The sequence below is a fragment of the Luteibacter mycovicinus genome, assembly GCF_000745235.1.
GTDB lineage: Bacteria > Pseudomonadota > Gammaproteobacteria > Xanthomonadales > Rhodanobacteraceae > Luteibacter > Luteibacter mycovicinus.
Genome location: NZ_JQNL01000001.1, coordinates 2,279,824 through 2,336,239, shown reverse-complemented (window position 1 = coordinate 2,336,239; position 56,416 = coordinate 2,279,824). Strand labels below are relative to the sequence as shown.

Sequence of the window (56,416 nt, the reverse complement as noted above, 5' to 3'; positions counted from 1 at the left end):
TCGGTCACTCCCGGGATAGGCTTTCGTGCGAAGTTGGGCGGAACCCGCACTGAATCGCGGGCTCCCACAATGTGGGACGGGGTATCATGCGTAACGAATTGAATCTCGTTCGCTGAGACTTCTGGTACGAACAATACTGGTCCGTTCGACGATTATTGGCGGAGTTACTGTGGCGCTGAGCCAAAAAGAATCCGGGGCGTATTACACCCCTCCCGATGTTGCAGAGGTCCTGCTTAAGTGGGCAGTGCGTCATGAAGCCGATCGACTGCTGGATCCGTCTTGCGGTGACGGGCGATTCATCTCCGGACATAGAAATAGCGTCGGCATTGAGCAAGATGCTCTGGCCGCGCACATTGCAATTCAGGCCGCACCGTCTGCTCTTGTGCATGAGGGGGACTTTTTCGCCTGGGCCACGAACACTGCCGAGCGCTTTGAATGCGCGGCGGGGAACCCCCCGTTTATCCGGTATCAGACTTTTAAAGGTGATGTTCGTGAAGCTGCGCTGCAGATGTGCAGGCGAGTTGGAGCCCACTTTAGCGGGCTTGCATCATCATGGGCTCCGTTTCTTGTCGCGACGGCGAGCTTGCTGAAACCTACTGGTCGCATGGCCTTTGTGGTGCCCGCAGAGATTGGGCACGCTCCATACGCGGTGCCTCTGGTAGAGTTTTTGGTCAACAGTTTTTCTGTCGTCCAAGTCATTGCGGTAAAGAAAAAGCTATTCCCAAATATCTCTGAGGACTGCTGGCTGCTGTATGCCGACGGCTACGGCGGGCGGACTGACGAAATCCGGTTCTCTGCTATTGAATCGCTGCCGCGGCGAGCGGCACTTCCAAAACAATTCACTCGAATTCCCGTGATCGATTGGAAAGCCACCTGGAAAGGTCGCTTGCGCCCGTTTTTGCTAGCCAACGAGGCTCGCGATCTGTATTCGAGAATTCGGGCAGACGATGCGAGCTTTCGTTTTGGTGATGTCGCGCAAATCGGCATTGGCTATGTGAGTGGGGCGAATGATTTTTTCCACCTACGCCCATCGCAAGCAAAGTCGCTGCGGATTCCATCGAAGTTCCTGCACGCGACTGTGAGGAATGGCCGCGCGCTCCCAAGTCAGAGATTGACTCCTGCCGTCGTGAAAAAGTGGCACGATCTAGATGAGCAGGTGCTGTTACTTCGCCTTCCAAGGGCAGGCAAGGTCCCTGCCAGCATAGAGCGATATTTAGACTCTGAAGCTGCGCATGCTGCGAAGGAAGGATATAAGTGCAGGACGAGAGATCCTTGGTTTTCTGTTCCGGATGTACAGATCCCCGATTTCTTTCTGTCGTATATGTCTGGAGCAGAGGCGTCTCTCGTTCGTAACGAAGCGGACTGCACATGTACTAACTCTGTACATAGCGTGCGCTTGAGAGATGGAGTAAGCGCGGAACTTATCAGGCAGACTTGGGAAAATTCGTTAGCGCGGTTGAGTTGTGAGATCGAGGGCCATCCGCTTGGTGGAGGCATGCTAAAGCTAGAGCCTCGCGAAGCGTCAAATGTCGTCCTTTCTCAAGGAAGACTGGGGCCGCGCGAGACCGCCGAAGTACGCAACGCCATCAGCACTATGAAATCTTGGAGACACTATGGACCGGCGTGACAAGGCTGTCGACGATACAATCCCCCGCGCGCAGTGGATCAATGCGAGGGAAGCGATGTATCACTTCGCCACCTTCGACGGCGCAACGCAGAGTCAGATGCATATCAAGCCGTTGCATTGGTACGTTGCATGCCGGCTTGTAGTCGAAGGTGGCTTTCATCCCGACGATATAATGCCTCGTCCTCCGTTTAGAGTAAAAACCGTCGGGGGCAAGAATTTTCTCGAATTCGACCCTGACCTCGGGGGCAACGGAGAGCGAACGATCCTTGGAGGCCTGAAGACAAAGAACGTCGATGTCGTTGTGACGAAGGACGGGATTGGTCCCGTTGTCGCTGTCTCGTGTAAAGGTATGCAAGGCGCATTCCGAAACCTGACCAATCGCATGGAAGAAACCATTGGTGAGTGCACTAACCTACATATAACGTATCCTGCCTTGGTTTTCGGATACATGTTTGTGATCCGGGCCAATCGAGTCACTGCTGATGTAACTTCCGATGCCTTTGACGAACACGCAGCACCAGTCAAACAGCTCAAGATGAACGATATCGCCGTTCGGGAGGGTGGGGCTCCGGTAGAATCAATCCTACGGTTCCACTCCGCTTTGTCCGAGCTCACCGGCCGTCGTGGCATTCGAGAAGATGTAAGCCGCTACGAGGCTGTATCGCTTGCGCTCGTCAGCCCAGATGAGCCCGAGGCAGGAAGTCCTTCACTCGACTTCCCTCACGCCACTAGTCCACTCCGATTCGAACAGTTCTTCAGCAATCTTTATTTGCGCTACGAAGAAAGGTTTCTGCTAGGGGCGCCAGATCTGAAGAGCGTCACTCGCCGGCTGCAGTGGGAAGCAGATTCCAGCGCTTTCGCGTCGTCGCTTCTGCAACCGTTTAATAGCATTCCCGATCTGGATTACGAGCCCAGGATTCGCATGGGAGATGCCGGAAGTATTCTTGTGCCCCGCATCGTCGCCGCAACGAATCGGCACGCTAGCTAGCTCTTCGATATCTAATCAGGCCGCGTCGAGCTCGACGCGGGTCACCAGCATGCCGCGGGCACGCAGCGAACCGTTGACGGCGTGCTTGAGCTGGGTGCCGAAGGCGCGGCGATCGGTATGGTGAGCCGTGGCGGAGTCGCGCAGGGCGGCAACGACGTTGCTGCGGATCATTTCCGGCGCGTCGTCGATCACTTCATCGGCCGCTTCCGGCTCGAGGACCTGCCAGTAGACCGTGCCGCCGTCGAAACGCAGCACCTGGCCACCGAGGTCGATCTTATGGGCAACGCGATCGATCACCGGGAGCACGACGTGCGTACCGGCGGTGAGCAGCGACGTGGCGCCGCCGAGACGGCGAACGCTGTAGACCTGACCCTCGGGAATGCGACGAACCGACGCCGCTGCAAGAGCGAAGGCGATGACGGTGGTGGCGATGAGGGCGGTGGTCAACATGGCTGCTACATCAATCGGTTATCGGCGATTCCTGTCGCATCGCATAGCGAGACACGCCATGACGATGATCGGTGAGGTGTTAATTCTAATTTAACGAGAGGGGTTAACGCTAGTTTTACGAACCCCCCGTATTCAGTTAGCGGACGGTTTGGTTAAAACTTGAGCAGTGGTCACCGTTTGACCACCAATCCCGGCGATTCGGCCCATCCATTGAGAAATTTCCAAGAGCTTTTGGCCGTCGCGACCGGGCCTTTCGCCATACGCAGTGCGTAACGGCCCGACGCGTTGCTCTCCCGCCATCAAATGATAATAATTATCAATCAGTCACTTGTCCGGCGTGTCCCATGAATGTCCTAGGTTGCCTGGCGGCGCTCATCGCCATGGCGCTCGCTTATCTCTGCTCGCGCAACCAGCGACTGCTGGCTCGTCCGATCGGTCGAGCTGGCCGCATCGGAGCGTGGGTGTTCGCCGTGATGGCGTTGCTGGCATGGATCGCCGCCGAGACGTCGCTGCCAGGCGTCTTCGCCGCCCTGACAGCCCTGATGTTCGGCGCCGTGGCATGGCCCTACGTCACCTGGTTGTTCCGGCCCGCCACCGAACGGAAGCCTCGCTGATGCTCGCCAAGACCTTCGCCGGCATCCTGCTCGGCCTGCCCCTCACGCTGGCTCTCATTTCCGTCGTGATCTGGATCTGGCCGGGCTCCAGCGAGGCGGTGACCCTGCCGGTGATGATGGCTTTCTTTCCGCTCTGGGTCGGGATCATGGGCGCGACCTATATGTTCCGCAGCGGTCCCCGTGCCTGGGCCTGGCTGGCGGTCGCCAACCTGGGTGCCTTCGCGGCGCTGTGGGTGGCCAAACACACGCTGCCGGGGCTATGAGCCGATGAAAGCCTCCACGATCCGCACCTTCACCACCGTGCATACCTGGACCGGCCTCTTGGCCGGCTTCGCGCTGTTCATCGCGTTCTACGCGGGCGCGCTGACCATGTTCCACGACGAGATCGACACCTGGGCCGTGCCGCGTGCCGAGATGGCCCGGGCCGACGCGCTGGACCGCGCACACGTGATGCTCGCCGACATCGTCGCCAGACATCCCGCGGCAGGCGAAAGCATCGGCGTCACGTACCCGGCCGAACATCCGTCGCACGAAGTGGCGGCGTACTGGATGGAAAAGGACGGCAGCTGGCGCACCCAGTCGCTGGACGACACCGCGGCCCGCGATGCGGAAGACCACGAGCACGGTCTGGCCGACTTCATCTACGAGCTGCATTACGACCTCGGCATCCCCGCGATCGGTATCTACCTGATGGGCGTGGTCAGCATCATTTACGGGCTGGCCCTGCTGACCGGCGTGCTGATTCACCTGCCCAATCTCGTCCGCGAGATGTTCGCGCTGCGCCCGGGCCACAACCTAAAGCGGCTGTGGCAGGACGCGCACAACGTTATCGGTATTCTCAGTCTGCCTTTCCACATCATTTTCGCCGTCACCGGCGCGTTGCTCTGCCTGACACTGGTGATGCTGGTCGCCTTCAACACGGTGGCCTTCGACGGCAAGCTCATGGGCGCGTTCGAGCGGATGACCAGCGCGTTGCCGGAGACGAAGGACAAGGGCGGCAGTGCCGTCATGCTGACCCCGGCCGAGCTGGGCGCGCGGGCACGGCAGGCCGCGATCGCCGCGGGCGCGGCGGATTTCGAGCCCGACTACATGCGCTACGTGCATTACGGTCATCAGGGAGCGGCGGCGGAAGTGCGCGGCACGTCGACAAAGACCCTGGGCGAGTACGGCATGGTCGCGCTCGATGCGGTGGACGGACACGTGATGAAGTTACAGGTGACCGGCGCCCGGGACGCGAACCACGCCACTTACTCGGCGATCTTCGGCCTGCACTTCGGTACCTTCGGTTCCCTGTCGCTGCGCTGGCTGTACTTCCTGCTGGGCCTCGCCGGCGCCTTCCTTTTCTATTCTGGCAACCTTCTCTACATAGAGACGCGCCGTAAACGCCGCCAGGCGGACCAGCCGATGAAGGTGCGTGCGATGGCCACCGCGACCGTCGGCGTGTGCATCGGCTCGTGCTTCGCCATCTCGTGCACCTTCCTGGGCAACCTGCTCGGAGGGCTCTCCGGCATCGAGGCCACGTCGCTGGTTCAGCCCGTGTGCTTCGCGACGTTTGCGCTCGCCATCCTGTGGACGTTCTGGCGCAAGCCGGCCAAAGCGGCCGTCGACCTGCTGTTCGCAACGGCGGCGGTCAGCGTGGCGGTGGGCGTTCTCGATATCGCGGTCCATCACGACCGCCTGATGCGCATGCTGGGCGAAGGTCGCTATGAGGTCCTCGGCCTCGATCTGGTGGCCATCGCCATGGGCGCCGGATTCGCCTGGCTTGGCGTCGCCACGCGTCGCCGCGCGGTCGAAGGCGATCCCTGCAGCGTGTGGTCGTCGCGCCGCCGGGATCCCCAGGACGTGGCGACAAAGGCGCGGGAAGCCTGAGCGTCGCCTTGCGGCCGCAAGAGTCGCAGGGACTTTCGAAACGTCGGCATTTCCACGTAACGCGCGTTACTGAGCACGACAGTTATTAACGTTCGTGCTGCAAAGCTCGCACACCGCTGCTGCACCGCCGCAAACGTTTACATACCACTCAAGCCACTGACCGTATGCGCTTTTTTGGTGGTCTTCTCCAAGTGGTATCGCACTTCACATCATTTCGTACCGCAGTGCAGCAAGCGGTTGATTTCGCACGCTTTACAAGCTCCTATGAAAACGTTTACGTTCCGCGCCGTCAGCCCCGGGAGGGGCAGGGGTAAAGGGCGATAACCACGTGAGTGTGACGATCAAAGACGTCGCGAGAATGGCCAACGTATCGGTGGCCTCGGTATCTCGCGCCCTCAACGGACACGGCGGCGTCACGGCGGAAACGCAGAAGCGGATCCGCGATGTGGCCGCACGCCTGCGTTACGTGCCGCACAGCGGCGCCCGCAGCCTGATCACCCGTCGCACCCAGACCATCGGTGCACTGCTTCCCGATCTGCACGGTGCGTTCTGGTCCGAACTGATCCGCGGCATCGATCTCGCCGCACGCGCCCGTGGCCTTTATCTGCTGGTCTCCAGTTCCCACGGCGACTCCACCGAAGCCGCCATCGCCCTGCGTTCCATGCAGGGCCGGGTCGACGGCCTGCTGGTGATGTCCCCGCACGCCGATGAAGCCTTCCTCGACGAAAACCTTCCCGTGATCGTGCCGACGGTGCTGATCAACAGCCACGTCCGCTCGGAGCGCCAGGCGTCCCTCGACGTCGACGATTTCGGTGGTGCCCGCGCCATGGTCGAGCACCTGCTCGGGCTGGGTCGCAAGCGCATCGTGTTCATCGCGGGACCCGAGGTGAACCACGACGTGCAGGAACGCTGCCGTGGTTATCGCACCGCGCTCGAAGCCGCCGGCCTCGGCGATCGTGCGTCGATCCTGCCCGGCGACTTCACTGAGGAATCCGGCTATCGCGCCGGTAAGCAGGCGCTTGCGATGGTGCCGCGCCCCGACGCGATCTTCGCCGCCAACGACATGATGGCGATCGGCTGCCTGTCCGCCCTGGCCGAAGCCAGGGTACGCACGCCCGAAGACATCGCGGTGGCCGGCTTCGACGATATCCCGATGGCGCGTTATGTCTCGCCGCCGCTGACCACCGTGCGCATCCGGATCGCCGAACTCGGCGAAGCCGCGCTCGGCCGTCTTGCCGGAATGATCGAATCACCCGATGACGCCACGCCTGAGCCGAGCGTCGTCGGCACCGAACTTGTCGTGCGCGCCTCGTGTGGCGGCAACGACACGGTAAGACGACGGGCCTGACCGGCCCTGACGCAACACGGCTTGCCGGGCCGTGGCTGGTTTACCAGGACGGCGACACACAGGACTTGCGCACATCCACCGGTCCGCCATGCGGAACGGGCGCCCACACGGGGGCAGAACGCTCTCAACGAAGAAAAGTGGCACGACCACCGCGTCACGACATCAACGTCGACCCCGTGAAAAGCGCCCTGCCGGGCCGGAACAACACACACAAAACGTTTGGGAGAGGGGAAACATGAAGGCCTCGATGCATTTGAAGAAGAAGTTGCTGGTCAGCGTCATCGCCGCCGCCGTCGCCACGGCCATCGCGCCGACCATGGTCATGGCGCAGAGCGCCAACGCGACCCTGCGCGGCAAGGCCACGCCGGGTGCGAACGTCACCGTATTCAACCCGCAGACGGGCCTGACCCGTCACGCGACGGCCGGCGCCGATGGTTCGTACACCATCAACGGCCTGCCACCGGCTTCGTACCAGGTCGATGCCGGCCCGGGCACCGAGCAGAATGTCACCCTGACAGTCGCTTCGACGGCTACTCTCAACCTCGCCGCCCCGGCCGGGCAGGGTGCGGCCGTGACCACCGCCAATGCCACCAAAATGGAAGGTGTCTCGGTGTCCGCTTCCACCATCCAGGAAGTGAAGACCCCGGAAGTCGGCGGCACGATTTCGCTACATCAGATCGCCACCATCCCGCAGGCGTCGCGTAACTTCCTCGAGTTCGCCGATACCGTGCCGGGCATGGTCTTCAGCGTCGATGCCAAGGGCAACACCTCGCTGCGTGGCGGTGCGATGAACAACAGCTCCACCAACGTCTACATCGACGGTGTGAGCCAGAAGAGCTACGTGAAGGAAGGCGGCGTCTCCGGCCAGAACAACAGCCAGGGCAATCCGTTCCCGCAGCTGGCGATCGGCGAGTACAAGGTCATCACCTCGAACTACAAGGCCGAGTACGACCAGGTCTCGTCGGCGGCGATCACAGCGGAAACCAAGTCGGGCACCAACGAGTTCCACGGCGAAGTCTTCGGCACCTATACGAACGACGCATTCCGCAACCGCACCCCGATCGAGAAGACGTCGGGCAAGGTCGACTCCGAATCGAAGGAGTACGGCTTCGCGCTCGGCGGACCGATCATCAAGGACAAGATGCACTTCTTCATCGCTTTCGAGCAGAAGAAGTTCGACACGCCGATCTCGGTCGTGCCCAACAGCGTTAACTACGCGGGTGACGTGTCGACCCTGCTGCCGGCCAGCGTGCAGTCGGAACTCGGCTCGGCCAACCTGAACTTCGACGAGAAGCTGTATTTCGGCAAGATCGACTGGGAACTGACCGACCGCGATCGTATCGAGGTGAGCACCCAGGTACGTCGCGAAACGCAGATCTCGGGCATCGGTACCGGCACGACCCCGTCGGCCGGCGTCAACAATGAAAACCACGACACGCGTGCGATCTTCAAATGGGCGCATAGCGCCGACAGCTGGTACAACGAGCTGATCTTCTCTTACGAGAACGCGTACATCCAGGCGAACCCGCTGTTCGCGGGCAACGGCTATACGTACTCGTGGCAGCCGGACGTCAACAACCCGACCATCATCACCACCGGTTCGGCTGACCCGCGTTCGACGCAGAACAAGAGCCAGGAAGGTCCGATGGTGTCGGATACCTTCACCTTCAATGACCTGGAATGGCAAGGCGACCATGTCGTCAAGCTCGGTTACAAGTTCAAGTCCATCGAACTGAAGGCCGCCGACGCAGCCGCGCAGAGCCCGCAATTCTTCTACGACGTCAACCCGACCGGCGTGTCGGCTGAGCCGTGGCAGGTGTTCTACGCGTCCAACCTGCCGGGTTCGGATGGCGTGGCCAAGACCCACACGCGCCAGTACGGCGTGTTCGCCCAGGACGACTGGTCGGTCAACGACCACCTGACGCTGAACCTCGGTGTTCGCTGGGATTACGAGGTCAACCCTTCGTACACCAACTTCGTCACCTCGCAGCGCGTGATCGACGCACTGAACTCGCAGAACCCGTATGCGGGCGCACTGCCGGGCCAGACCTATGCGGACTCGCTAGCCGCGGGTGGCGTCAACCTCAATAACTACATCAGCAACGGCAACAACCGTCACTCCTTCAAGGGTCAGTGGCAGCCGCGTCTGGGCTTCTCTTACGACCTCTTCGGTGACGAAGAGCACGTGATCCACGGCGGTGCCGGTCGCGCGTATGACCGTAACCTCTATGACTACCTGCAGACGGAAGTCACCAAGCAGTCGCTGCCGCAGACCACGCTTCGCTTCAACATTCCAAGCCACCCCTGCGATACGGCGTCGTCCACCTGCGTACCGTGGAACCCGGCCTTCCTCGGTGGCCAGAATGTTCTGCAGAACTACCTCGTCGGCGGCAACTCCGGCCAGGAAGTCGACCTGCTGAACAACAAGCTGAAGGCACCGTACTCCGACCAGTACAGCCTGGGCATGTCGAACACCGTGGGCGACTGGCTGACCGATGCCACTGTCACCCGCGTGCTCAGCAAGGACGGCTTCGCCTTCACGCTGGGTAACCGTTATCCGAACGGTGCGTTCTGGCAGGACAAGAGCCAGCCGTGGAACTATCCGATCCCCAACGTCGGCGGCCTGATCCTGGGCGACAATGGCATCCAGACGCGTACCACGCAGGTCCTGCTGTCGGCGCAGAAGCCGTACACGAAGGAATCCGGCTGGAGCACGAGCTTCGCGTACACCTTCTCGCACGCCAAGCAGAACCGTGACATCAACGAGCACTACTCGTTCGACGAAGCGACGATCGGCGACTATCCGTACATCACGTCCAACGCCGTGTCCAAGCACCGCTTCGTCGCGACGGGCGCGCTCGATCTGCCGTGGGGCATCAGTGGTTCGCTGAAGCTGACGCTCGCCACGCCGTTGCCGAAGAACGACTCGGCCTGCTACGGCCAGCTCGAGGCCAACGGCTCCGGTTGCGTCCCCACCTCCGCGACGCCAAGCGGCCAGAAGTTCCTGGTCGGTGGCGACATCTGGGGTTACCGCGATATCGATCTTCAGCTGACCAAGGATTTCATCATCAGCGGTGACACGAAGATCTATGCACGCTTCGACGTGCTGAACGTCTTCAACTGGGCCAACTACGCCGACTACAACGTCAACTGGGGTGCCGACGGCGTCATGAACAGCAACCCGGTCACGTACAACAAGAAGGGCAACATCGTTTACCTTCCGCGTACCGCCCGCTTCACCGTCGGCCTGAAGTTCTGATCCACCTGGCGCATCCGGACCTCCGGATGCGCCATACTTTGGCGCCCGCGAGTCTCCCCGCGGGCGTTCTTTTGTTCCGGCGAGAAACAGTCCTTCGGGACTTTTATTTGCCTCGCGGCCGTAAACGTTTACGCGCGAAAGGATCCACGTCATGCAAGCCACCAAGTTCAAGCGTCTTTCCCTCGCACTGGGCGCACTGCTCGCCCTGGCAGCCCCGTTCGCCATGGCGCAGAACGCACCGATGAAGGTCAAGCACACCCCCTCCGTCGCTAGCCTGAAAGATCTGCACCCCGTTCCGCCGATGGTCGCCGACCTCGAGAAGCGCACCTTTCAGTGGTTCTGGGACAGCGGCAATCCGACTAACGGGCTGGTTCCCGATCACTACCCCACGCAGTCGTTCGCCTCCATCGCCTCGGTCGGTTTCGGCCTGACGGCGTACGGTGTCGGCGTCGAGCGCGGCTACATCACGCGGGACCAGGCGATCGACCGCACGCTGGCCACGCTGCGCTTCTTCAACGATGCGCCGCAGAACGACAGCGAAGACGAAGCTACCGGCTTCCACGGATTCTTCTATCACTTCCTGAACATGGAGACGGGCAAGCGCGAGGCGCGCTGGGTCGAAGTGTCGACGGTGGACACGACGCTGCTGCTCGGCGGCGTGCTGTTCGCACAGAGCTACTTCGATCGCGACGACGCGAAGGAGAAGGAAATCCGCGATCTCGCCGATGCGATCTACCGGCGCGTGGAATGGCCGTGGGCACAGAACCACGGCGCGCTGATCAGCATGGGCTGGACGCCGGGCGGCAAGATGATTCCGCACGACTGGGCCGGGTACAACGAAGGCATGCTGGTCTATATCCTCGCGCTGGGCTCACCGACGCACCCGGTGGGCGACGATGCGTGGCAGGCCTGGACGAAGACGTACGACAAGACCTGGGGTAAATTCCACGGGCAGACCTTCCTCAACTTCGCACCGATGTTCGGTCACCAGTACAGTCACACGTGGGTGGACTTCCGCGGCATCCGCGATGCCTGGGGCCGTTCGCACGATATGGATTATTTCGAGAACAGCCGTCGCGCGACTTACTCGCAGCAGGCGTATGCCGTCGCCAACCCGGGCGGCTGGAACGGTTACGGCAAGAACGTCTGGGGCCTCACGGCCAGTAACGGTCCCGGCGGCCTGATCATCAAGCAGGGCGACCGCGAGCGGACCTACCAGGGCTACACCGCGCGTGGTGCGGGACTCGATTACATCTCCGACGACGGCACCATCGTGCCCACGGCGGCGGGTGGCTCGATCGCGTTCGCGCCGGAAATCGTGATCCCCGCGCTCGAAGAAATGAAGAAGAAGTACGGCGCGAACATCTACACGAAGTACGGCTTCGTCGATGCGTTCAACCTGACCTTCGATACGCATACCGAGGTGCGCACGGGCCGGATCATTCCGGGCTTCGGCTGGGCCGACACCGTGCACCTGGGCATCGATCAGGGTCCCATCGTGCTGATGATCGAGAACTACCGCAGCGATTTCGTGTGGAGCGTGATGAAAAAGAACCCGTACATCCGCAAGGGCCTGCAGCGCGCGGGCTTTACGGGTGGCTGGCTCGATGCGGAAACGGCCGCCAACCTATGGTGAAGCGCGCCACCCGTCTGTTACGTATGACCGCGGCGCTGGTCCTCACTGGCGCCGCGGTGGCTGGCTGCGCGAAGCCGGAAGACGGTTCACGGACCCTGCAGTTCTGGACCATCGGTCGCGAAGGCGAAGCGGTGGCCAGGCTGCTGCCCGAGTTCGAGCGTGAACATCCCGGTCTGCATGTCGAAGTGCAGCAACTGCCGCTGACGGCCGCGCACCAGAAGCTGCTGACCGCGTACGCGGGCGATTCGACGCCGGATCTCACCCAGCTCGGCAACACCTGGGTGCCCGAGATGGTCGCGCTGGACGCGATCGAGCCGCTCGATGCACGCGTCGCCGCGTCGAAGGTGATCGATCCGAAGGATTACTTTCCCGCCATCTGGTCGACCAACGTCATCGACGGCACGCTGTACGGCGTGCCCTGGTATGTCGATACGCGCCTTCTGTTCTATCGCAAGGACCTGCTGGCGAAGGTCGGCTACGACCACCCCCCGCGTGACTGGGCGGAGTGGAAGGCGATGATGGTCAAGCTGGCCCGGCCGGTGGGTCAGACATATGGCGTACTGTTGCCGACCAACGAATTCGAACAGCTGTTGTCGCTGGCCCTGCAGCAGAACGAGCCGCTGCTTCGCGATGGCGGTCGTTACGGCAACTTCCGCAGCGCCGGTTTCAAAAAGGCACTGGGTTTCTACGTGTCGATGTTCAAGGACCAGCAGGCGCCGATGATGACCAATGTCGGCGTGGGCAACCCGTGGGCCGCGTTCGGCCAGGGCTTCTACGCGTTCTACCTCTCTGGTCCCTGGAACATCGGCGAGTTCCGCAAGCGGCTGCCGCCGGAGCAACAGGGCGACTGGGGGACCGTGGCCCTGCCGGGACCGAACGGACCGGGCGCCTCGAACGCCGGTGGTTCCAGCCTGGTGATCTTCCGCCAGTCGAAGCATAAGGACGACGCGTGGGCACTGGTCGAGTTTCTCTCGCGACCGGCCATCCAGGAGCGCTTCTACCAGATCCTCGGCGACATGCCGCCGCGCCGTTCGTCGTGGGACGCTCCTGCGCTGAAGAACGACGACAAGGCGGCCGCCTTCCGCGACCAGCTCGACCGCGCCAAGCCGACTCCGCCCGTCGCGGAGTGGGAGCGCATCGTCACCGAGATGCAGCTGGTCGCCGCACAGGCATCGCATGGCGACATCACCGTGGATGAAGCTGCCGCGGAAATCGACCGTCGTGCGGACCGTCTGCTCGAGAAACGTCGCTGGATGCTCGACCACGGTCACAAGGCAAGCCCATGAATACCTCCCGCGCCGCCTGGTTGTTCATCACGCCCGCGATGATCGTGCTTGGCCTGTTCTTCCTGTTGCCGGTGATTGCCGCGCTGGTGCTTTCGGTCACTGACTACGACCTCTACGCGCTCGCCGATATCCGCAACCTGCGTTTCGTCGCCTTGCAGAATTACTGGTCGCTGCTGCAGCGTCCGTTGTTCTGGTCGGCGCTGGGCCATACCGTGTACTTCGTCGTGGTGGGCGTGCCGCTGTCGCTGATGGCGTCGCTCGGTGCCGCGATGTTGCTCAATTCGCCACTGGCCCGGTTCAAGCCGTTCTTTCGTACGGCGCTCTTCGCGCCCGTGGTGACGACCGTGGTGGCCGTCGCCGTGATCTGGCGCTACCTGTTCAACACGAAGTACGGCCTGATCAACTACGTGCTCGACAACATCGGCCTGCCGACGGTGGACTGGCTCGGCGATCCGCACTGGGCCATGCCCACGATCATCCTGTTCGCCGTATGGAAGAACTTCGGCTACAACATGATCATCTTCATGGCGGGGTTGCAGGCGATTCCCGGCGATCTCTACGAAGCCGCACGCATCGATGGTGCCTCGGCGATGGCGCAGTTCCGTCACATCACGCTGCCGATGCTGAAACCGACGATGGTGATGGTCAGCATCCTCACGGTGTCGGGTTACTTCCAGCTGTTCGCCGAGCCGTATGTCATGACCGAAGGTGGCCCGTTGCAGAGCACCACATCGGTGCTGTACCTGATGTACGAAGAAGGCTTCAAGTGGTGGAACCTCGGCTCGGCTTCGGCCGTCGCCTTCATCCTCTTCGTGATCATGTTCGCGGTCACCGCCGCGATGCTTCGCCTGTCGAAGCAGGGAGAGCCGGCATGAGCCCGCGCATAGCAAAAGCGCTGATCAATGGCCTGCTGATCGGTGCGGCCGGCATCGCGATCACGCCCTTGCTGTACATGCTCTCGGTGTCGTTCATGACGCCGGGCGAGGCCAGTGCATTGCCTCCGCCCGTCTTGCCGACACACTGGACCTTCGGCAACTATCGTCAGCTCTTCCTCAACGCGGGCATGGGTCGGTACCTGTTCAACAGTCTGCTGATCTCCACCGCGATCACCGTCGTGTCGCTCGCCTTCAACCTGATGGCCGGCTATGCGTTCGCCAAGCTGGAGTTCAGGGGTCGCCAGCGGATCTTCCAGATGCTGCTCGGCGCGCTGGTCATTCCGGCACAGGTGGCGATGCTGCCGTTGTTCCTGTTGCTGAAGTACATGGGACTGGTCAACACGTATGGCGCGGTCATCGTGCCGGCGCTGGCGACCATCTTCGGCATCTTCCTCGTTCGCCAGTATGCGAGCGGCATTCCGAACGATCTGATGGAGGCCGCGCGTATCGACGGTGCGGGCGAGTTCCGCATCTTCGCCACCATCGTCATGCCCCTGCTCAAGCCGATCATGGTCACGCTGGCGATCTTCACCTTCCTCGCCGCGTGGAACGATTTCATGTGGCCGCTGATCGCGCTGACGGGACAGGAGCATTACACGCTGCCCATCGCGCTGGCATCGCTTTCGCGTGAACACGTGCAGGACAGCGAGCTGATGATGGCGGGTTCCGTCGTCACGATCCTGCCGGTGCTGGTGCTGTTTCTCGCCTTGCAGCGTTACTACCTCGAAGGCCTGCTGATGGGCAGCGTCAAGGGATAACTCGATGTCGCGTCTCGCACCGTTTTTGCTGGCTTTCGCGGGTTGCCTGCTCATCCTGCCCGTCGCCGCGGCCGAAAGCGCACGTGTGCTGGACACTTTCGATACCGCGATGGGATGGAGCGCCACGCATACCGACGATGTCTCGGCATCGCTGCGTACCGTGGCTGACGCCCAGGGGCAGGCGATCTGTCTCGACTACGACTTCAACGGCGTATCCGGCGCGGCTTCCCTCAAGAAGCTGCTGCCGATCGAATTCCCGGAAGGCTTCGTCCTGCGCTTCGACGTACGCGGACAGATGCCGCCGAACACGTTGCAGCTGAAGCTGATCGACGACACGGGCGACAACGTGTGGTGGTTCCAGAAGCCGTCCTTCGTGCCGACCGCATCGTGGCAGACGATCGAGGCGAGCAGCCGGCAGGTGGAGTTCGCATGGGGGCCGGTCAGGGACCGCACCTTGCGGCGCACGCGGGAAGTCGAGTTCGTCGTCTACAAGGAGAGCCTTCGCGACGGACTGCCGAACCGCGGATCGGTGTGCTTCGATAACCTGACGCTGAGCGCACGGCGGCCCGAGGCCGTGCCCGCCGCGGTGCCGACGGCCAATGCGGTGTTCGAAGCCAGGGCGAAACAGGTGCGGCGCGGTCTCTATCCGCGCGGGTTTTCGGGTGAACAATCGTACTGGACGATCGTCGGCGTGGATGGTGGCAGCCGCGACTCCGCACTGATTTCCGAGGACGGGGCGGTCGAAATCGCACGGGGTGGCTTTTCCGTCGAGCCGTTCCTGATCGACAACGGCAAGCTGCTTACGTGGGCCGACGTCACGACGACGCAAGCGCTGCGCGACCGCTACCTGCCGATGCCGTCGGTGCAGTGGAAGAAGGGCGACGTGTCGCTCACCACGAGCGCCTTCGCCCAGGGGGCGCCGGGCGCATCGCAACTGGTGGTGAGCTATCGCCTCGCCAATGACGGCGACGCGGCGCGCGAGCTCACGCTGGCTCTGGCGGCGCGTCCGTTTCAGGTCAATCCGCCCACCCAGTTTCTCAATGCGCCGGGCGGAACGAGTCCGGTGCGAGACCTCGCGTGGGACGGTCATGCACTCACCGTCAACGGTGTGCGCAAGATCATTCCCCTGCAGCCGACATCGTCGTTCGTGGCAAGCGCCAGCCAGCCGACGACCCTGACCGAACGGCTGGATGCGGGCCAACGCCCGGTCGTGCGCTCGATCCATGCGGATGACGGGTTCGCACAGGGCGCGCTGCTGTATGACGTCCATGTGCCTGCACACGGGCATGTCGACCTCGGCGTCGTGATTCCCGTGAAGCAGACCGATGACGTGACGCTGCCGTCCAGCGCTGGGCAGTGGTTGTCGGCCCGTGCGGATGCGGTGGCGGCGCTATGGCGCGACAAGCTCGACCGTGTCGATTTACGCGTGCCCGCGCAGGCGCAGCCCGTGGTCGACACCCTGCGGAGCGGGATCGCGCAGATCCTGATATCCCGTGACGGTCCGGCGCTGCAACCGGGTACGCGCTCGTATTCGCGCACCTGGGTACGCGATGGCGCGATGATGCTCGAAGGCCTGCTGCGCACAGGCCACGAAGATGTCGCGGCCGAGTTCGTCCGCTGGTACGCACCGCATCAGTTTTCGAACGGAAAGGTGCCCTGTTGCGTCGATGCGAGGGGCTCCGACCCCGTACCTGAGAACGACAGCCAGGGTGAACTGATCTTCAGCATCGCCGAATTGTGGCGTTACACGCACGATCGCGAGGCTCTCGACGCGCTGTGGCCGCACGTGACTCGCGCCGTCGCGTACATGGAAACGTTACGGGCCAGCGAACGACAGTCCACACGTCTGCAGGGTCCGGACCGTGCGCTGTACGGCCTGATGCCTGCATCGATCAGCCACGAAGGCTATTCGACCAAGCCGATGCATTCGTACTGGGACGACTTCTGGGCGCTCAAGGGTTACGACGACGCGGTCGATCTTGCCGGCGTACTCGGACATGCCGAAGAGCAGGCATCGTTCCGTCGTTCACGCGATCAGTTCCGCGGCGACCTGCATGCATCGATCGCCGCGGCGGTGAAGGAAAAGGGCATCGACTTCATTCCCGGCTCGGCGGAGCTGGGTGACTTCGATGCGACCTCGACGACCATCGCCTTGTCACCGGGTGGCGAGCAGGCACGCCTGCCGAAGGCACTGGTCGACGCCACGTTCGAGACATATTGGCAGAGCTTTGTCGCGCGACGCGACGGCAAGACTTCCTGGAAGGACTATACCCCTTACGAGTTGCGCACGATCGCCAGCTTTGTCCGGCTCGGCTGGCGCGACCGGGTGGGCGACCTCATCGCCTTTTTCTTTGCGGGCCGTCGTCCGGCCGCGTGGAATCAGTGGGCGGAGGTGGTCGGGAGAGATCCGCGCGAGCCTCGCTTCGTCGGCGACATGCCGCACGCGTGGATCGCCTCGGACTATGTGCGCTCGGCGCTCGATCTGTTCGCCTATGACCGCGCGGCGGATCGGTCGGTGGTGGTCGCCGCCGGTGTGCAGCCTGACTGGCTGGCGGGCGAGGGCATCGCGATCCGGGATCTGCGCACGCCCTATGGGCGCTTCGGGTACACGTTGAAGGCGACGCATGGGAAAGCCGTGCTGACCATCACCCAGCCGATCGACCCGCCGGGCGGGGTGGTCTTGTCATTACCTTCGGGAGAGGTGAAGGTGGAGAAGGGCCGGACGAGCCTGACCGCGCCGCTTCAGTGAGTCGCCACGCGAGTCCGCAGCAGCGCATCCACCGCCTGCTGCCACTCCGCCGAACCCGGCGCCGCCTGCGGCGCTTCCTGACCGAGCTTGGTATTCACCGCCTGATTCCACGCCGGCGTCTCGGGCCGGGGGCCGTGCCCGTCATCACTGACCGCCAGCGTCCTGTCGACCCAGGCATACCATTCGGGCGAGCCCAGAGCCGCGTTGGCCGGGGCTGTCTTGCCGGGAGCGGGCGTGCCGTCCGACGGGGCGGAGGCTGCGGCCGAGGACGTCGCGGCCGCGGGAGCACCGGACGCCGCCTCCGGTGAAGACGGCGAACAGGCGGCGATGATCAATGCCGCACTGAGTGGCACGATGGTGAGCAAAAAGCGCATGGGCAATGAAACCTTCGCGAATGCGTAGGGGGCCGATCGTAGCTAGGCCTTCCCGTCCGCCGGTTAAACGGCGGAGGGAACTCACGGCATTTGTTCAGTTTCGGATCATCGCCGAATCAGAACTTACCGGCGCGAAAATCGGCGATCGCCTCGTGAATCTGTGCCGGCGTATTCATGACGAACGGGCCGTAGCGGGCAACCGGCTCGTCCAGCGGCCGCCCCGCCACGAGAAGGACACGCGCGGCTTCGTCGGCGGCGAAGCTGACCGTATCTCCCTTCGAGAGCACGGCCAGTTCGCTGCGCGCCAGCGGCCCGCCCGCGACCGTCGCCGAGGTGCCGTCGAAAACGTAGGCGAACGCACTGTGCCCCTCGGGGAGGCTGAGATCGAAACGGGCGCCTGCGTCGAGGGCGATGTCCAGATAGACCGGCTGGGTGGCGATGCCCGATACGGGTCCCGTCGCGCCAGCCAGTTCACCGGCGACCACGCGAACCGTCACGCCATCGGCAGGTTGCACGACCGGAATGTCGCCGGGCGGAATGTCCTGGTAACGCGGGGCGATCATCTTGTCCGAGGCGGGCAGGTTCACCCACAGCTGGAAGCCCCACATGAGGCCGGCTTCCTGCTGCGGCATCTCGGAGTGAATCAGGCCGCTACCGGCGGTCATCCACTGGACGCTGCCGGGACCGAGGTCACCGCGATTGCCCTTGTTGTCGCCATGCTGCATGCGACCGGCGAGCATGTACGTCACAGTTTCGAAGCCGCGATGCGGGTGGTCCGGAAAGCCTTCGATGTAGTCGCCCTCCTGATCCGAGCGAAATTCATCCAGCAGCAGGAACGGGTCGAGAATGTCGAGGGCCGGCTGGCCAATGACACGCTTCAGCTTCACGCCGGCGCCGTCGGCGGTATCCATGCCGCGCACGCGGCGGACGATGGTTCGTTGGGTCATGACGGTGCTCCGGATTCGATCGTTACAAGATGCCGGTATTCACACGGGAGACCAAGTCGTCTGACAAGAACGGACTGTTCCGCGAATGGCTGCACTGCCGCACGGATCGCAGTCAGGGCCGGCGATGCGCTCAGTGCACCCAGTGTCCGGAACGCTGCCGCGGCGGACCGTCGTCGTTCTCGCCGCGCGGGCGGGTCATCGCCTTGAGCTCGTCTTCGGTCGGGCCGTTGGTCCGCCAGTACTCACCGACGGCATTGAGCACCTCGGGCAGCTGACCCAGGCATTCGTCGTATTCGTCGTCGGTCAGTTTCTCGAACTCCGCATCCGCCTGCAGCACGCCCTCATCGACCGCCAGGGCCATGATCGGTCCCAGCAGCTGCATCAGATTCGCGTCTTCGGCCAGGCGGTTTTCCCAGAGCTGCGCACGCATGTCGATGCCGCGGCTGAAACCTTCGCACCAGCCAGCCGCCGACAGCATCGGGCCATCCTCGGTGTCGATTTCACCGAGAATCGGCTCGTAGGCGTCGACGTCGAGTTCGGCGCTGATCGAATCGTTGAGCTTGGCGAGCAGGGCGAGCACGGCATTGCCTTCGTCTTCGTCCTCGAAGGCGTCGTGCAGCACTTCGTGCAGCCATTCCTCGGGCTTGACCTCGAGCGGACCGACCGCGATCGCCGACAACAGGCCATGGACGCCGTCGAGCATCAGATCGCCGTCGTTGCCGTGGGCGCGCAGATAGATGTCGAGTTTTTCGAGCTCGGCGTCATCCAGCGAGCTCGGCCATTCGGACTTGGGTGTGTTCAAAGCTTCAACTCCAGCGCGACGGGCGCGTGGTCGGACGGCTGTTCCCACGTGCGCGGTGCCTTGTCGATGATCGACGAGGTCGCCAGGGATTTGAGCGCATCACTGATCAAGATGAGGTCGATCCGCAGACCGAGGTTGCGGCGGAATCCCGCCTGGCGGTAGTCCCACCAACTGAAAAGGCCGGCATCTTCGTTGAAAAGACGGAAACTGTCGTGAAGACCGACGTCCAGCAGCGCCTGCAGGGCGGCGCGTTCCGGCGGCGAGCAGAAGATGTCCTCGCCCCATGCCACGGGATCGTAGACGTCGCGATCGTCGCGGCAGATGTTGAAATCGCCGAGGACGACCAGCTTCTCGTGCCTGGCGCGCTCGGCCTCGAGGAAATCACGCACCCGCGCCAGCCAGTGCAGCTTGTAGGTGTACTTCTCGTCACCCAGCGCTTTGCCGTTGACCACATACAGGTTCACGACGCGGATGTCGCCGACGGTAGCCGCCAGGATCCGGCGCTGCGGATCGTCCAGGCCGTCGATGTCGGTGACGACGTCGGTCAGCTCATCTCTGGCGAGGATGGCGACGCCGTTATAGGTCTTCTGCCCGGAGAACACCGAGCGATAGCCCATCGCGGCGATTTCGTCCGCCGGGAACTTGTCGTCGGTGAGCTTGGTTTCCTGCAACGCCAGGATGTCGGGCTGCGCCTCCCCCAGCCATTGCTGGACATGGGGCAGGCGGACCTTGAGCGAGTTGACGTTCCACGACGCGATCTTCATCGCGCCATTGTAAAGGAAAGCCGCGCGCGGCTAGGGCGGTGGACGCCAGCTCCCGCCGGGAATTCAGGCCAGGCCGTAGCTCTTCAGCAGAGCGTCGGGCTGAGGTTCCCGGCCGCGGAACGCCGTGAACGACGCCAGCGCCGGCCGGGTCGAGCCGACCGCCAGCACTTCCTTGCGGAACCGCTCGCCGGTCGCCCGGTCGAGCACGCCAGCTTCCTCAAAGGGCTCGAACGCGTCGGCGGACAGGACCTCGGCCCACAGGTAGCTGTAGTACCCGGCCGAATAGCCGCCGGCGAAGACGTGGGTGAAGGCGTGCGGAAAACGCTGCCAGGCCGGCGGATGCAGCACGGCCACTTCATGCCGAACTTTCTCCAGCACGTCCATCGGACGGGCGCCGACGGCCGGGTCGTATTCCAGATGCAGCAGGAAATCGAACAGGCCGAACTCCAACTGCCGGACCAGGAACAAGCCGGCGTGGAAGTGGCGCGCGTCGAGCATCCGCTGGTACAGCTCATCCGGAAGCGGCTCGCCCGTCTCGTAATGGCGGGCGAATTCGCGCAGGGCCTGACGATCCCAGGCGAAGTTTTCCATGAACTGACTGGGCAGTTCCACGGCATCCCATTCCACGCCCTCGATGCCGCTGATGGACGGAATATCCACCTCGGTCAGCATGTGATGCAGACCGTGGCCGAACTCGTGGAAGAGGGTGAGCACGTCGTCGTGGGTGAGCAGCGCCGGCGCGCCGTCGGTCGGCGGCGGGAAGTTGCAGGTCAGGTAGGCGATCGGCAGCTGCAGCTGCTCGCCGTCGCGGAAACGCGAGGCTGCCACGTCCATCCAGGCGCCGCCGCGCTTGCCCGAGCGCGCGTACATGTCGAGGTAGGCACCGGCGAATACGCTGCCGTCGGCATTGACCACGTCGTAGTACTTCACATCCCTGTTCCACGTGTCCACGTCGTCGCGCGGCACGAAGCGGACGCCGTACAGACGCTCCACCACCATGAACAGGCCGTCGATGGCTGCGAAGGCCGGGAAGTACGGCTTGATCTGTTCCTCGTCCAGCGCATAACGCTGCTGGCGCAGGCGCTCGGCGGCGAAGCCGACGTCCCACGGCTCGAGGTTGTCGATCTTCAGTGTTTCGGAGGCGAAGTGGCGGAGCTCTTCCAGTTCCTTCTTCGCGACCGGCCTGGCCCGCGCGGCGAGGTCGCGCAGGAAGCGAAGCACGACCTCGGGCGAGGTGGCCATCTTGGTCGCCAGCGATTCTTCGGCGGCGTTGGCAAAGCCGAGCAGCTGGGCGGCCTCGTGGCGCAGCGCGACGATCTTCTCGATGCGCCCGGAGTTGTCGAACTTGCCCTTGTCCGGGCCCTGGTCCGAGGCGCGGGTCTGGTAGGCGTAGTAGACGGCCTCACGCAGATCGCGGTTTTCGGCGTAGGTCAGCACGGCCTGCACGCTGGGCTGTTTCAGGGTGACGAGGTAGCCGTCGAGTTTTTCTTCCCGTGCGTATTCGCGCAGCACCGCACGGCCCGACGCCGGGATACCGGCCAGGTCGCGTTCGTCGGTGATGTGCTTGTGCCAGGCCTCGGAGGCATCGAGCACGGCGTTGGAAAACTCGGTGGTCAGCCGCGACAGCTCGACGCCGATCTCGCGGAAACGGGTGCGCGCAGGCTCTTCGAGCGCGACGCCGGACAGGCGGAAATCGCGCAGCGCGTGCTCGACGGCCGCGCGCTCGGCCACCGGCAGCTCCGCGAAATCCGCACGGTCGGCCACGGCCTGCACGGCGGCGTAGAGGTCGCGGTTCTGGCCGACTTCCATGCCATGCTCGGTGAGCTTTTCTTCCGCGGCGCCATGCGCCTTGCGCAGCGCTTCGGAGTCGGCGACGGAGTGCAGGTGACTGACGGGCGACCATGCGCGCGACATGGTCTGGTCGAGGCGCTCCTGGGCCAGGATCACGTGCTCGAAGTCGCGCGGCGCATCGGCCGCCGCGATGGCATCGATAGCGGCACGTTCGGCGGCGATCAGGCTGTCGATGGCCGGCTCGACATGTTCCGGACGGATGGCCGAGAACGTCGTCAGGCCGTTCGGATCAAGAAGCGGGTTGGTGCTGGTATCCATGGTCGATCTCCTCTCAGGCACCCAGCGTGGAGCCCTGAGGGAGGCAAATCAAGCGGCAGTGCGTCGCGCCGGACGCAACGTTCAGGGCCGGTCAGGCCAGGTAGTCGTCTTTCAGGCGCACATAGTTGGCGGCCGAGTAATAGAGCTGTTCGACCTGCTTGTCGCTCAGCACGCGGACCAGCTTGCCGGGATTGCCCAGCCAGAGTTCGCGCTCGCCCACGATCTTCCCCGGCGGGATGACCGTCCCCGCGCCGACGAAGCCGTATTTCTTCACGACCGCGCCGTCGAGCACGGTCGCGTGCATGCCGATCAGGCAGGCATCCTCGATGGTGCAGGCGTGGATGACCGCCCCATGGCCGATGGTGACGTCCTCACCGATGATCGTCGGGAAGCCGCCCGGGCTGTATGGGCCGTCGTGCGTGACGTGAATGATCGCGCCATCCTGCAGATTGCTGCGCGCACCGATGCGGATGTGGTGCACGTCACCGCGGGCCACCGCGCCGGGCCAGACCGAGACATCGTCGGCCAGTTCGACATCGCCGATAACCGTGGCGGCCGGGTCGACGTATACGCGGGCGCCAAGGCGGGGAAGGATGCCCTTGAAGGGCCGGATCGAGTGGGTCATGGCGCGATTCTAAACCTTCGCGCCATCGGCCCGCCCGGCCGGTTACATGAACGAGCCGCCGATGATCCGGCCTTCGCTGTCCAGCTTGGGGAAGTAACGGCTGTTGTTCTGGCGCATTTCCCGGGTGCTCATCATGTCCGGAGTGACCAGCGTGACATCGGGATAGGCCGCGTGGAACTGCGCGGGCGTCGGCTTCGTGGCGATGAACGCGTCGAAGGCTTTCATGTCGGTGACGAATCCGGCGACAGGTTTCGGCTGAGCGGCCGGAGCGGTCTGGCAGGCCACGAGGGCCGCGGCGCCGAGCACGGCGGTGAAAAAGAGAACAGCGAGACGATGCATGGGGCGAGGCTCCTTGCCTGGGGGAGCGTGGATTATGCCGCCGGAGGGTGCGACGGTTCATGAATCCCGTCGCACCTCCATCGATCGGTCAACCGTTGCGGCGGCGGATCTGCTCGGCCCTGGCCTCATCCTCGGCCGTGATCACCTGCTGCTGGGCATCGAGCTTGGCGCCCAGAATGATCAGGGTGTAGTTCGTCGGATCGTAGTCGCGAAGCAACGCGATCTCGCGACGTGCGTCTTCCAGTTCACGACGGTTGATCTGCCGCTCGATTTCCCTGGAGGCAAACGGCAGCGTCTCACGAAGCGCGTCCTGCGCGGTGGCATTGTTCGCTTCCAGTTGCAGCACACTGAGGTAGTACTCGTAGGCATTGTTGCCCTGAGGGGCGATCAGCCTTCCTTCGCGCGTGGCGTCACGAGCGAGCCCCAGCAGGATGTCGACGCCCGACGGGTCGCTGCCCGCGTTCGCGGGAGCGGCCGCTGCGAGATCGGCCAGGCTGGCTTCGGCCGTGGCGGTCGTACGCTGGTGCAAAATGACCGCGGCTGTACCGGCGAGGGCCGCAGCCGCGATGACCATGGTGATGATCGCGCGGCGGGGAACCGCGGCGATGTTTGGCTTGGACATGGGGAGATCCGGGGGGAACCGCCCGCGACCAGGCCGGCCCCCTGTCGGACGGCCCCGGCGGGCGGGACATGTTCCCGCCGCATTGTTGCAATTCCGCTACGGTGGGCCTCGAGAAACCGATGCAAGGATGGTTTTGATCAATCCCCGTTCCACCGGCCGCGCTTGAATGGCCGCACCTCCAGGAAAGGAACGCCGCCATGATCCTGCTGCTTGCCCTGCTCATCGGCGTTGTCGCCGGTCTCCGCGCCATGATGGCCCCGGCTGCCGTCGCCTTCGCGGCGCGCTTCGGCGGCCTGGCGCTGACCGGCACGCCGCTCGCCTTCATGGGTTACGCCTGGACACCCTGGATCTTCGGCATCGCGGCGCTCGGCGAACTGGTCACCGACCAGCTACCGAAGACGCCCAGCCGCAAGGTTCCGCCGCAGTTCGGCGCCCGGATCGTGCTGGGCGGGCTCTCCGGCGGCTGTATCGGCGCGGCTCACGCCATGCTGACAGGCGGCATCGTCGCGGGCGTCGCCGGTGCCGTCATCGGCACGCTCGGCGGCTCGGCGGTACGCGCGAAAATGGCCGCCGCTTTCCGCAGCGATCGCCCCGCCGCCCTCATCGAGGACGCCGTGGCGATCGTGCTGGCGGTCGCGGTGGTCTGCGCCGCCTGAGACCAGACCGGTCAGAACTGCGCGTTGAGGTTCACGAAGTACTGCCTCGGCGCGCCGGCCATCAAGGTCTGGTTGTAGCCGTCCGGGTCGGAGGCGACATAGCCGTTGGTACCGGTGGAGGCGAAGTAGCGCTTGTCGAACAGGTTGGTGACGTTGGCACCGATGCTCAGCGCCTTGAACACCGAGACCGCACCGAAGTCGTACGCGATACCGGCGTTGGCCACCCAGTACGACGGCACGGCCGAGTCATTCGTATAGGTGATGTAACGCCGGCCCGTGTACTTGGCTTCGAGGTTGGCGCGCCAGCCGGAGAACTCGTAGTTGACCGAGCTGGAGAACATCGTCTTCGGTACGCCGACGACGTACTTGTCCGCCGTCGCGACGGTACCGGCGTTCTGGTAGTCGTCCTGGTACTTCGAGTTGTTGTACGAGAGCGAGTTGAGCCAGCTCAGGCCGCTGACCGGCTTCCACAGAAAGGCGAGGTCGGCGCCCTTGCTCTTCACGTCACCGACGTTGTTGAGCGAGGAGGCGCAGGTGACCACGGCCGGGCACGGTGTGGTGACGAGCAGTCGGTTTTCGAAACGCGTATAGAAAAGGCCAAGCGATGCCTCGAAAGTTTCGCCGTGTGCGCGGTAACCGACCTGCCAGGTCTGCGACTCTTCCGGCTTCAGCTGGCTCTTCGCTGCATCGAACGACGCCTGCGACGTGCTGAAGGGCGTGATGCCGAACGCGGCGATGTTCTTCGCGTACGAACCATAGATGTCCTGATTGGCGTCGAGCTTGTAGTCGACACCAGCCTGCGGCAGGAAGCCCTTGCTCGCCTTCATCTGTCCTTGCGCGAACGCGGTGGTCGGCACGAGCGAGGTGGCATCGGTGGTCACGCGCAGCGACTTCGCACCGACGTTGATCGTCAGGGCGTCGTCGAGGAGGTGGATCGTGTCCTCCGCATAGCCCATGCGGGTCCTGGTCTCGTAATGCTGCAGGAACGCGCGCAGGAAAGGCGACTGGTCGTTGTACACGGTATAGAGCGAGGTGTACTGGCCGCTGAGGGTGAAGAAGTTGCGCTCCTGGTTTGTGTTGGCGTTTTCACCCCACACGCCGACTTCGATGTCGTTGTTGCCCAGCGAGAACTTCAGTGCCGAGGTCAGGCCGTAGCGATCGAGGCCGTAGTCGGTGGTGCGCATCGAGATCGGCACGGTAGGCGAGGACGCCTGGTACGGCGTGGCCCACTGACCTTCGCCACGATCGGCGTGATAGTAACCCGTCGTATCGAGTGTGACGCCGCCGCCCAGATTGAACGAACCGGACAGCCCGGCGAGGGTGTCACGACGGATACCGCCACCGGCGTAATACGTGGCGTCGCCCTTGTCGTAGTCGGCCGGCAGCGCATTGAGCGAGGCGGGATACGCGCCGTTGCCGTTCAGCGCATTGGCGATACCGACCGCCGTATTCCAGTCCGGCTGCAGATAGTCCCAGTTCCAGCCCAGCGCCTTCTGGCTGGTCAGGGACAGATCCATGTAGTCGTATTCCTTGCGTTTGCTGCTGTCGACGAACAGGCTCACGCGGTTGCCGTCACCCTACTGGTACAACGCCTTGAGATTCGCCTGGTTCGACTTCTGATCGCCATAGCCCTTCCACTTGTCGGTATCGGCGTGGTCGAACGACACGTACATCGAGAAGCCGTGGTAGTCACCGCTGTCCGCACGCACGAAGGTGCGCCTGGTGGAGTCGGAACCCATGACCTGATTGAAGCGCACGCTCGGTTTCATATCCGGGTCGGCGGAATAGAACTGCACGGTGCCACCGAGGTTGGTGTTGGAGGCGGTGCCCAGCGTACCCGCGCCCTGCGCCAGTTCCACCGTCGCCAGGTTCTCCGAGGTGATCGCGCGGGTGACCTGCAGACCGTCGGTCACGCCATAACCCATGGTGCCCAGCGGAATGCCGTCGAGGGTGAAGCCCAGTCGCGACTGGTCGAAGCCGTGCAGCGTGATCTGCGTGGACCACTCGTAGGCGCCCCAGGGATCGGCGGACTGGAACTGCACGCCCGGCAGTTTATCCAGTGCTTTCAACGCGCTGGTGCCCGGCGTCTGCTGACGCACGATCTCGTCGATGCCGATGCTCTGAACCTGGCGCGTTTCGCCCGGTGCGATGACCGAGACGGCTTCGAGCTGCTTGGGATCCTTGTTCGTGGCTGCCGACGTGTCGGCGGCGGGGCTGCCCTTGTCGTCATCAGAAGCGTGGACGAAGCCGGCGTGCAGCGAAAGTGCAAGCGCTGTGGCAAGTGCGGTACGACGAAGCGAAGCACGTGCGAACGTCATCGGTGGGTCCCTGGAGGAATAAACCGATGAGACTCATGGCTGCGCATGTAACGTCGTTTACTCGCAGATGACGGCTGGTTGACGGTCGACGAATATGTGACCGTGTCGACCGACGCAGGATCTTTCGATCTTCGCGCGGACGTTTAGCCGTCCGTGCCCTTTCAAGGTGCCATCCATCCGGGGCGATGACATGGAGACCTGAACCCGCTACCTTCGGGTATCGCCTTCCCCAGCGCGGAGTTCCTGCCCCATGATCGACTGGGCCGCCATCGCCACTGTCTTCTCCGTCTACGCGGTGGGCGTGGTCATCCCGGGACCGAACTTCGTCGCAGTGGCGCACAAGGCGGCCTCCACCAGTCATCGCGAGGCACTGGCCATGGTCGGCGGCGTGGTGGTGGTCAACCTGTTCTGGGCCAGCTGCGCGATTCTCGGCATCGGCATCGTGTTCGCTACCTTCCCGTGGATCGCCCTGGCGGTGAAGGTCACGGGTGCCGCTTACCTCATCTGGTTCGGTGGTCGCTTACTGATCAAGGCCGGTAGCGCGAGCACCGCGGTCATGCAGCAGGAGAGAGGCAGCTATCTGCAATCCTTCCGCACCGGCTTCGCGACCAATATCGCGAATCCGAAGTCGATGGCGTTCTATGCGGCCGTGTTCGCATCGGCCGCACCGAAGCATGTGTCGTTGCCGACTTTCATCGGCATGATCGCCACTGTCGCGGTGGTCGCCTCGCTCTGGTACGGCTTCGTCGCAGTGGTGTTCGCCACCCCGAGCGTGGCCGCCCGCTACCGTCGCGGCAAGGCGTGGATCGACCGGATCTGTGGATCGCTCATCGTCGCGCTGGGGATTCGCCAACTGGTTCGCTGAAAACATCCGTCCGCACGGCTTGCCTGGGCTCGAGTGAAGACTGCGGACGCGCCCTGACGTTTCATGCGGACGTATGTAACACTCACGCGGAAACCCTGTCATCGGAGGACGCCGAGTGTCTTTTGTGCGATGGACCGTAGCTTCGCTGCTTCTGTTTTCCGGAGCGCCCGCATTTGCTGCCAGCTTCGACTGTAGCAAGGCCTCGTCTCAAGCTGAGCAACTCGTGTGTTCCGACCCCGGGCTATCGGCCATCGACGCACGCATGTCGGATGCCTACAAAAGCGCGCTCAATGCTGCTGAAGAAGCCAGCAAGCCACGGCTGCTGGTCGAACAGCGGCATTGGATCCGTTACGTCCGCGATGTGTGCGAGACGAGCGATTGCCTCCATGCCGCCTATACGCGGCGAATCGAACTGCTGTCCAGCAATGGTCGCGTCATCTTCAACCACGCCGCTTGCGACATACCTGAGGGCAGGTCGTGTCGTAGCGTGGTCACATACCGCGATTCCGCGGCCAGGATCGACTCGTTCAATCAGTCGCTCAAGAAGCGGCGAAGTGCGGGAGTCATCGTTGGATGCGACCGTCTGGTGGACCTGCCTGTCGGTTTGAAGGACTCGAACCATACGTTTGGTGCCTTTTGCGTATGGCAGAGCAGGTCCGAAAGGAGACGGGTGATGATTTGCAACGACGATATGAATGGGCGTTTCGCCATGGAGGCTGTAGGAGTGGGGTCGGACGATGAACTTCGGAAATTCACGGATACGCAGTGTTACGGCGGATAGGACCGCTACCGGCCGTCGTCATGGGCTCGTCGCTTGTTCCAGCCTGTCGAGCCATGCGACGGCGTAATTCCTGTCGGGGCCGCACATGCTGGCATCGGGTCGAAGCCCGCCGCACACCTTCGGACGCTCCGGTTTTCCAAAGATCGCGCAGCGATTGTCATCGGTCAGCTGGATACAGCGCACCCCCGCCGGCTTGCCGTTCGGCATACCGGGGATGGGTGAGCTGATGGACGGAGCGATGCAGCAGGCCCCGCAGCCGGTGCGGCAGGCCATCACCACGATCAGAACCGCTGGCGAAGGAGCTGATACACCGGATCCGTATCCGGCCGCTGGCCATGCCAGCGCTCGAACGCGTCGGCGGCCTGCTCGATCAGCATGCCCAGACCATCGCGGAAGTAGCGCGCGCCGGCGGCCGTCGCCCAGCCCTTGAAGCTCGCCGCGGCGGCGCCATAGCACAGGTCATAGCAGGTGCTGTGGTCCTGCAGGATCGACATCGGCAGGTCGAAGGTGCCACCGGTGACGCCGATGGAGGTGGCGTTGACGACCAGATCGAAGCACTCGCCGTCGAGGCCGTCCCAGTAACGGGTATGGCAGCGGGCAGGCTCGCCGATGGCGTCGGCGATGGCGTCGGCGCGCTCGGGCGTGCGGTTGACGATGGTCAGCGTCTGCACGCCGGCGTCCATCAGGGCCCAGGCCACGGCTTTGGCCGCGCCGCCGGCACCCAGTAGCAGGGCGTCATGGCCGCGCAGATCGAGCGAGTGGCGTTCGGTGACGTCGCGGACGAATCCGCTGCCGTCGGTGTTGTGTGCCTGAATCTTGCCGCCGACCAGCGCGGTGAGGGTGTTGACCGCACCCGCGCGGGCGGCGGCGTCGGTGCGCTCGGTGGCCAGCGCGAAAGCGGCTTCCTTGTGGGGAAGCGTCACGTTGGCGCCCAGGCCACCTTCAGCGAAGAACCGGCGGACGGCTTCTTCGAATTCGGCGGGCGCGGCATCGATGGCCTCGTAGCTGAGCTGGATGCCCAGCTGCCCGGCGAAGGCGGCATGGATCTGCGGGGACAGCGAATGCGCGATCGGGTGACCGAAGACGGCGTAACGGTGCGCTTCAGCGCTCATGGAGGCTCCTGGCTCTCGATCCGGACTCACGATCCGTGCGCGGATTCTAGCAACGGCTACTGGAATCCGGGCTTGCCCGCGTCTTCGGGACGTTGCGGAACCTTACGCATCTGCTCCACCGGGAAACCCTGCGCCCGCGCTTGCTCGAGCAGACGCTGATACGACGCGTCGTCCAGGGTCCGGTCCTTCGACATGATCCACAGCAGCTTCCGCGAAGGCAGGCCGACCATGGTCACCCGGTAATCGGGGTCGAGGGCCAGGATCGTGTAGTCGGAGCGGAACGGCCAGAGCAGCTGGACCTTCCAGCGGGCGGTGTCCTTCGGATCGGGCAGCCATGCCTTGCCGTGCCAGATCTTCTCGGGCTTATCGAAGCCCTTCCGGTAGTGGTAGAGGTTGTCGATGGTCCCGTCCGGCTTCAGCCGGTACTCGTCGGCGGTGGCGACCTTGCCGCGCTCGGCGAAGTTGGGAATGTTGCCGATGACGTACCAGGTGCCCATGTAACGGGGCAGGTCGACGTGATCGACGGCCTTGAGGGGCGCGTCGGCCGCGCAGGAGGCAGTCGCCATGCCGGCCACCATGAGTAACGCCATCGGGATTCGGTTCATGAGGCAAGCTTCCACCCGTCGGGATCAACGGCGGGTCAACGGGTCGCGGGTTTTGAGACGGGGGGCGCCTAGCCTCCACCTCGACACCTCGTCTTCCGGAATGCCGCCATGAACGACACGCTCTCGCCCCGCCGTATCCGTGCACTGATCGCCATGGCCTGGCTGGCCCTTGGCACCCTGGTGCTGCTGGTCACCCCGTTGTCGGGGCATAGCGAGACACTGGGCTGGACGCCGGTGTTCTGGTTGCTGCTGGCGCCGGCCAGCGTGCTGGTGGCGATGAAGCCGGGGTTGCCGGTGTCGTTGCTGGTGGCCCTGTTTCGGCGGTGAGCCGCCTCAGGTCGGGATGCCCAGCCGCTTCAGCTCCAGCCGGCGCAGAAACTCCTGCATGATCCGCAGGTACAGGTCCTCGCCCAGGTAGGCATCCTCGACTCCCGCGTCGATCGACGGGTTGTCGTTGACCTCGATGACCACCGGCTTGTCGCCGACCTGCTTGAGGTCGACGCCGTAGAGACCGTCGCCAATGGTCTGCGTCGCCTTGAGCGCGAGCTTCACCACTTCCGGGGGCGCGTCACGCACGGGCACGGTCCGAAATCCGCCCGACTTGGCCGTGCCCTTGGCGCCGTGGTTGTAGATCTGCCAGTGGCCGCGCGACATGTAGTACTGGCACGCATAAAGCGGCTCGTGGTTGAGTACGCCGATGCGCCAGTCGTATTCGGTGTACAGGTATTCCTGCGCGATCAGCAGCGCACTGTGCGAGAACAGTTCGCCGGCGGCTTTTTCCAGAGCCTCGCGTGTCTCGACCTTGACGACACCACGCGAAAACGACCCATCGGGAATCTTGAGCACGATCGGCAGGCCGAGGCGATCGGGTAGCTCGTGCAGACGCCTGGCATCGTCGCGGTAGATGATCTCGGTCGCCGGTGTCGCCAGCTTGCGCGCCACCATCAGGTCGTTGAGGAAGATCTTGTTCGTGCAGCGCAGGATCGACGTCGGATCGTCCATCACCACCATGCCTTCCTTCTCCGCACGATGCGCAAAACGATAGGTATGGTTGTCGCTCGCCGTGGTTTCGCGAATGAAAAGGCCGTCGTATTCGGCCAGACGCTGGTAATCGTTCTTGCCGATCGGGTCCACCTCGATCCCGAGGTGTTTACCCGCTTCGATGAAGTGCTTCAGCGCCTTCTTGTTCGACGGCGGCATCGTTTCGTTCGGATCGACCAGCATCGCGATGTCGTAGCGGAAACGACGACGCGCACGCGGCTTGCGCCAGAGTTTCTTCGAAAACTTGTCCAGCGCCTGCGCGAAAGCGTCTTCCTGCGCATCGTCCAGCGTGTGCAGGCCCACCGCCTTGATCGCCGATACCTGCCACACCCGCTCGCGCTCGAATTCGATACGCATCAGCGGGCAGGGGAACGTCTCGAACAGCTGCCTCGCAAGATCCTGCAGATCCGGATAGGCCGTCTCGCCGAAATAGACGAGCACGCCGAAGTCGGTCGTGTCACGGCCACCGGCAGGCAGGAAATTGGACAGCTTCTGGTTGAGATCGTCGATGTCCAGGCCGTACAGCGAACGACGGCGAAGATCGTTCACCGTGCGCACCGAGGGAATGACCTTGTGACCGCGCGCTTCGGCCAGCAGCGACACGTAATAGCCCGTGCCAAGGTACTTATAGCTGCGGCAGAGATTGATGACGTGGGTGCGTTCGTCGTCGCCGCCGACGGGCTCGCGCAGATAGTCCATGGCGCTGACCACATTCGCGGACGGGTAATACGAGCCCCAGTCCGAGGCTTTCTCCACGACGATGACGAGCCGGCTCATGAGACCTCGACAGACGACGAATGCCTCGTACCGACTCCACCGGGAGTCGTTCGCTTCGTCGGTGCCGCAGTGTGTGCCGCGATGTCGCGACGCACAAGGCGTCCTCCGACGTTCGCCTGAACGAATTCATGAAAAAGTCATTGATCCGCCGGACCCCGAGGTCTACAGTGCCGCGCTTGCCGTTTCCCCCTCCTTCCAGCGCCGGAGTCCCCAAGCGCATGCGTCCACCCCCGGTTACCGCCGCGGTGCGCGTTCGACGCGCCGAAGTCAGCGATCTCGACGATCTGGTCGCGCTCGAAGAATCGAGTTTCGCGCAGGATCGTCTGAGTCGCGCCCAGTACCGCAAACACCTGGATTCCGAAACCGCCCTGGTGCTCGTCGCCAGCGCCAACCATCGCCGGTTCCTCGGTACCGCCGTAGTGTTCTTCCGCAAGGCCACCACTATCGCCCGCCTCTATTCGCTGGCGACCACGCCCCAGGCACAGGGCAAGGGTGTGGGTTCCGCGCTGGTCGAGACCTGCGAGGAAGCGGCACGGTCGCGTGGTTGCCGGGCACTGCGCCTCGAAGTCCGCAAGGACAACGCGGTCGCCATCCGCCTCTACGAGCGTCTCGGTTACCAGCGGATCGGCGAGTACGCGGCGTATTACGCCGATGGCGCGGACGCGCTTCGCTTCGAAAAGGCGCTTTGACCGGAGCCGGGGCTATACTGGCCGCCGTTTTCGGGGAATCGCCCATGCGCCGACTTATCCTCCCGCTTGCCCTCGTCGCTGCCTCCGTCGCCGGCCTGTCCGGTTGCGGCCAGAAGGGCAATCTGTATTTTCCGCCGCCGCCCGCCCCAGCCGGCACGGCCAGGCCGCAGGCCGGCTTGCAGCCCGCGCACGCCACCACGACGGCCGAGTCGCCGGCTTCGATCTCGACGACGTCGTCACCGTTCAACTCCGTCATTCACCAGTAATTCGCCATGACGTCGCGCTTCACCAAGATGCATGGGATCGGCAACGATTTCGTGATCGTCGACTGGCGTGAAGACGCCGGCCGCGTGCCGAATGCAGCGCGTATCGCCGCGCTGGCCGATCGCCACACCGGCATCGGCTTCGATCAGCTGATCAGCATCGAGCCGCCGCGCGATCCGTCCTGCGCTTTCTACTACGGCATCTGGAACGCCGACGGCACGCCTTCGGGGCAGTGCGGTAACGGTGTCCGTTGTGTGGCCGCCTGGCTGTTCCGCGATGGTGTGATCGGGCGCGACACCGACGTCCGATTGGAGAGCCCCTCCGGCCCGGTCACGGTCCGTGTGCTGGACGAAGGTCGCGTCGTGGTGGACATGGGCGAGCCTGACTTCGTGCCGTCGTCGATCCCGCTCGACCGCCCCGCCCATGCGACCTACACCGTCGAGCTTGATGGAGAAGACGTCAGCTTCGGCGCGGTTTCCATGGGCAACCCGCATGCGGTGGTCTTCGTCGACGATGTCTCGGATCCGCGCGTCGATCGCCTGGGGCCCTTGCTCACCGCCCATCCGGTGTTCCCCCAGGGTGCCAACGTCGGCTTCGCTCAGCGCCTCGGGCCCGACCGCATCCGCCTGCGCGTGCATGAACGGGGCAGCGGCTGGACGCAGGCCTGTGGCACGGGTGCCTGCGCGGCCGCCGCGGTGGCCCACGCGCTGGGCCTCGCCGGCACCGTCGTCGGCATCGACCTGCCCGGCGGCTCCCTGACCATCGAGTGGCAGGGCCCCGGCCATACACTCTGGATGACCGGCCCCGCCGCCTTTGTGTTTGAAGGCGAAGTGTGACGCCAGCCCGCTAAAGCGGCACACTGCGACCGGCACCCGCAGGAGCGCGCCCCGCGCGCGATGCTCTACCCAGCAACAACCGAGGAAGTACCCATGACCGACTCCGCGATCGACGGCGACATCAAACCAGCCACCGTCGCGTCCTACCTGCGGCGGCATCCGGACTTCCTCGCCGACTACCCCGATCTCGCCGACGCGCTGACGCTGCCGAGCAGCAACGGGCCGGCCACCTCGCTGGCCGTACGCCAGCTGCGCGGCCTGCGCGAGAAGAACGCCGAGCTGGAGCGCCGCCTCAAGGACCTCACCGGTATCGCCGGTGACAACGAAGCGCTGATGCGTCGCGTGCACGGCCTGATGCTGGCACTGCTCAGCTCACGCGACGTCGAGGAAACCGTACGCAACGTGGTCAGCCGGTTGACCGAGGACTTCCAGTCGGAACGCATTCGCCTCGTCTTCTTCGGTGACCTTGCGGGCCTGCCGGACGAGCCGTGGCTGCTGCGCGAACCGCGCGGTACGGCGGGCCTGCCGGAATTCGCTTCGTTTCTGGAACATGGCGACCCGGTGGCGGGCCGCCTTGCGCCGGACAAGCTGCACCGCCTGTTCGGCGACGCGGCACCCGACGTGCGCTCCGCCGCGTTGATGCGCGTGGGCCCGGACGCGCTCCTGGCCATCGGCAGCGCCGACGCGGACCGCTTCCATCCGGGCATGGGCACCTTGTTCCTCAACATGATTTCGACCACGGTCGGCTCGGCCATCGAACGGGCCCGGAAGGCGGCGTGACCCCGCGCGAGGCCGTCGAAGCCTTCCTTCGGCATTTCGAAGCCGAGCGTGTGCCATCGGCGCATACGCTTGCCGCGTACCGGCGCGACCTCGACAAGCTGATCGCTTATATGGATGCCGAGGGGCTGTCGTCGTTCGATGCCCTCACGCCCGACCGGCTTCGCACACTGATCGCACGGCTGCACCGGCCCTTGCCCGAGAAAGGTAACAAGCAGGCCAAGGGCCTGGAGCCCAACAGCCTGCAGCGGCTTCTTTCCGCGTTCCGCACGCTGTTTCGTTACCTCACCCGGGAAGGGCAGCTGGCCCACGACCCGGCGCTGGGCGTCCGCGGGCCGAAGGTCAGGCGCAAGCTTCCCGTCGTGCTGGACGCCGACGAGGCCAAGGAGCTGGTCGAAACCAACCTCGGCGGCTCGCTGGCCCCGCGCGACACCGCGATGATGGAGCTGTTCTATTCGAGCGGCCTGCGCCTGTCGGAACTCTGCGGCCTGCGCTGGGGCGACCTGGATCTCGAAGACGGGCAGGTGCGCGTGCTCGGCAAGGGCAACAAGACGCGCATCCTGCCGGTGGGCCGCTTTGCCGTCGCCGCGCTGAAGGCGCTCGCCGCGCTGGGTGAGGCGGGCCCGGAGCATCCCGTCTTCAAGGGCCGGGGCGGTGCCGCGATCGGGGCGAGGGCGGTCCAGCTCCGCCTGGCCAGGCTCTCCAGCGGGCAGGCCAAACGGGTGCACCCGCACATGCTCCGGCACAGCTTCGCCAGCCACATGCTCGAGTCCTCCGGCGACCTGCGCTCGGTGCAGGAGCTGCTCGGCCATGCGGACATCGCCACCACACAGATCTATACCCACCTCGATTTCCAGCATTTGGCCAGGGTCTACGACGCGGCGCATCCACGGGCGAAACGCAAAGGGTAGGAGCGCGCCATGCGCGCGAGCTCTTCACGCCTTGGGTCGGGCCCCCTGCGGCCCCACCTCTTGCCGACTCCCCCAAGGAACGCACTATGGAACCGATGCACGCCACGACCATCGTCTGCGTCCGCCGCGACGGCAAGGTCGTCATCGGCAGTGACGGACAGGTCACCCTCGGCAACACCGTGATGAAGGCCAACGCCCGCAAGGTGCGCCGCCTCGGCAAGGGCGACGTCCTGGCCGGGTTCGCCGGCGCCACGGCTGACGCCTTCACCCTATTCGAGCTGTTCGAGGAGAAGCTGGTCAAGCACGGCGGCAATCTCACCCGCTCCGCCGTCGAGATGGCCAAGGAATGGCGCACCGACCGTCGCCTCGGCCGGCTCGAAGCCATGCTGGCCGTGGCCGACAAGGAGGCGTCGCTGCTGATCTCCGGTAACGGCGACGTCCTCGAGCCCGAGCATGGCCTGATCGCCATTGGCTCCGGTGGCCCTTATGCGCAGTCCGCCGCGCTGGCCCTGATGGAAAACACTGAGCTGGATGCACGCACGATCGTCGAAAAAGCGCTCAAGATCGCTGGCGACATCTGCATTTATACGAACCACAACACATCGATCGAAGAGCTCTGAGGCCCATGTCCGAACTCACTCCCCGCGAGATCGTCAACGAGCTGGACCGGTTCATCATCGGCCAGAACGACGCCAAGCGCGCCGTCGCCATCGCCCTGCGCAACCGCTGGCGCCGCATGCAGCTGGAACCGGGCATGCGCGAAGAGGTGACCCCGAAGAACATCCTGATGATCGGCCCGACCGGCGTGGGCAAGACCGAAATCGCCCGTCGCCTGGCCACGCTGGCCAATGCGCCATTCGTGAAGGTCGAAGCCACCAAATTCACCGAAGTGGGCTATGTCGGTAAGGACGTGGAGTCGATCATCCGCGATCTGGCCGATGTCTCGTACAAGCTGGTGCGCGACCAGGCGAAGAGCCGTGTGCGCAGCCAGGCCGAGGACGCCGCCGAGGATCGCCTGCTCGACGCGCTGCTGCCGCGACGCCAGGCGGCATCCGGCTGGGACGACACCGGCTCCAACGTGACGGCCATCGACAGCGACACCCGGCAGAAGCTGCGCAAGCAGCTGCGCGAAGGCGCGCTGGACGACCGCGAGATCGAACTGGATTTCGCCATGAACGTCGGCGTCGAGATCATGACCCCACCGGGCATGGAAGAGATGAGCCAGCAGCTCGGCAAGATGTTCCAGAACCTGGGCGGCGCCAAGTCGCAGAAGCGCAAGCTCACCATCCGTGCCGCGCGTCCGCTGCTGGTCGAGGAAGAAGCCGGCAAGCTGCTCAACGACGAAGAACTGCGCAGCCGCGCCGTGGACATCGCCGAGCAGAACGGTATCGTCTTCATCGACGAGATCGACAAGGTGGCCCAGCGCTCCGAGTGGGGCGGCGCGGGCGTGAGCCGCGAAGGCGTACAGCGCGACCTGCTCCCGCTGGTGGAAGGCTCGACCGTCTCGACCAAGTACGGCGCGATCAAGACCGACCACATCCTCTTCATCGCCTCGGGCGCGTTCTCGCTGGCCAAGCCGTCGGATCTGATCCCGGAACTGCAGGGTCGCCTGCCGATCCGCGTCGAGTTGAGCGCCCTGTCGGTGGAGGATTTCAAGCGGATCCTGCGCGAGCCGAACAACGCGCTGACCAAGCAGTATGTTGCGCTGCTGCAAACCGAAGGCGTCACGCTGGAGTTCACCGAGACCGGTGTTGATCGCCTCGCCGACGTGGCGTTTCAGGTCAATGAGCGCACGGAGAACATCGGCGCCCGCCGCCTGCATACGGTGATGGAGCGCCTGCTCGAGAGAATTTCTTTCGAAGCGGCCGACAAGTCCGGCGAAAAATATCTGATCGACGCCGAATATGTCGATAAAAACCTCTCGTCGCTGGTCAAGGACGAGGATCTGAGCCGTTACATCCTCTAAACATCGAGGGCGCCCCCCTCTGGTAAACTATTGACCGATATGGGCAAGGTTATTCAACTCAAAACCAACGGTCAGCGTGCGAGCCTGCGTGAAGCGCAGGACTCGCAGCAGCTGATCCGTCTGTGGCGCGGCGAACTCGAGCACGGCAGCTTCTGCGGCTATGTCGGCGGAGTCGGCCGCGAGTTCTTCCTGTTGTGGGTCATCGGCGACGGTGTCAGCTACGACGGCATGTACATCATGCGGCACCGCGACATCTCCGAATTCGAGGCGCCGGATAAACACGCCGGCTTCCTCGAAAAGGCGCTCGCGCTGAAGGGCATCAAGCCCACGCCGCCGGCGGATTTCCCGCTCGACGACATCGCGCAGGTGGTCAAGGCCGCTTCGGCTCACGCGCCAGTGATCGGCGTGCACGTGGACAGCGAAGACGAGTCCGAGGTCTGCTACATCGGCCGGCTGGTCAGCGCCGACGACGAAGGCTTCAACATGCAGGAGATCACTCCCGACGCGGAATGGCTGCGTGAGCCGTCGTTCTTCTCGTGGGATGAAGTGTCGACCGTGAGCATGGAAGACGCTTACGCGACGTCCCTGCTGGCTGTGGCGGGCGATCCGCCGCCGCTGGAGCAGGGTACGGGCGATGGGTTTGGTCGCGCTCACTAGCGACCAGCCCATGCAACGCCCGCGACCCGTCGATATCGTTCTCCACGCCGCCTCGCGCTTTCTCGAAGTCACCTTCGACAACGGCGAGCGGTTCGAACTTCCCTGCGAGTACCTTCGCGTCAATTCCCCCAGCGCCGAAGTCCAGGGCCACGGTCCCGGACAGAAAGTGCTCGTGCACGGCAAGCGTCACGTCGGCATCAGCGCCCTTGAGCCCACTGGTCACTATGGCGTCCTGATTCGCTTCGACGACGGCCATGCCAGCGGTATTTTCGGCTGGGACACGCTGTACGACCTCGGCCGTGCCTACGACACCTCGTGGCCTGCATACCTCGCCGAACTCGACTCCAGAGGCCTCTCCCGGTAGCGGAGGATGGAAAGCACGCGCGTGAAAGCCACACACGCGCGTAAAGGCGTATATTTGCGCGCCATCCCATCCCCTGGCGAAACAACGGACGTTCCGCAGTCACCATCCGGAGCACTTGAGGCATGACGCGAATCGTTGTCGTCGGCAGCATCAACATGGATCTGGTCACGCTTGCGCCGCGCTTTCCCGCGCCGGGCGAAACGCTGACCGGCGAACGCTTCCTCACCATCCCCGGTGGCAAAGGCGCCAATCAGGCGGTGGCCGCCGCGCGCCTCGGCGCATCGGTAAGCATGGTCGGCTGCGTGGGCGACGACGCGTTCGGTGAGCAGCTCTACGACGGTCTCGTCGCCGAGGGCATCGATGTCAGCCACGTCACCCGCATCGACGGGATCGGCAGCGGTACCGCGTCGATCACGGTCGCCGGTGGCGAGAACCAGATCGTCGTCGTGCCCGCCGCCAATGGCCGCGTCACCCCTGCGCACGTCGAAGCCGCCCGCGAGCTCATCCGCGGCGCCGACGCCGTTCTGGTACAGCTGGAGATTCCGCTGGACGCCGTCGAAGCCACGCTGCGCATCGCGCACGAGGAAGGCGTTGCGATCATTCTCAATCCCGCTCCCGCGCAGAAGCTGCCGGTCGAGTGGCTGTCGCGCGTGCGCTTTCTCACGCCGAACCAGCACGAACTCGCGATGGTGCTCGGCCAGCCGGGCGATACCGATTTCCGTGAACTGATGCGTCTCGCTCCCTGCCCGGTCGTGCTGACCCGTGGTGAAGACGGCGCGTGGTTCCGTGACAAGGACGACGAGCCGCGCCATCAGGGCGGTTTCAGGGTCGACGCGGTGGACAGCACCGGCGCCGGTGACACCTTCAATGCCGCGCTCGCGGTGTTCCTCGCCGAGGGTCTCGACGTGGCCGTGCGCAAAGCCTGCGCCACCGCCGCGATCGCCGTCTCGCGCCTGGGCGCCCAGGGCGGCATGCCGCGCCTCGACGAGGTCACGGCATTCCTGGAGACACACTGATGAGACGCAGCGGGCTGCTCCATGCCGAACTCAACCGCATCATCGCCGCGATGGGCCATACCGACACGCTGGTGATCGGTGATGTCGGCCTGCCGGTGCCGCACGGCGTGCCGTGCATCGACCTGGCCGTGCTGCCGGGTACGCCGTCGTTCGCGCAGGTCTTCGATGCGATCTATGCGGAGCTGGCGGTGGAGGCCGTGACGGTCGCCAGCGAGATCCACGAGAAGAATCCCGCGCTCGTCGCGCTGGTCGGGCGCCTGGCGAATCAGGGCGTGACGCGCTCGGAAGTGAGCCACGAGGACTTCAAGCGCCTGACCGCGCGCGCGGTCGCCGTCGTGCGCACGGGGGAAACGGCGCCGTACGCCAACGTGATCCTGCATGCGGGCGTGACCTTCTGATGAGTGCATCCCCGCCACTGGTCAGGATGCACGACATCCACAAGGCCTTCGGTCCGGTCAAGGTGCTCGAAGGCGTCGACTTCGAACTCGTCCGCGGCGAAGTCCATGCGCTGATGGGCGAGAACGGCGCCGGCAAGTCCACGCTGATGAAGATCCTCACGGGGATCTACGCGCCCGACCAGGGCGGCATCGACGTGGACGGGCAGGCGGTGTCGATCACCTCGCCCGCCGAGGCCGAGAAGTACGGCATCGCGATCATCCACCAGGAACTGAACCTGATTCCCGCGCTCAGCATCGCGGACAATCTTTTCCTCGGACGCGAGCTTTCGCGTTTCGGCCTGCTCGATCGCAAGGCGATGACGAAGCGCGCGATGGAATGGCTGGCGCGCGTCGGCATGACCCGACTGGATCCGGACACGCGCATCGAGCGACTGTCGGTCGGCCAGCAGCAGATGGTCGAGATCGCCCGCGCGCTGGGCCAGAACGCACGCGTGCTGATCATGGACGAGCCGACGGCCGCGCTTACCGAAAGCGAGACCAATACGCTGTTCAAGCTGATCCGCGAGCTGCGCGAGCAGGGCACCGGCATCGTCTACGTCTCCCATCGCATGGAAGAAATCTTCGCGCTGTGCGACCGCATCTCGATCCTGCGTGACGGTCAGTTCGTCGGCACGCGCGACGTGCCGGGCCTGGCCTTCGACGAGGTCGTGAAGATGATGGTCGGGCGTACGCTCGACGCACGCTTCCCGGCGCGCACGCCGAAGATCGGCGAGGTACGTCTGAAGGTCGAGCACCTCTCGGGCGGTATGGTGAAGGACGTGAGCTTCGACCTGCACGCGGGCGAAGTGCTCGGCGTCGCCGGCCTGCTCGGTGCGGGACGCACCGAGCTTGCGCGCCTGCTGTTCGGTCTGGACAAGACCGGGTCGGGCCAGGTGTCGCTCGACGGCGTCACCGTGACACCAAAGACGCCGACCGAGGCGATCCAGGCCGGCCTCGGTTTCGTCACCGAAGACCGCAAGGCCCAGGGCCTCGTCCTCGACATGAGCCTGCGCGAGAACGTCAGCCTGCCGCGCGTTCCCGCGCACGCGGGACTGGTCGATCGCCCGGGTGAGAAGAAACAGACGCGCGGTCTGATCGACGCGCTGAAGATCCGTACGCGCGACATGGAGCTGGATGTCCGTGCGCTCTCCGGCGGCAACCAGCAGAAGGTCGTGCTGGCCAAGTGGCTGGCGTTGAAACCGCGGGTGCTCATCCTCGATGAACCCACGCGCGGCGTCGACGTCGGCGGCAAGGCCGAGATCTATCACATCATCAATCAACTCGCGGAACAGGGCGTAGCCATCCTCATGATCTCGTCGGAACTGCCGGAGGTGCTCGCCATGAGCGATCGCATCCTCGTCATGCACGAAGGAAAGGCGACAGCCTTGCTCGAAGCCCACGGCGCCACTCAGGAAGCCGTAATGACCGCCGCGACCGGAGGCAAGTGAAATGACGCTTCAACTCAACTGGAGCCGTGCGATGACGCTGATGCAGCGTCTGGGCTCGGTGATCGGCTTGCTCCTGCTCTTCGTCGTGCTCTCAATCATGAGTCCCGACTTCCTTTCCACCGGCAATCTGCTCACGGTACTGCGTCAGGTCTCGATCAACGCGTTGATCGCCTTCGGCATGACGTTCGTGATCCTCGCCGGCGGCATCGATCTGTCCGTGGGTGCCATCCTCGCGCTTACCGGCGCCGTCACCGCGGGCCTGATGGCCTCGGGGCACGGCATGGTGCTGGCGGTCGGCGCGGGCCTCGGGCTCGGCCTGGTGCTGGGCATCATCAACGGTGTGCTGGTGTCGTGGGGCAAGGTCGCGCCCTTCATCGCCACGCTCGGCACGATGACCCTCCTGCGCGGCCTTACGCTCTCGTATACGCAGGGCAGTCCGATCCCCGTCACCAACCAGGGCTTCGCACTGCTCGGCGGCGGTTACGTCGCCAACCTGATCCCGCTGCCGGTGATCTGGATGTTCGTCGCCTTCGTGGTCTGCGCGTTCCTGTTGCGCGGCACGGTGTTCGGTCGTCACGTCGTGGCCATCGGCGGTAACGAAGAAGCGGCGCGCCTGTCGGGTGTGCGCATCTCGCCGATGAAGCTGGCGATCTACGGCCTGTCCGGTCTTCTCTCCGCGTTCGCGGGCGTGGTGCTTACCTCGCGCCTGTATTCCGCGCAGGCCACGGCCGGTGCGGGTTATGAACTGGACGCCATTGCCGCCGTGGTTCTCGGTGGTACCAGCCTGGCCGGCGGCCGCGGCTGGTTGTTCGGGACGCTGGTCGGCGCGCTGCTGATCGGCTTCCTGAACAACGGTCTCAATCTGCTCGGCGTAAGCTCTTTCTACCAGCAGGTGGTGAAGGGCATCGTCATCCTGATCGCCGTCCTGCTCGACAGGCGGCAGTAATACCAACGAGGGAACACACCATGCGTAAGCTCACATTCTTCGCCGCGGCAGCGGCCACGCTGCTCGCGGCCTGCTCCCAGCAGGGTCCGGGCGAATCCGCTCCGGCGGCGGCTTCCACGGCCGGCGGCGCCGCACCCTCCGGCACCCCGGTGGTCGGTCTGGCGCTGTCGACGCAGAACAACCCGTTCTTCGTCGAACTCAAGGACGGTGCCGAAAAGGCCGCCAAGGACGCCGGCGTGCAGCTGGTCGTCGTCGACGCGCAGGACGATCCGGCCCGCCAGATCTCGTCGGTGGAAGACCTGATCCAGAAACGCGTCTCGGTCATCTTGCTTAACCCGACCGATTCCTCGGCTCTGGCCGGCGCCGTGCAGTCCGCCCAGCGCGCGAACATTCCGGTGATCACGCTGGACCGTGGCGTCGACGGCGCCGAAGTCGCGTCGCACATCGCGTCCGACAACATCGCCGGCGGCAAGATGGCGGCCGATTACCTGGCCAAGGCGCTTGGCGGCAAGGGCAACATCATCGAGCTGCAGGGCGTGGCAGGCACCTCGGCCGCACGTGAGCGCGGCAAGGGCTTCGACGACGAGATCGCCACCACGGGCATGAAGGTCGTCGCGCAGCAGCCGGCCAACTTCGATCGTGCGCAGGGCCTCTCGGTCAGCGAGAACCTCCTGCAGGGCAACAGCGACGTCCAGGCGATCTTCGCCCAGAACGACGAAATGGCCCTCGGTGCGGTGCAGGCGCTGGCCGGCAAGAACAAGAAGGTGCTGGTCGTCGGCTTCGACGGCACGCCGGACGGCAAGACCGCCGTGCAGAACGGCAGCATGGCCGCTACGGTCGCGCAGCAGCCGGAAGAGATCGGCAAGCTCGGCGTCGAAACGGCGAAGAAGCTGATCGACAAGCAGACGGTCGATAAGTCGATCGCGGTGCCGCTGAAGCTTCTGACAAAAGAATAAGCCAGTAAGAACGGGCCGATGGCCCGTTCTTTTTTCCTTCGGTAGGAGCGCGCCCTGCGCGCGAAAGGCCTGCAGGGCGGTGAGGCGGCGGCATGGCTTCATCGCCCTGTAGGCCTTTCGCGCGCGGGGCGCGCTCCTACAGGGGGTTCCGCACCGGTGGGGTTCGGTCAGTCCTGTGGCACCGGCGCGATCACCTCGCGCTGCCCGTTGATGCCCATCGCCGAGACCAGTCCGGCTGCCTCCATCGCTTCGACCAGACGCGCCGCGCGGTTGTAACCGATACGGAACTGCCGCTGCACGAACGAGATCGACGCACGACGCGAACGCAGCACGAAGGCGGCCGCTTCGTCGTACAGCGGATCCAGCTCCGCATCGAGGCCATCCTCACCCGGTTCGCCTTCGACCGCCTCACTCGGCGGCCCCGCAAGGATCTCGTCCTTGTAATCCGGCTCGCCGAACTGCTTCAGCCAGGCGACGATGCGGTGCACTTCCTCGTCGGCGACGAACGCGCCGTGGATGCGCTGCGGATAGCCCGAGCCCGGGGGCAGGAACAGCATGTCACCCGCACCGAGCAGGCTCTCCGCGCCCATCTGGTCGAGGATAGTGCGCGAATCGATCTTCGACGACACCTGAAACGCCACGCGCGTGGGGATGTTCGCCTTGATCAGACCGGTGATGACGTCGACCGACGGACGCTGCGTGGCGAGGATCAGATGGATGCCCGCGGCACGTGCCTTCTGCGCCAGCCGCGCGATCAGTTCTTCGATCTTCTTGCCGGCGACCATCATCAGGTCGGCGAGCTCGTCGATGACGACGACGATCATCGGCATCGTGTCGAGGTGCTCGGGGATTTCCGGATGCGCGGGAAACGGATTGAACAACGGTTTGCCAGCCGCACGCGCCTCGCGCACTTTCTGGTTGTATCCGGCAAGGTTGCGCACGCGCAGGTCAGACATGACCTTGTAGCGGTTTTCCATCTCGGCCACGCACCAGTTCAACGCGTTGGCGGCGAGCTTCATATCCGTGACCACGGGCGCCAGCAGATGCGGAATACCCTCGTAGACCGAGAGCTCGAGCATCTTCGGGTCGATCATGATCATGCGAACGTCTTCAGGCGTGGCCTTGTAGAGCATCGACAGGATCATCGCGTTCACCGCGACCGATTTACCCGAGCCGGTGGTGCCGGCAACGAGCATGTGCGGCGCCTTCGCCAGATCGGCGACCACCGGTTCGCCGGTGATGCCCTTGCCCATCGCCAGGGTGAGCAGCGAGTCGGAATCACGATACTCGCTGGAGTCGAGGATCTCGGACAGCGCGATCATCTGGCGCTGTTCGTTCGGCAGCTCGAGGCCCATGCAGGTCTTGCCGGGAATCGTTTCGACCACGCGAATCGTAGTGCGACCCAGACCGCGCGCGAGATCTTTCATCAACGCGACGATCTGGTTGCCGCGCACGCCGACGGCCGGCTCGACTTCATAGCGCGTAATCACCGGACCCGCCGACGCACCGACCACCTGCACCGGTACCTTGAACTCGCGCAGGCGTTGCTCGATCAGTTCGCCCGTGTCGACGAGTTCCTGTTCGGAGACGGCGAGGGTGTTCTGAGACGCGGCGGCGAGCAGGGTGAGCGGCGGTATACCTACGGCACTGGCGGTGCTCGTCGCGAGCAGGGGACGTGTCGGCGTGAGCGTCACCATCCGCGCTGGAGGGACGATAGTCGCCTCCGTCGTCGTGGCCTGCTCATCGTTGGCGGCGATGGCGAAGCGCGACACCGGGGCGACCGGCGGGGGTGAGGGCATGGCGGGCACGGGTACGGGCGCCTGCGAACGGGAAAGCTCGGTGACCCGGGGCGTGACTTCCGCAAGAGGCTGGTCGTTCCGGACGACCTCGTCGGCCTCCGTGTCCGAAGCGTCGTGGCTTAAGGGTTCCCAGGGGGTCGTCGGCGACACCGACGAGCGCTCGGGACCATGCTTCGATCGCATCGACGGTGCAAGGAAAGCCTGGCTCTCCATGGGGCGCCGACGCTTGATCAGCATCGGTGCCTCGTCGGCGACGTCGGAGGCAGGCGGCGCGATCGGTAGACCAGGCGTGGTGGAGACGTGCGCCGCGGCGGCGGTGGCCTCCGGCGAGGAGGTGGTGGGCACGGTCTGCCCGCGAGGCGCCAGCCACGGTTCGCTGATCACCGTGTCCGGCTTCGCGTGGTGGCGCGGCGGTACCGGTGTCGTCACCGACGGACGAACACGCGTCGCGCGCAGAGGCTCGCCGCGCACGGTTTCCGTGCCGACATGCAGGGACGAGGATGGCGGTGTCGATGCGGCGGCCGGAGTGACCTTGCCGCGGGTGGCGGCCGCTGGCGTGCGACGGCGCGCCGGCCCGCGATCCGCGCGGCGCACGGCGCCGGCAGGGCGACGACCCGTGGCGCGCACGGCCGAACGGGTGAACAGGCGCCGTGTGCCTTCGATAGCCAACGCACCCATCGGCTCGAGGATCCCATTGGCGCGGGCTACGGCGGTCGACCACGTGATCCCGAGGTACCAGGGCAGCGCGACGACGATCACCGCCAGCGCGATCACCGCGGCCAGTGCGCCGCCCGGGAAGGCGCCGAAGAGATCGCCGAGCCAGCGACACACGACGCCACCCGTGGTCGGGTCATCGGTGTAATGCGAGATGACGATGCCTTCCAGCGTGGTGCTGGCGAGCAGGACGAGGACAAAGCCCGTCCAGAAACGAATGGCTCCGGGCCCCACGGTGGGCGGCCTGCGCCGACGGATCAGCGACGCGATGACACGCCACAGCAGGGGAAGCAGCCAGAGGGTGGACAGCCCGAAGGCACCGAACACGAAAGAAAGCATGCCTAACCGCGAAGAACCGAGCGAGCCCCGTAGTTTAGCGCGCATTCGTTCGGAAGCACGCGCGAATGCGCTGTAAGCCGCTGGTGAGACTGGGAAGGTGTGAAGGAGGCCGATTTACGCCGACGCATCCACGGGTCGCGCTATGACACCGTGAATTCCGCATCAGGGCGTCGTTCGATAGGGAAATTTGCGATGGAATCGCGGGTTTGGACGATCCGGGCTATTTCGAGGCAGCGACGTCACCCTCGAACCACGTAGCTTCTTGCGACCACTCCCCGCACAAGGATCCTGTCATGCGTCGCCTGCCGCTTCTTGTCGTCCTGCTTGGGGGTGCGATCGCCGCCCCCTGCGCCTTTGCGCAAACGTCGTCGTACAACGCACGCGTCGCCGGCGCTCAGACCGAACCGCCCGCACCGTTCGTCATTACCGATCTTGCACCGTTCGACAATCCGTGGGGACTCGACTTCCTTCCGGACGGCCGCATCGTGGTCACGGAGAAGAGCGACCACATGTACATCGTGAACTCGAGAGGCGCCAAGATGCCCGTGACAGGCTTGCCTGTTTCCGTCGGCGCGAATGGCGGCGGCGGACAGAGCGGCTTCCACGACGTGGCCGTGCCCGCGACCTATGCGAAGGATCACGTCTTATGGTTCAGCTACGTGGCGAAGGCCGCCGACGGCAATAACCACCTCACGCTGGCGAAGGCACGCGTTGTCGAGGCGTCGAACACCGCGCACATCGAGAATCTGACGATCGTCTGGCAGGAACCGTCGAAGTGGTCGGTTCGCGGCCAACCGGGTGCACGCATCGCGTTCGCGCCCGACGGCAAGCATGTCTTTCTCTCCGTCGGCGACGGCGACATCCCCGACGTCAATCAGGATCGCGGATTTACCGCGCAGTTGCCGGACAGCGGACTGGGCAAGATCATCCGCCTCAACCTGGACGGCAGCACGCCTTCCGACAACCCGAATGCAAGCCAGGGCGGCGTCGCCGGCCAGATCTGGGCCAGCGGTTTTCGTAACCCCTACGGGCTAGCCTTCAGTGAAGCTTCAGTGAAGACGGAAAGCTGTGGGAGACCGAGATGGGCCCGTCGTCGGGTGACGAGTTCAACCAGATCGTGAAGGGCGGGAATTATGGATGGCCGCTGGTGAGCAACGGCAATCACTATCCCAGCGACGCCTATATGCCGGGTCAGCCGTATCCGCGCCACGACACGGCGCCGCAGTACGTTCAGCCGTCCGCCTACTGGGGCTGGTTCCCCACCACGAATTCGATGTCTCCTTCGGGGCTGGTGTTCTACAAGGGCAAGCAATTCCCACAGTGGCAGGGCTCGGCACTGCTCGGTTCGACGTCGTCGGTCGCGCTGTATCGCGTCGTGCTCGATGCGAGCGGGAACGTGACAGGTGTCGAACGCTATGGGCGTGACGCCGCCGGCGTGTATACCGGCAGCGTGCGCGCCATCAAGGTGAACCCGTCCAACGGCAGCATCTGGTACGTGCGTGGCGGCAGTGACGGGATGCTGCGGAAGATCATGCCAAAAACCTGACTCCACCACGTGGTGTAGGAGCGCGCCCCGCGCGCGAAAAGCCAACAGAGCGGTGAAGCGGGGGCACCCCATCACCGCCCTGTTGGCTTTTCGCGCGCGGGGCGCGCTCCTACATGTCCAGATCAGGCGCGATAACGCGGTGCCACGTCCTTGCGCGAGAGATTCGGCCCCATCGCGACGCGCGCGGCGTCATACGTCAGGAACTGCTGCTCATCGGCCAGCGGCGGAATCGTCACCACCTCACCGCGGTCGTAGCCCAGCAGCGCGGCATCCACGAGATCGGCGGTCTCCATGACCATCCCCGGCAACATCGCATCGATGTCTTTACCCGAGTTCTCCCAGATTTCCGAGCGGGTCGCACCCGGCAACACCGCCTGCACGCGGACGCTGGTACCCTTCAGCTGCGTCGCCAGGCTCTGGCTCACGTTGAGCAGGTGCGCCTTCGAGCCACTGTAGATACCGTCGAACATCTCCGGTGCGAAGGCGAGCACGGACGCGATATTGATGATGCCGCCATGGCCGCGAGCGACGAAGGCCTTGGCCGCCGCAGCGGTCAACAGGGTGGGTGCGGTGATGTTGATGGCGATGAGCTTTTCGATCGCGTCGCTGTCGTTGTCGAGGAAGCTGCCGTTGAGCGAGATACCGGCATTGTTCACCAACAGGGTGATCGAAGCATCCTCCGCCACCCGCTTCTCTACCGTGGCCACGTCGGCACGCTCGGTAAGGTCCGCCTTCAGCGTCTCGATCTTCCGCCCTGTGGCGGCGCCGATCTTCCTGGCCAGTGCGTCCAGGCGATCCAGACGACGTGCGACCAGAATCAGATCGTAGCCGCGCGCCGCCAGACGCTCGGCGTAGACCTCGCCGATGCCCGACGAAGCGCCCGTAACCAGTGCCGTGCCTTTGTTTTCAACGCTCATGAGGGTGACTCCGTATGGGTAAGTTGCAAAGTGATATCGACTACGTTGCCATACGATAGTGACCTAGCTATCATTATGCAATGGACACCGACAAACTTTCTTCAGGTACCTGCTCAATTGCCCGCAGCCTCGCGCTGGTGGGCGATACCTGGAGCGTGCTGATCCTTCGCGATGCCAGCCGGGGGATGACGCAGTTCGACCAGTTCCGGACGAGCCTGGGCATCGCGCCGAACATTCTGTCGCGTCGATTGAAGGGTCTGACCGAGGCCGGTGTCCTGGAAAAGCGCCGCTACAGCGAGCGGCCGCCGCGCGACGAGTACGTGCTGACCCAGGCCGGACGCGAGTTCCTGCCGATCATGGCCGCCATGGGCGAATGGGGCCGTCGGCACAACGGCGGCGGCGCGACGTTGTCCCATCTCGTCGCCGACGAGACGGGTGAGCGGGTGAGTGCGGTGGTGATCGATGAGGTGACGGGGCGTCGCCTCGACCAGTTGCCGATGCGTCTGGTGATGCCAGACTGATTCGACACTAGTTTCTTAAATGATAGATTAATTGCTTTCTCTAAAATTTAAGAAATTTCACACGTCGAATTTCTTAAATGATAGCTTTGGACTGCTTCTCCAAAGGGTAAGAAATATGCGTCGCGACGAGCGCGGGTTTGCGAACCCCCGAGTCACCGAGGTAGGTGCGCATTTCGCTGCGCTGGTCCGTACGGCGCGGCTCGCACGTGGCTGGTCCCAGGTGGAACTAGCAGAGCGCGCCCGCATCAGTGCTCCGACCATGACTCGCCTGGAGCAGGGGGCGATCAGTACCTCGCTGGGAACGTGGCTGAGTGTTTTCGATGCTTTAGGCCTACTGCGTTTGCTGGAGCGTATCGAGGATCCTTCCTCCGAGGCCCTGCTCGACCAGACACGCATGCAGCGGCCGTCACGACGGATACCTCGCGACGATCTGGATTTCTGACATGGCTGAGCGAACAGTCTTTATTCATCTTCCGGAGGCGACCGCCGCCGTGCCGGCAGGCAGGCTGTCGATGGCGGAGAACGGCATTGAGGTCAGGGCATCGCGTTTCGCCTACGGAAGGCGCTACGTCCAGCGCCCGCAGGCGGTACCAGTCGATCCGATCAGCCTGCCCTTGGGCGAGGGTGACGATGCGGACTTCGTTCCCGTCAACGGCCTTGCCTTGTTCGGGGCCCTGCGTGACGCAACCCCGGACTCCTGGGGGCGTCGGGTCATCGAGAACAAGCTACGCGCTCCTCCAAATGGACTCCCGGAATGGCGGTACATGGATGAAGCCGGTCCATACCGCGCCGGAGCGCTCGATATCCGACACGGTCCGGAGGACGGCGTAACGCACGGTTCGCTTCCCGGCATCCTGGACCTTCGCTACCTTCACGAAGCCGCAGAACGGATCGTGGATGGGGAGCCCGTACCCGCGAGGCTTGCCTCATTTTTCGAAGGTGGTCCTTCGGTAGGCGGAGCGCGTCCAAAGGCCGTCATCCAGGTCGATGGACATGAGTGGATCGCGAAATTCCCCGCGAAGGACGATCGCTTCGACATCCCGCTGGTCGAATTCGCCACGCTGAAGCTCGCTCGGCGGGCCGGTCTGAATGTTCCGCCGATTCGCCTCGAGACGCTTCCAGATGGTCGCAACATCATGCTGATCCAGAGATTTGATCGGCAGGCAACGCCGTTCGGCATAGCTCGTCGGCACATGGTCAGCGCTCTCACCATGCTTGGTCTGCACGAACGTGACTCGCCTGATGCCAATTACGGGGCCATTGCCGATGCCCTCGGGATATACGGAGTGTCTGGACGAATCGCTGGCGACCGGGAAGAGCTGTTTGCTCGCATGGTTTTCAACATACTTGTATCCAACGACGACGATCACCTGAGAAATCACGCGTTCCTTTACGAAAGTGGGGGCTGGCGTCTCAGTCCCCTTTACGACGTGGTGCCCAAGCCGCAGGTAGCACTTGAGCGGACACTGCACCTGGGCGTAGGGCGTTATGGCCGAAGCGCCACCCTCGACAATGCGTTGAGTGGCGCCGGCTGGTTCGGTCTTCTGGTACCGAATGCGTCACGCATTGCGGATCGCGTCATTCGCACGGTACGCGAGTGGCGCGCTGTGTTCGAAGAAGCAGGCGCAACAACAGGGCAGTGCGACACGATTGCCTCCGCATTCCGTCGGGCGGGTGATATCGGTGGACGCGAAGTCGAGCGACACCTTGCGTGATACCAACTATGAAGCAACCTCGACCATCCAGCGTCGCCATGTGTCGCCGCCGCCGCGACCTGTCCGAGACGGGTCGCCAGTTGTTCGCGGCACCGTGCAGCAAACGTGCAACGACCAACGACGCAGATCGGCTGCGCAATTACCTGGCGCGCTATGACCTGACGTAGGAGGTCATAGCGCGTAGCTGAGACGTCAGCTTGTGGGAGGACAAATAGGAGTATCGAATTTATGGGCAGGGTCCCCGTCGCGTGACGCGACGATCGGATGCTGCACCCCCGTGAACCATGGCTCCTTCGGCCACCAGCGTGGGACCACCGGATGCGTCGTCGGTTCCACGGCCTGTCCGGGTTCCGGAATCAATACCTCGGCCTTGCTGCAACGTGCCGCCGCCAGAATGCGCTCGGCGGGTTCGGTCCAACCGTGATGCGCCAGCTTGATAAGGCCCCAGTGCACGGGGATCAGCACCTTGCCGCGAACCTCTTCGTGCACCTGCATCGCCTGCTCGGGTCCGAGGTGCCAGTCCGGCCACTGTTCGTCGTACTGACCGTCTTCGATCAGCGTGACATCGAAGGGACCGAACTTCGCACCCACATCGGCGAAGGTGTCATTCATGCCGGTATCGCCGGAGTAGAACGCGCGATGGTCGGGACCGATGAATGCGTAGCCCGTCCACAATGTGGCATCGCTATGCGCCTCGAGGCGACCGGATGCATGACGGGACGGTGTGGAAACGATACGAAGTGCGCCCACGTGCGCGTCCTGCCACCAGTCCAGTTCGGTGATCTTTTCCTTCGGCACGCCCCAGTCGATCAGGTGCGCCGCGATACCGAGCGGCACGATGAATCGTGCGCCGCGTGCGTTGAAGGCCTGCACGGAAGCGCGATCGAGATGGTCGTAGTGATCGTGCGATACGACGACGACATCGACTCGCGGCAGGTTATCGAGCGGGACGGGTGGTTCGTACCAGCGCTTCGGGCCGAGCCAGGGAAAGGGCGATGCGCGCTCGCTCCAGAAAGGGTCGATCACGACGTTGACGCCGTCGATCTCCAGTAACGAAGACGAATGGCCGAACCAGGTGACGCGCAAACCGCTCGTCGGAGGCGTGGCGTACAGCGCCGACGAGTCCATCGTCGGAACCGGCGCGTCGGGTTCCTCACCGGGCTTCGACTGCAGGATCTGCCAGATGCCGCCCTTGAGGTCCATGAACATCGGTGCGGGGTTGGCGAAGCTCTGGCCACGCCATTGCGGCGATTTTGCCTCGGCGGCCGTCGGTGTCTTGCTTGGCCATGCGCCGATGTTCGGCCATGCGGTGATCGCGACGAAGGCCACGAAGAGGACGACGAGAGCGAGGAAAATGCCGAGATAACGGAGTAAGCGCTTCAAACCGGATCCTTTTCGGGGGATGGGTCTGAAGATAGCGGGACAGGTGGGGGTTCGTCACCGTGAATCGCCAGCAGGGCTGGCTCCTACAAGAGCAAGGATGCATGCTCGTGCATGAGCCAGCCTGCTGGCGACGGGTGTTACCTCAAGCCAACAAGGATCAAGCCGGCATCGTCGCCATGTCGATCACGAAGCGGTAACGCACATCGTTCTTCGCCAGACGCACATACGTGTCGTTGATCGAGCTCATGTCGACGACTTCGATGTCCGACACGATGTTGTGCTCGGCGCAGAAATCCATCATCTCCTGCGTTTCCGCCATGCCACCGATGGCGGAACCGGCGATCGTGCGACGCGGGAGCATCAGGCTGCCACCGATCACACCGTCGAGCGGAGTGAGCGCACCGACCAGCACCATGGTGCCGTCGAGCTTGAGCAGGCTGGTGTACGGGTTGATGTCGTGCGACACCGGCACCGTGTTGAGCAGGAAGTCGAAGCTGCTGACCTGGGCCTTCATCGCCTCGGCATCGGTCGAAAGCAGCACGGCGTCCGCGCCAAGGCGCTTCGCATCTTCACCCTTGGAGGCCGACGTGGTGATCATCGTGACATGCGCGCCCATCGCCTTGGCGAACTTCACGCCCATGTGGCCGAGACCACCCAGACCGATGACGCCGACCTTCTGACCCGGGCCCACCTTCCAGTGACGCAGCGGCGAGTACGTGGTGATACCGGCGCAGAGCAGGGGAGCGGTCGCCTTGAGATCGAGCTTCTCGGAGATCTTCACCACGAAGCGCTCTTCCACGACGATCTCGGTGGAGTAACCGCCCTGGGTCGGGGTGGTCTTGTCCTGCTCGGTGCCGTTGTAGGTGAAGCTGGTGTGCGTCGTGCAGTACTGCTCGAGGTTCTGCTTGCATGAATCGCACTCGCGGCACGAATCGACCATGCAGCCGACGCCGGCGAAGTCACCGACCTTGAACTTACTGACGGCCGAGCCAACGGCGACGACGCGGCCCACGATTTCATGGCCCGGGACCATCGGGAACACGGAGTTGCCCCAGTCGCCCTTGGCCTGGTGCAGATCCGAATGGCAGACGCCGCTGTAGAGGATCTCGATGCGCACATCGTGCGCGCCCGGATCGCGGCGCTGGAAGGTGAAGGGAACGAGGGGCGTCGTGGCGCTCTTGGCGGCAAATCCGCGGACTTCGATCATGGGAGTCATCCTCGATAGGTGGGTTCAGGAAAGCGGGTAACGATAAAGCCTCAACAATCCTGCCGGCCAACGGGAATTCCGGCATGTATCGTTGAGGTATCCTTGATAATCATGCGTCCCGACAACCTTTCCCATCTGGCGGCGTTCGCCGCCGTCGCCCGACACGCCAGCTTCCGAAAGGCGGGCGCCGAGCTGACGCTGTCCACGTCGGCCATCAGCTATGCCATCCGTGGGCTGGAAGAACGGCTGGGGGTGGTTCTCTTTCACCGCACCACGCGCAGCGTTTCACTGACGGAAGCGGGTCAGCGGCTGCTCGAGCGGCTGGAGCCGGCGCTGCTTGACGTAAACGACGCCCTGGAAGAGATGAACAACTTCCGCGCGGCGCCCGCCGGTACGTTGCGGATCAACATGCCACGCGTCACCGCGCAGCTCCTGCTTCCGACGCTGCTGCCTCGTTTTCTGGCGACATATCCAGACATTCACTTTGAAGCTGTGGATAACGATGGCCTGATCGACATCGTCGCCTCGGGCTTCGACGCCGGCATCCGGTTCCTGGAGCAGGTGCCGGAGGACATGATCGCCGTGCCGATCGGCGGTGCGCAGCGGGGTGCGATCGTCGCCTCGCCTGACTATCTTGCCCGCTACGGCAGGCCCCTGGTCCCCGACGACCTGTTCCGCCATAACTGCATCCGCTTTCGGTTTCCCAGCGGGCGGGTCTATAAGTGGGAACTGGAGCAGGGTTCGACCAAGCTCGAACTGGACGTGCGCGGGCGGCTGACCTTCGGCGACATGCGTCTGGCGCTGGATGCCGCCGTGGCAGGCATCGGCATCGCCGCGGTGCTGGACGATCAGGTCAAGGCACTGGTCGAGGACGGAAAGCTGGTCCGTCTGCTGGAGGACTGGTGCCCGCCGTATCCGGGGTTCATGCTCTATTACCCGCGCCAGCGGCGAGTCACGTCGGCCCTTCGCGCGTTCATCGAATACATCCGCGAGCACGCGGGCGCCTGAATCGCCAGCAAGGCTAACTCCCGCCGGGCCGTCCGACCGCGTATCCTAGGCCGATTGCTGCGACGCACCATGACGCCGCGGCCCACATACCTCCCCGAGCACCCCTCATGTCTGGTTCCGCCCCCATCCTAGATCCGGGCACCGCGCCCGTCCGCGCGCCTCACGTCGGTCTGGTGATCCTCGCGCTGGCCGTCGGCGGCTTCGCCATCGGTACGACCGAGTTCGCTTCGATGAGCATGCTGCCCCTGTTCGCACAGGGTCTGGGCATCGATGCGCCGACGGCAGGCCACGCGATCAGCGCCTATGCGCTGGGTGTCGTCGTCGGCGCTCCGGTGATGACCGTACTCGGCGCGCGCGTGCCGCGCCGTCGCCTGCTGCTGATCCTCATGGCGATGTTCACGCTGTTCAACGGACTGACCGGCTTGTCGCCGAACTATCACTGGATGCTGGTGTTCCGGTTTCTGGCTGGCCTGCCGCATGGCGCGTACTTCGGTGTCGCCGCACTGGTCGCCTCATCGCTGGTTCCCCCCAACCGGCGCACGCGCGCGGTCGGCCAGATGTTCCTCGGCCTCACGTGCGCCACCATCGTCGGCGTTCCACTGGCCAGCTGGCTGGGTCAGCTGGTGGGCTGGCGCTGGTCGTTCGCGCTGGTCGCCGTCCTTGGCCTGCTGACGATTCTCGCCGTCGCGATTTACGCACCCAGGACGCCCGCCGATCCGAAGGCCAGTCCGCTTGGCGAGCTCAGCGCGATCAAACGCTCGCAGGTCTGGTACACGCTGGCGATCGGTGCCATCGGTTTCGGCGGCATGTTCGCTGTATATACCTACCTCGCCGACATCCTTATCAGCGTGACCGGGATGCCACTGTCGAGCGTGCCCTGGGTGATGGCCATCTTCGGCGTCGGCATGACCGTCGGCAACATGGTCGTGCCCGTCTTCGCCGATCGCGCGCTGATGCGCACGGCAGGTGCACTGTTGCTGTGGAGCCTCGTGATCCTCGCCATCTTCCCGTTCACCGCAAGCAATATCTGGCTGCTGAGCCTCGACGTGTTTTTCATTGGTGTGGGTGGGGCACTCGGTACGGTCCTGCAGACGCGGCTCATGGATGTGGCGGGCGATGCGCAGGGTCTTGCCGCGTCGCTGAATCATTCCGCCTTCAATACCGCTAACGCGCTCGGGCCGTACCTGGGCGGCCTGGCCATCGCCGGCGGTTACGGGTGGACGTCGCCCGGCTGGGTGGGAAGTCTGTTGGCGCTGGCGGGGCTCGCTATCTGGGCGGCGTCGGTGGCGGCTGAAAAGCGGACCGCTCGCCGGGTGGCTGCGGAAGCCTGCTGACCCGGAGGGGCCGATCGCGCCGGGACGTCGGCATGACGCGCTCCATGCCGCGATGTCGTCACACGCGCTGGCAGGAGGTGGTCGAGCATCAACAAACGCTTCGTGCCGTTCAACAAGCGGTCCAGGAATATCCCGATACCCGCACTTCCGTAACTGTAATCAGCGCAGATCCGGTAATGATCGAGTCCGCCAAACGCCATGCCGACGGGCCGATCGAGCGCATGCGCAAGAATGGCTTCAGCTTGGTAGAAGGCGATATCCCTGAACCGGGGCTCGTTTAGAAAAAACGCCATGTCGAGCAGGAACTCACCGTAGCCTGCGCTGCCCTCGTCCTGCCAGATTTTGTTCGACATACGCGTCCTGACCGTATGTGCACAGTCGACGGCCATGTCGTGGTAACGCCGGTCGCC

55 protein-coding genes and 2 pseudogenes (1 of these 57 cut by a window edge) are annotated in these 56,416 nt (G+C 64.2%); 38 read left to right on the top strand and 19 right to left on the bottom strand.

Features of this window, described 5'->3' with window-relative positions; all coding sequences use genetic code 11:
- The first annotated feature begins 169 nt into the window (after positions 1-169).
- Complete coding sequence (locus FA85_RS21475) at positions 170-1,627, top strand: Eco57I restriction-modification methylase domain-containing protein (protein ID WP_081907258.1); 1,458 nt, start codon at positions 170-172, stop codon at positions 1,625-1,627.
- The gene (locus FA85_RS10445; protein ID WP_081907260.1) at positions 1,614-2,615 is read left to right on the top strand and encodes a hypothetical protein; all 1,002 of its coding nucleotides are present in this window, start codon (positions 1,614-1,616) and stop codon (positions 2,613-2,615) included. The genes FA85_RS21475 and FA85_RS10445 overlap by 14 nt, the downstream gene beginning before the upstream one ends.
- Positions 2,616-2,630: 15 nt before the next feature.
- Here FA85_RS10445 and FA85_RS10440 read toward each other — a convergent pair whose 3' ends face one another.
- Entirely contained in the window at positions 2,631-3,065 is a 435-nt protein-coding gene (locus FA85_RS10440; protein WP_051943115.1) for an SPFH domain-containing protein, read from the bottom strand.
- A 344-nt stretch (positions 3,066-3,409) separates the two neighbouring features.
- On the opposite strand from FA85_RS10440, the gene FA85_RS10435 reads away from it, so the two are divergent.
- From FA85_RS10435 to FA85_RS10390, 10 genes are all read left to right on the top strand, one after another.
- On the top strand, positions 3,410-3,679 hold the full coding sequence (locus FA85_RS10435; protein ID WP_043696919.1) for a hypothetical protein: 270 nt from the start codon (positions 3,410-3,412) through the stop codon (positions 3,677-3,679).
- Positions 3,679-3,942, top strand: a complete 264-nt coding sequence (locus FA85_RS10430; protein WP_036108913.1) for a hypothetical protein — start codon at positions 3,679-3,681, stop codon at positions 3,940-3,942. The genes FA85_RS10435 and FA85_RS10430 overlap by 1 nt, the downstream gene beginning before the upstream one ends.
- A 4-nt stretch (positions 3,943-3,946) precedes the next feature.
- Positions 3,947-5,548 carry a PepSY-associated TM helix domain-containing protein gene (locus FA85_RS10425; protein ID WP_051943116.1) on the top strand — a complete coding sequence of 534 codons (1,602 nt, stop codon included), beginning with the start codon at positions 3,947-3,949 and terminating at the stop codon, positions 5,546-5,548.
- Between the two features lie 328 nt (positions 5,549-5,876).
- Positions 5,877-6,896, top strand: a complete 1,020-nt coding sequence (locus FA85_RS10420) for a LacI family DNA-binding transcriptional regulator (protein ID WP_036108917.1) — start codon at positions 5,877-5,879, stop codon at positions 6,894-6,896.
- Between the two features lie 235 nt (positions 6,897-7,131).
- Entirely contained in the window at positions 7,132-10,155 is a 3,024-nt protein-coding gene (locus tag FA85_RS10415; RefSeq protein ID WP_051943118.1) for a TonB-dependent receptor, read from the top strand.
- 151 nt (positions 10,156-10,306) lie between these two features.
- Complete coding sequence (locus FA85_RS10410) at positions 10,307-11,791, top strand: glucoamylase family protein (RefSeq protein ID WP_036108919.1); 1,485 nt, start codon at positions 10,307-10,309, stop codon at positions 11,789-11,791.
- Positions 11,785-13,077, top strand: coding sequence for a sugar ABC transporter substrate-binding protein (locus FA85_RS10405; protein WP_051943119.1), 1,293 nt, complete (start codon positions 11,785-11,787; stop codon positions 13,075-13,077). Before FA85_RS10410 ends, FA85_RS10405 begins: the two co-directional genes overlap by 7 nt.
- On the top strand, positions 13,074-13,952 hold the full coding sequence (locus tag FA85_RS10400; RefSeq protein WP_036108921.1) for a carbohydrate ABC transporter permease: 879 nt from the start codon (positions 13,074-13,076) through the stop codon (positions 13,950-13,952). The genes FA85_RS10405 and FA85_RS10400 overlap by 4 nt, the downstream gene beginning before the upstream one ends.
- Positions 13,949-14,770: a carbohydrate ABC transporter permease gene (locus FA85_RS10395; protein ID WP_036108923.1), complete on the top strand. Its 822-nt coding sequence runs from the start codon at positions 13,949-13,951 to the stop codon at positions 14,768-14,770. The genes FA85_RS10400 and FA85_RS10395 overlap by 4 nt, the downstream gene beginning before the upstream one ends.
- A 4-nt stretch (positions 14,771-14,774) precedes the next feature.
- On the top strand, positions 14,775-17,519 hold the full coding sequence (locus FA85_RS10390) for a glucosidase family protein (protein WP_051943121.1): 2,745 nt from the start codon (positions 14,775-14,777) through the stop codon (positions 17,517-17,519).
- Here the strand turns inward: FA85_RS10390 and FA85_RS10385 are convergent.
- The 8 genes from FA85_RS10385 to FA85_RS10350 form a co-directional block, all read right to left on the bottom strand.
- The gene (locus FA85_RS10385; protein WP_036108925.1) at positions 17,513-17,893 is read right to left on the bottom strand and encodes a hypothetical protein; all 381 of its coding nucleotides are present in this window, start codon (positions 17,891-17,893) and stop codon (positions 17,513-17,515) included. The genes FA85_RS10390 and FA85_RS10385 overlap by 7 nt on opposite strands.
- 116 nt (positions 17,894-18,009) lie before the next feature.
- Positions 18,010-18,840: a pirin family protein gene (locus tag FA85_RS10380; RefSeq protein WP_036108928.1), complete on the bottom strand. Its 831-nt coding sequence runs from the start codon at positions 18,838-18,840 to the stop codon at positions 18,010-18,012.
- A gap of 130 nt (positions 18,841-18,970) precedes the next feature.
- Positions 18,971-19,642, bottom strand: a complete 672-nt coding sequence (locus tag FA85_RS10375) for a YecA/YgfB family protein (RefSeq protein ID WP_036108931.1) — start codon at positions 19,640-19,642, stop codon at positions 18,971-18,973.
- The gene (xth, locus tag FA85_RS10370; protein WP_036108933.1) at positions 19,639-20,406 is read right to left on the bottom strand and encodes an exodeoxyribonuclease III; all 768 of its coding nucleotides are present in this window, start codon (positions 20,404-20,406) and stop codon (positions 19,639-19,641) included. The genes FA85_RS10375 and xth overlap by 4 nt, the downstream gene beginning before the upstream one ends.
- A gap of 63 nt (positions 20,407-20,469) precedes the next feature.
- Complete coding sequence (locus FA85_RS10365; RefSeq protein ID WP_036108936.1) at positions 20,470-22,515, bottom strand: M3 family metallopeptidase; 2,046 nt, start codon at positions 22,513-22,515, stop codon at positions 20,470-20,472.
- Between the two features lie 91 nt (positions 22,516-22,606).
- Positions 22,607-23,140, bottom strand: a complete 534-nt coding sequence (locus tag FA85_RS10360; protein ID WP_036108940.1) for a gamma carbonic anhydrase family protein — start codon at positions 23,138-23,140, stop codon at positions 22,607-22,609.
- A gap of 42 nt (positions 23,141-23,182) precedes the next feature.
- Entirely contained in the window at positions 23,183-23,479 is a 297-nt protein-coding gene (locus FA85_RS10355) for a hypothetical protein (RefSeq protein ID WP_036108943.1), read from the bottom strand.
- Between the two features lie 88 nt (positions 23,480-23,567).
- Positions 23,568-24,101: a hypothetical protein gene (locus FA85_RS10350; protein WP_036108945.1), complete on the bottom strand. Its 534-nt coding sequence runs from the start codon at positions 24,099-24,101 to the stop codon at positions 23,568-23,570.
- Positions 24,102-24,298: 197 nt separating this feature from the next.
- On the opposite strand from FA85_RS10350, the gene FA85_RS10345 reads away from it, so the two are divergent.
- Complete coding sequence (locus tag FA85_RS10345; protein WP_036108949.1) at positions 24,299-24,757, top strand: membrane protein; 459 nt, start codon at positions 24,299-24,301, stop codon at positions 24,755-24,757.
- Between the two features lie 11 nt (positions 24,758-24,768).
- On the opposite strand, the pseudogene FA85_RS10340 reads toward FA85_RS10345, so the two are convergent.
- Positions 24,769-27,075: pseudogene (locus FA85_RS10340) on the bottom strand (TonB-dependent receptor family protein).
- A 250-nt stretch (positions 27,076-27,325) separates the two neighbouring features.
- Here FA85_RS10340 and FA85_RS10335 point away from each other — a divergent pair.
- Together FA85_RS10335 and FA85_RS10330 are read left to right on the top strand one after the other, a co-directional pair.
- Entirely contained in the window at positions 27,326-27,940 is a 615-nt protein-coding gene (locus tag FA85_RS10335; RefSeq protein ID WP_036108951.1) for a LysE family translocator, read from the top strand.
- 115 nt (positions 27,941-28,055) lie between these two features.
- The gene (locus tag FA85_RS10330) at positions 28,056-28,721 is read left to right on the top strand and encodes a lysozyme inhibitor LprI family protein (protein ID WP_343122865.1); all 666 of its coding nucleotides are present in this window, start codon (positions 28,056-28,058) and stop codon (positions 28,719-28,721) included.
- An 18-nt stretch (positions 28,722-28,739) separates the two neighbouring features.
- On the opposite strand, the gene FA85_RS21470 is transcribed toward FA85_RS10330, so the two are convergent.
- Genes FA85_RS21470 through FA85_RS10320 form a run of 3 tightly spaced genes read right to left on the bottom strand, consistent with a single transcriptional unit; the run spans position 28,740 to position 30,438 of the window.
- Positions 28,740-28,994 (bottom strand): YkgJ family cysteine cluster protein, encoded by a 255-nt coding sequence (locus FA85_RS21470; RefSeq protein WP_081907629.1) that lies wholly within the window; start codon positions 28,992-28,994, stop codon positions 28,740-28,742.
- An 8-nt stretch (positions 28,995-29,002) separates the two neighbouring features.
- Positions 29,003-29,833, bottom strand: coding sequence for a shikimate dehydrogenase (gene aroE, locus FA85_RS10325; RefSeq protein ID WP_036108955.1), 831 nt, complete (start codon positions 29,831-29,833; stop codon positions 29,003-29,005).
- Between the two features lie 56 nt (positions 29,834-29,889).
- Positions 29,890-30,438 (bottom strand): lipocalin family protein, encoded by a 549-nt coding sequence (locus tag FA85_RS10320; RefSeq protein WP_081907264.1) that lies wholly within the window; start codon positions 30,436-30,438, stop codon positions 29,890-29,892.
- A 108-nt stretch (positions 30,439-30,546) separates the two neighbouring features.
- Between FA85_RS10320 and FA85_RS10315 the strand changes: the two genes are divergently transcribed.
- Positions 30,547-30,765, top strand: a complete 219-nt coding sequence (locus FA85_RS10315) for a hypothetical protein (RefSeq protein WP_036108958.1) — start codon at positions 30,547-30,549, stop codon at positions 30,763-30,765.
- Between the two features lie 6 nt (positions 30,766-30,771).
- Here the strand turns inward: FA85_RS10315 and FA85_RS10310 are convergent, their stop codons facing one another.
- Positions 30,772-32,256, bottom strand: coding sequence for a RimK family ATP-grasp domain-containing protein (locus FA85_RS10310; RefSeq protein ID WP_036108961.1), 1,485 nt, complete (start codon positions 32,254-32,256; stop codon positions 30,772-30,774).
- A gap of 218 nt (positions 32,257-32,474) precedes the next feature.
- On the opposite strand from FA85_RS10310, the gene FA85_RS10305 reads away from it, so the two are divergent.
- From FA85_RS10305 to rbsB, 14 genes are all read left to right on the top strand, one after another.
- Entirely contained in the window at positions 32,475-32,945 is a 471-nt protein-coding gene (locus FA85_RS10305; protein WP_156108665.1) for a GNAT family N-acetyltransferase, read from the top strand.
- Between the two features lie 44 nt (positions 32,946-32,989).
- On the top strand, positions 32,990-33,211 hold the full coding sequence (gene lptM / locus FA85_RS10300) for an LPS translocon maturation chaperone LptM (protein WP_036108964.1): 222 nt from the start codon (positions 32,990-32,992) through the stop codon (positions 33,209-33,211).
- Positions 33,212-33,217: 6 nt separating this feature from the next.
- Positions 33,218-34,045, top strand: a complete 828-nt coding sequence (dapF, locus tag FA85_RS10295) for a diaminopimelate epimerase (protein ID WP_036108966.1) — start codon at positions 33,218-33,220, stop codon at positions 34,043-34,045.
- 93 nt (positions 34,046-34,138) lie between these two features.
- Complete coding sequence (locus FA85_RS10290; RefSeq protein ID WP_036108969.1) at positions 34,139-34,825, top strand: DUF484 family protein; 687 nt, start codon at positions 34,139-34,141, stop codon at positions 34,823-34,825.
- Positions 34,822-35,733 carry a tyrosine recombinase XerC gene (locus FA85_RS10285; RefSeq protein WP_036108973.1) on the top strand — a complete coding sequence of 304 codons (912 nt, stop codon included), beginning with the start codon at positions 34,822-34,824 and terminating at the stop codon, positions 35,731-35,733. Before FA85_RS10290 ends, FA85_RS10285 begins: the two co-directional genes overlap by 4 nt.
- 86 nt (positions 35,734-35,819) lie before the next feature.
- Positions 35,820-36,353, top strand: a complete 534-nt coding sequence (gene hslV, locus FA85_RS10280) for an ATP-dependent protease subunit HslV (RefSeq protein WP_036108979.1) — start codon at positions 35,820-35,822, stop codon at positions 36,351-36,353.
- A 5-nt stretch (positions 36,354-36,358) separates the two neighbouring features.
- Positions 36,359-37,699: an ATP-dependent protease ATPase subunit HslU gene (hslU, locus tag FA85_RS10275; protein ID WP_036108981.1), complete on the top strand. Its 1,341-nt coding sequence runs from the start codon at positions 36,359-36,361 to the stop codon at positions 37,697-37,699.
- Positions 37,700-37,738: 39 nt separating this feature from the next.
- Positions 37,739-38,356 (top strand): hypothetical protein, encoded by a 618-nt coding sequence (locus FA85_RS10270; RefSeq protein ID WP_036108984.1) that lies wholly within the window; start codon positions 37,739-37,741, stop codon positions 38,354-38,356.
- 10 nt (positions 38,357-38,366) lie between these two features.
- Positions 38,367-38,720, top strand: a complete 354-nt coding sequence (locus FA85_RS10265) for a gamma-butyrobetaine hydroxylase family protein (protein ID WP_036116873.1) — start codon at positions 38,367-38,369, stop codon at positions 38,718-38,720.
- A 122-nt stretch (positions 38,721-38,842) separates the two neighbouring features.
- Entirely contained in the window at positions 38,843-39,736 is an 894-nt protein-coding gene (gene rbsK, locus FA85_RS10260) for a ribokinase (RefSeq protein WP_036108986.1), read from the top strand.
- Positions 39,736-40,134, top strand: coding sequence for a D-ribose pyranase (gene rbsD, locus FA85_RS10255; RefSeq protein WP_036108987.1), 399 nt, complete (start codon positions 39,736-39,738; stop codon positions 40,132-40,134). The genes rbsK and rbsD overlap by 1 nt, the downstream gene beginning before the upstream one ends.
- The gene (locus FA85_RS10250) at positions 40,134-41,621 is read left to right on the top strand and encodes a sugar ABC transporter ATP-binding protein (RefSeq protein ID WP_036108989.1); all 1,488 of its coding nucleotides are present in this window, start codon (positions 40,134-40,136) and stop codon (positions 41,619-41,621) included. The genes rbsD and FA85_RS10250 overlap by 1 nt, the downstream gene beginning before the upstream one ends.
- 1 nt (position 41,622) lies before the next feature.
- Positions 41,623-42,567, top strand: a complete 945-nt coding sequence (locus FA85_RS10245; protein ID WP_036108990.1) for an ABC transporter permease subunit — start codon at positions 41,623-41,625, stop codon at positions 42,565-42,567.
- A gap of 20 nt (positions 42,568-42,587) precedes the next feature.
- Positions 42,588-43,523 carry a ribose ABC transporter substrate-binding protein RbsB gene (rbsB, locus tag FA85_RS10240; RefSeq protein WP_036108991.1) on the top strand — a complete coding sequence of 312 codons (936 nt, stop codon included), beginning with the start codon at positions 42,588-42,590 and terminating at the stop codon, positions 43,521-43,523.
- A gap of 167 nt (positions 43,524-43,690) precedes the next feature.
- Here the strand turns inward: rbsB and FA85_RS22735 are convergent, their stop codons facing one another.
- Entirely contained in the window at positions 43,691-46,420 is a 2,730-nt protein-coding gene (locus FA85_RS22735; protein WP_081907266.1) for a DNA translocase FtsK, read from the bottom strand.
- A gap of 248 nt (positions 46,421-46,668) precedes the next feature.
- Here FA85_RS22735 and FA85_RS10230 point away from each other — a divergent pair, with 248 nt between their 5' ends.
- Both FA85_RS10230 and FA85_RS20910 read left to right on the top strand, forming a co-directional pair.
- Positions 46,669-47,496, top strand: a complete 828-nt coding sequence (locus FA85_RS10230) for a PQQ-dependent sugar dehydrogenase (RefSeq protein WP_051943126.1) — start codon at positions 46,669-46,671, stop codon at positions 47,494-47,496.
- Entirely contained in the window at positions 47,457-47,921 is a 465-nt protein-coding gene (locus tag FA85_RS20910; RefSeq protein ID WP_051943128.1) for a PQQ-dependent sugar dehydrogenase, read from the top strand. The genes FA85_RS10230 and FA85_RS20910 overlap by 40 nt, the downstream gene beginning before the upstream one ends.
- 122 nt (positions 47,922-48,043) lie before the next feature.
- Here the strand turns inward: FA85_RS20910 and FA85_RS10225 are convergent, their stop codons facing one another.
- Positions 48,044-48,838 (bottom strand): SDR family NAD(P)-dependent oxidoreductase, encoded by a 795-nt coding sequence (locus FA85_RS10225; protein WP_036108993.1) that lies wholly within the window; start codon positions 48,836-48,838, stop codon positions 48,044-48,046.
- Positions 48,839-48,918: 80 nt separating this feature from the next.
- Here FA85_RS10225 and FA85_RS10220 point away from each other — a divergent pair, with 80 nt between their 5' ends.
- The 4 genes from FA85_RS10220 (at position 48,919) to FA85_RS22835 (ending at position 51,241) form a co-directional block, all read left to right on the top strand.
- Positions 48,919-49,359 (top strand): winged helix-turn-helix transcriptional regulator, encoded by a 441-nt coding sequence (locus FA85_RS10220; RefSeq protein ID WP_036108994.1) that lies wholly within the window; start codon positions 48,919-48,921, stop codon positions 49,357-49,359.
- Between the two features lie 115 nt (positions 49,360-49,474).
- Positions 49,475-49,801, top strand: a complete 327-nt coding sequence (locus FA85_RS10215) for a helix-turn-helix domain-containing protein (protein WP_051943130.1) — start codon at positions 49,475-49,477, stop codon at positions 49,799-49,801.
- Positions 49,802-50,123: 322 nt separating this feature from the next.
- Positions 50,124-51,074 carry a type II toxin-antitoxin system HipA family toxin gene (locus tag FA85_RS10210; protein WP_239709135.1) on the top strand — a complete coding sequence of 317 codons (951 nt, stop codon included), beginning with the start codon at positions 50,124-50,126 and terminating at the stop codon, positions 51,072-51,074.
- A gap of 8 nt (positions 51,075-51,082) precedes the next feature.
- The gene (locus FA85_RS22835; protein ID WP_308847927.1) at positions 51,083-51,241 is read left to right on the top strand and encodes a hypothetical protein; all 159 of its coding nucleotides are present in this window, start codon (positions 51,083-51,085) and stop codon (positions 51,239-51,241) included.
- A 25-nt stretch (positions 51,242-51,266) separates the two neighbouring features.
- On the opposite strand, the gene FA85_RS10205 is transcribed toward FA85_RS22835, so the two are convergent.
- Positions 51,267-52,457: an MBL fold metallo-hydrolase gene (locus tag FA85_RS10205; RefSeq protein ID WP_036109003.1), complete on the bottom strand. Its 1,191-nt coding sequence runs from the start codon at positions 52,455-52,457 to the stop codon at positions 51,267-51,269.
- Between the two features lie 157 nt (positions 52,458-52,614).
- Positions 52,615-53,664, bottom strand: a complete 1,050-nt coding sequence (locus FA85_RS10200) for an NAD(P)-dependent alcohol dehydrogenase (protein ID WP_036109006.1) — start codon at positions 53,662-53,664, stop codon at positions 52,615-52,617.
- Positions 53,665-53,775: 111 nt separating this feature from the next.
- Between FA85_RS10200 and FA85_RS10195 the strand changes: the two genes are divergently transcribed.
- Entirely contained in the window at positions 53,776-54,672 is an 897-nt protein-coding gene (locus tag FA85_RS10195) for a LysR family transcriptional regulator (protein ID WP_036109007.1), read from the top strand.
- A 107-nt stretch (positions 54,673-54,779) separates the two neighbouring features.
- Positions 54,780-56,006: an MFS transporter gene (locus tag FA85_RS22385; protein WP_036109010.1), complete on the top strand. Its 1,227-nt coding sequence runs from the start codon at positions 54,780-54,782 to the stop codon at positions 56,004-56,006.
- Between the two features lie 107 nt (positions 56,007-56,113).
- Here the strand turns inward: FA85_RS22385 and FA85_RS21465 are convergent.
- A pseudogene (locus FA85_RS21465) lies at positions 56,114-56,416 on the bottom strand (class III lanthionine synthetase LanKC N-terminal domain-containing protein) (its annotated part continues 2,358 nt past the right edge of the window); the annotation flags it as partial.

Bases quoted from the DNA above. Each gene is read 5' to 3' on its own strand.
- FA85_RS10445 (WP_081907260.1), top strand. From the start codon at position 1,614: ATGGACCGGCGTGACAAGGCTGTCGACGATACAATCCCCCGCGCGCAG.
- FA85_RS10440 (WP_051943115.1), bottom strand. From the start codon at position 3,065: ATGTTGACCACCGCCCTCATCGCCACCACCGTCATCGCCTTCGCTCTT.
- FA85_RS10435 (WP_043696919.1), top strand. From the start codon at position 3,410: ATGAATGTCCTAGGTTGCCTGGCGGCGCTCATCGCCATGGCGCTCGCT.
- FA85_RS10430 (WP_036108913.1), top strand. From the start codon at position 3,679: ATGCTCGCCAAGACCTTCGCCGGCATCCTGCTCGGCCTGCCCCTCACG.
- FA85_RS10425 (WP_051943116.1), top strand. From the start codon at position 3,947: ATGAAAGCCTCCACGATCCGCACCTTCACCACCGTGCATACCTGGACC.
- FA85_RS10415 (WP_051943118.1), top strand. From the start codon at position 7,132: ATGAAGGCCTCGATGCATTTGAAGAAGAAGTTGCTGGTCAGCGTCATC.
- FA85_RS10410 (WP_036108919.1), top strand. From the start codon at position 10,307: ATGCAAGCCACCAAGTTCAAGCGTCTTTCCCTCGCACTGGGCGCACTG.
- FA85_RS10405 (WP_051943119.1), top strand. From the start codon at position 11,785: ATGGTGAAGCGCGCCACCCGTCTGTTACGTATGACCGCGGCGCTGGTC.
- FA85_RS10400 (WP_036108921.1), top strand. From the start codon at position 13,074: ATGAATACCTCCCGCGCCGCCTGGTTGTTCATCACGCCCGCGATGATC.
- FA85_RS10395 (WP_036108923.1), top strand. From the start codon at position 13,949: ATGAGCCCGCGCATAGCAAAAGCGCTGATCAATGGCCTGCTGATCGGT.
- FA85_RS10390 (WP_051943121.1), top strand. From the start codon at position 14,775: ATGTCGCGTCTCGCACCGTTTTTGCTGGCTTTCGCGGGTTGCCTGCTC.
- FA85_RS10385 (WP_036108925.1), bottom strand. From the start codon at position 17,893: ATGCGCTTTTTGCTCACCATCGTGCCACTCAGTGCGGCATTGATCATC.
- FA85_RS10380 (WP_036108928.1), bottom strand. From the start codon at position 18,840: ATGACCCAACGAACCATCGTCCGCCGCGTGCGCGGCATGGATACCGCC.
- xth (WP_036108933.1), bottom strand. From the start codon at position 20,406: ATGAAGATCGCGTCGTGGAACGTCAACTCGCTCAAGGTCCGCCTGCCC.
- FA85_RS10365 (WP_036108936.1), bottom strand. From the start codon at position 22,515: ATGGATACCAGCACCAACCCGCTTCTTGATCCGAACGGCCTGACGACG.
- FA85_RS10360 (WP_036108940.1), bottom strand. From the start codon at position 23,140: ATGACCCACTCGATCCGGCCCTTCAAGGGCATCCTTCCCCGCCTTGGC.
- FA85_RS10355 (WP_036108943.1), bottom strand. From the start codon at position 23,479: ATGCATCGTCTCGCTGTTCTCTTTTTCACCGCCGTGCTCGGCGCCGCG.
- FA85_RS10350 (WP_036108945.1), bottom strand. From the start codon at position 24,101: ATGTCCAAGCCAAACATCGCCGCGGTTCCCCGCCGCGCGATCATCACC.
- FA85_RS10345 (WP_036108949.1), top strand. From the start codon at position 24,299: ATGATCCTGCTGCTTGCCCTGCTCATCGGCGTTGTCGCCGGTCTCCGC.
- FA85_RS10335 (WP_036108951.1), top strand. From the start codon at position 27,326: ATGATCGACTGGGCCGCCATCGCCACTGTCTTCTCCGTCTACGCGGTG.
- FA85_RS21470 (WP_081907629.1), bottom strand. From the start codon at position 28,994: ATGGCCTGCCGCACCGGCTGCGGGGCCTGCTGCATCGCTCCGTCCATC.
- aroE (WP_036108955.1), bottom strand. From the start codon at position 29,833: ATGAGCGCTGAAGCGCACCGTTACGCCGTCTTCGGTCACCCGATCGCG.
- FA85_RS10320 (WP_081907264.1), bottom strand. From the start codon at position 30,438: ATGAACCGAATCCCGATGGCGTTACTCATGGTGGCCGGCATGGCGACT.
- FA85_RS10315 (WP_036108958.1), top strand. From the start codon at position 30,547: ATGAACGACACGCTCTCGCCCCGCCGTATCCGTGCACTGATCGCCATG.
- FA85_RS10310 (WP_036108961.1), bottom strand. From the start codon at position 32,256: ATGAGCCGGCTCGTCATCGTCGTGGAGAAAGCCTCGGACTGGGGCTCG.
- FA85_RS10305 (WP_156108665.1), top strand. From the start codon at position 32,475: ATGCGTCCACCCCCGGTTACCGCCGCGGTGCGCGTTCGACGCGCCGAA.
- lptM (WP_036108964.1), top strand. From the start codon at position 32,990: ATGCGCCGACTTATCCTCCCGCTTGCCCTCGTCGCTGCCTCCGTCGCC.
- dapF (WP_036108966.1), top strand. From the start codon at position 33,218: ATGACGTCGCGCTTCACCAAGATGCATGGGATCGGCAACGATTTCGTG.
- FA85_RS10290 (WP_036108969.1), top strand. From the start codon at position 34,139: ATGACCGACTCCGCGATCGACGGCGACATCAAACCAGCCACCGTCGCG.
- hslV (WP_036108979.1), top strand. From the start codon at position 35,820: ATGGAACCGATGCACGCCACGACCATCGTCTGCGTCCGCCGCGACGGC.
- hslU (WP_036108981.1), top strand. From the start codon at position 36,359: ATGTCCGAACTCACTCCCCGCGAGATCGTCAACGAGCTGGACCGGTTC.
- FA85_RS10270 (WP_036108984.1), top strand. From the start codon at position 37,739: ATGGGCAAGGTTATTCAACTCAAAACCAACGGTCAGCGTGCGAGCCTG.
- FA85_RS10265 (WP_036116873.1), top strand. From the start codon at position 38,367: ATGCAACGCCCGCGACCCGTCGATATCGTTCTCCACGCCGCCTCGCGC.
- rbsK (WP_036108986.1), top strand. From the start codon at position 38,843: ATGACGCGAATCGTTGTCGTCGGCAGCATCAACATGGATCTGGTCACG.
- rbsD (WP_036108987.1), top strand. From the start codon at position 39,736: ATGAGACGCAGCGGGCTGCTCCATGCCGAACTCAACCGCATCATCGCC.
- FA85_RS10250 (WP_036108989.1), top strand. From the start codon at position 40,134: ATGAGTGCATCCCCGCCACTGGTCAGGATGCACGACATCCACAAGGCC.
- FA85_RS10245 (WP_036108990.1), top strand. From the start codon at position 41,623: ATGACGCTTCAACTCAACTGGAGCCGTGCGATGACGCTGATGCAGCGT.
- rbsB (WP_036108991.1), top strand. From the start codon at position 42,588: ATGCGTAAGCTCACATTCTTCGCCGCGGCAGCGGCCACGCTGCTCGCG.
- FA85_RS22735 (WP_081907266.1), bottom strand. From the start codon at position 46,420: ATGCGCGCTAAACTACGGGGCTCGCTCGGTTCTTCGCGGTTAGGCATG.
- FA85_RS10230 (WP_051943126.1), top strand. From the start codon at position 46,669: ATGCGTCGCCTGCCGCTTCTTGTCGTCCTGCTTGGGGGTGCGATCGCC.
- FA85_RS20910 (WP_051943128.1), top strand. From the start codon at position 47,457: ATGGGCCCGTCGTCGGGTGACGAGTTCAACCAGATCGTGAAGGGCGGG.
- FA85_RS10225 (WP_036108993.1), bottom strand. From the start codon at position 48,838: ATGAGCGTTGAAAACAAAGGCACGGCACTGGTTACGGGCGCTTCGTCG.
- FA85_RS10220 (WP_036108994.1), top strand. From the start codon at position 48,919: ATGGACACCGACAAACTTTCTTCAGGTACCTGCTCAATTGCCCGCAGC.
- FA85_RS10215 (WP_051943130.1), top strand. From the start codon at position 49,475: ATGCGTCGCGACGAGCGCGGGTTTGCGAACCCCCGAGTCACCGAGGTA.
- FA85_RS10210 (WP_239709135.1), top strand. From the start codon at position 50,124: ATGGATGAAGCCGGTCCATACCGCGCCGGAGCGCTCGATATCCGACAC.
- FA85_RS22835 (WP_308847927.1), top strand. From the start codon at position 51,083: ATGAAGCAACCTCGACCATCCAGCGTCGCCATGTGTCGCCGCCGCCGC.
- FA85_RS10200 (WP_036109006.1), bottom strand. From the start codon at position 53,664: ATGATCGAAGTCCGCGGATTTGCCGCCAAGAGCGCCACGACGCCCCTC.
- FA85_RS10195 (WP_036109007.1), top strand. From the start codon at position 53,776: ATGCGTCCCGACAACCTTTCCCATCTGGCGGCGTTCGCCGCCGTCGCC.
- FA85_RS22385 (WP_036109010.1), top strand. From the start codon at position 54,780: ATGTCTGGTTCCGCCCCCATCCTAGATCCGGGCACCGCGCCCGTCCGC.